The organism is Stenotrophomonas sp. YJH_SMC_27 (assembly GCF_059369815.1).
In genome coordinates this window covers 57074-114744 of sequence record NZ_JCAFTA010000012.1, presented here as the reverse complement: position 1 = coordinate 114744, position 57671 = coordinate 57074, and the positions used below count along the sequence as shown (strand labels likewise).

Annotated in this window: 50 protein-coding genes (2 of these 50 running past the window's edge); 26 read left to right on the top strand and 24 right to left on the bottom strand. The window is 64.8% G+C overall.

Annotated elements, in window-relative coordinates; translation table 11 throughout:
• A protein-coding gene (locus AC5P7R_RS17115; RefSeq protein WP_021202940.1) for a hypothetical protein crosses the window boundary here: on the bottom strand, positions 1–70 show its start. It extends 596 nt beyond the left edge of the window; only the first 70 of its 666 coding nucleotides appear in the window; it begins with the start codon at positions 68–70; the stop codon falls past the left edge of the window.
• A gap of 357 nt (positions 71–427) precedes the next feature.
• On the opposite strand from AC5P7R_RS17115, the gene folB reads away from it, so the two are divergent.
• The 4 genes from folB to AC5P7R_RS17095 all read left to right on the top strand — a co-directional run bounded on the left by folB (position 428) and on the right by AC5P7R_RS17095 (position 5135).
• Positions 428–781: a dihydroneopterin aldolase gene (gene folB, locus AC5P7R_RS17110; RefSeq protein ID WP_005407807.1), complete on the top strand. Its 354-nt coding sequence runs from the start codon at positions 428–430 to the stop codon at positions 779–781.
• A 91-nt stretch (positions 782–872) separates the two neighbouring features.
• Positions 873–2144, top strand: a complete 1272-nt coding sequence (locus AC5P7R_RS17105; protein ID WP_021202941.1) for a mechanosensitive ion channel family protein — start codon at positions 873–875, stop codon at positions 2142–2144.
• Positions 2145–2272: 128 nt separating this feature from the next.
• On the top strand, positions 2273–4447 hold the full coding sequence (locus tag AC5P7R_RS17100) for a glycoside hydrolase family 3 N-terminal domain-containing protein (protein ID WP_227854385.1): 2175 nt from the start codon (positions 2273–2275) through the stop codon (positions 4445–4447).
• Between the two features lie 130 nt (positions 4448–4577).
• Positions 4578–5135, top strand: coding sequence for a hypothetical protein (locus tag AC5P7R_RS17095; protein ID WP_227854384.1), 558 nt, complete (start codon positions 4578–4580; stop codon positions 5133–5135).
• A gap of 115 nt (positions 5136–5250) precedes the next feature.
• On the opposite strand, the gene AC5P7R_RS17090 is transcribed toward AC5P7R_RS17095, so the two are convergent.
• Positions 5251–6420, bottom strand: coding sequence for a PQQ-dependent sugar dehydrogenase (locus tag AC5P7R_RS17090; protein ID WP_227854383.1), 1170 nt, complete (start codon positions 6418–6420; stop codon positions 5251–5253).
• Between the two features lie 168 nt (positions 6421–6588).
• On the opposite strand from AC5P7R_RS17090, the gene yiaA reads away from it, so the two are divergent.
• Positions 6589–7041 (top strand): inner membrane protein YiaA, encoded by a 453-nt coding sequence (yiaA, locus tag AC5P7R_RS17085; protein ID WP_111102247.1) that lies wholly within the window; start codon positions 6589–6591, stop codon positions 7039–7041.
• Positions 7042–7148: 107 nt separating this feature from the next.
• Here yiaA and AC5P7R_RS17080 read toward each other — a convergent pair whose 3' ends face one another.
• The 6 genes from AC5P7R_RS17080 to AC5P7R_RS17055 all read right to left on the bottom strand — a co-directional run bounded on the left by AC5P7R_RS17080 (position 7149) and on the right by AC5P7R_RS17055 (position 13395).
• On the bottom strand, positions 7149–7472 hold the full coding sequence (locus AC5P7R_RS17080) for a hypothetical protein (protein ID WP_069139911.1): 324 nt from the start codon (positions 7470–7472) through the stop codon (positions 7149–7151).
• Positions 7473–7582: 110 nt separating this feature from the next.
• Complete coding sequence (locus AC5P7R_RS17075; RefSeq protein ID WP_227854382.1) at positions 7583–8884, bottom strand: APC family permease; 1302 nt, start codon at positions 8882–8884, stop codon at positions 7583–7585.
• The gene (locus AC5P7R_RS17070) at positions 8881–9642 is read right to left on the bottom strand and encodes a L,D-transpeptidase family protein (protein ID WP_495214095.1); all 762 of its coding nucleotides are present in this window, start codon (positions 9640–9642) and stop codon (positions 8881–8883) included. The genes AC5P7R_RS17075 and AC5P7R_RS17070 overlap by 4 nt, the downstream gene beginning before the upstream one ends.
• A gap of 15 nt (positions 9643–9657) precedes the next feature.
• Entirely contained in the window at positions 9658–10506 is an 849-nt protein-coding gene (locus tag AC5P7R_RS17065) for a MurR/RpiR family transcriptional regulator (RefSeq protein WP_019662204.1), read from the bottom strand.
• A gap of 358 nt (positions 10507–10864) precedes the next feature.
• Complete coding sequence (locus AC5P7R_RS17060; RefSeq protein ID WP_005415027.1) at positions 10865–11959, bottom strand: dipeptide epimerase; 1095 nt, start codon at positions 11957–11959, stop codon at positions 10865–10867.
• Positions 11956–13395, bottom strand: a complete 1440-nt coding sequence (locus AC5P7R_RS17055; RefSeq protein WP_495214093.1) for an SH3 domain-containing protein — start codon at positions 13393–13395, stop codon at positions 11956–11958. The genes AC5P7R_RS17060 and AC5P7R_RS17055 overlap by 4 nt, the downstream gene beginning before the upstream one ends.
• 132 nt (positions 13396–13527) lie before the next feature.
• Here AC5P7R_RS17055 and AC5P7R_RS17050 point away from each other — a divergent pair, with 132 nt between their 5' ends.
• The 9 genes from AC5P7R_RS17050 (at position 13528) to hglS (ending at position 24442) form a co-directional block, all read left to right on the top strand.
• A complete protein-coding gene (locus AC5P7R_RS17050; RefSeq protein WP_111098409.1) occupies positions 13528–14997 on the top strand; it encodes a transglutaminase-like domain-containing protein in 1470 nt (489 codons plus the stop codon).
• Positions 14998–15048: 51 nt separating this feature from the next.
• On the top strand, positions 15049–18072 hold the full coding sequence (locus AC5P7R_RS17045; RefSeq protein ID WP_180832988.1) for a TonB-dependent receptor domain-containing protein: 3024 nt from the start codon (positions 15049–15051) through the stop codon (positions 18070–18072).
• Positions 18073–18127: 55 nt separating this feature from the next.
• On the top strand, positions 18128–19681 hold the full coding sequence (locus tag AC5P7R_RS17040; RefSeq protein WP_495214091.1) for a serine hydrolase domain-containing protein: 1554 nt from the start codon (positions 18128–18130) through the stop codon (positions 19679–19681).
• The gene (locus tag AC5P7R_RS17035) at positions 19614–20327 is read left to right on the top strand and encodes a M15 family metallopeptidase (RefSeq protein WP_227844359.1); all 714 of its coding nucleotides are present in this window, start codon (positions 19614–19616) and stop codon (positions 20325–20327) included. Before AC5P7R_RS17040 ends, AC5P7R_RS17035 begins: the two co-directional genes overlap by 68 nt.
• 211 nt (positions 20328–20538) lie before the next feature.
• Entirely contained in the window at positions 20539–20910 is a 372-nt protein-coding gene (locus tag AC5P7R_RS17030; RefSeq protein WP_019662198.1) for a hypothetical protein, read from the top strand.
• A gap of 232 nt (positions 20911–21142) precedes the next feature.
• Positions 21143–21559 carry an EF-hand domain-containing protein gene (locus AC5P7R_RS17025; protein WP_227854377.1) on the top strand — a complete coding sequence of 139 codons (417 nt, stop codon included), beginning with the start codon at positions 21143–21145 and terminating at the stop codon, positions 21557–21559.
• Positions 21560–21643: 84 nt separating this feature from the next.
• Positions 21644–22393 (top strand): HAD family hydrolase, encoded by a 750-nt coding sequence (locus AC5P7R_RS17020; RefSeq protein ID WP_021202954.1) that lies wholly within the window; start codon positions 21644–21646, stop codon positions 22391–22393.
• Positions 22394–22424: 31 nt separating this feature from the next.
• A complete protein-coding gene (locus AC5P7R_RS17015; protein WP_227854376.1) occupies positions 22425–22913 on the top strand; it encodes a hypothetical protein in 489 nt (162 codons plus the stop codon).
• A gap of 164 nt (positions 22914–23077) precedes the next feature.
• Positions 23078–24442: a 2-oxoadipate dioxygenase/decarboxylase HglS gene (gene hglS, locus AC5P7R_RS17010; protein WP_227854375.1), complete on the top strand. Its 1365-nt coding sequence runs from the start codon at positions 23078–23080 to the stop codon at positions 24440–24442.
• Positions 24443–24552: 110 nt separating this feature from the next.
• On the opposite strand, the gene scpC is transcribed toward hglS, so the two are convergent.
• Positions 24553–26067, bottom strand: coding sequence for a succinyl-CoA:acetate CoA-transferase ScpC (scpC, locus tag AC5P7R_RS17005; RefSeq protein ID WP_495214087.1), 1515 nt, complete (start codon positions 26065–26067; stop codon positions 24553–24555).
• A gap of 385 nt (positions 26068–26452) precedes the next feature.
• Between scpC and glnE the strand changes: the two genes are divergently transcribed.
• Entirely contained in the window at positions 26453–29248 is a 2796-nt protein-coding gene (glnE, locus tag AC5P7R_RS17000) for a bifunctional [glutamate--ammonia ligase]-adenylyl-L-tyrosine phosphorylase/[glutamate--ammonia-ligase] adenylyltransferase (protein ID WP_227854374.1), read from the top strand.
• Positions 29249–29407: 159 nt separating this feature from the next.
• On the opposite strand, the gene AC5P7R_RS16995 is transcribed toward glnE, so the two are convergent.
• From AC5P7R_RS16995 to AC5P7R_RS16965, 7 genes are all read right to left on the bottom strand, one after another.
• Complete coding sequence (locus tag AC5P7R_RS16995; RefSeq protein ID WP_227854373.1) at positions 29408–30037, bottom strand: hypothetical protein; 630 nt, start codon at positions 30035–30037, stop codon at positions 29408–29410.
• A gap of 178 nt (positions 30038–30215) precedes the next feature.
• Positions 30216–30779 carry a queuosine precursor transporter gene (locus AC5P7R_RS16990; RefSeq protein WP_227854372.1) on the bottom strand — a complete coding sequence of 188 codons (564 nt, stop codon included), beginning with the start codon at positions 30777–30779 and terminating at the stop codon, positions 30216–30218.
• Between the two features lie 75 nt (positions 30780–30854).
• Positions 30855–31367, bottom strand: a complete 513-nt coding sequence (locus AC5P7R_RS16985; protein ID WP_019662190.1) for a hypothetical protein — start codon at positions 31365–31367, stop codon at positions 30855–30857.
• 33 nt (positions 31368–31400) lie between these two features.
• A complete protein-coding gene (locus tag AC5P7R_RS16980) occupies positions 31401–31904 on the bottom strand; it encodes a hypothetical protein (protein WP_031269949.1) in 504 nt (167 codons plus the stop codon).
• A gap of 19 nt (positions 31905–31923) precedes the next feature.
• On the bottom strand, positions 31924–32775 hold the full coding sequence (locus AC5P7R_RS16975) for a DUF2145 domain-containing protein (protein ID WP_111102259.1): 852 nt from the start codon (positions 32773–32775) through the stop codon (positions 31924–31926).
• A gap of 48 nt (positions 32776–32823) precedes the next feature.
• Positions 32824–33054 (bottom strand): hypothetical protein, encoded by a 231-nt coding sequence (locus tag AC5P7R_RS16970; protein WP_005415044.1) that lies wholly within the window; start codon positions 33052–33054, stop codon positions 32824–32826.
• Positions 33055–33207: 153 nt separating this feature from the next.
• The gene (locus AC5P7R_RS16965) at positions 33208–34167 is read right to left on the bottom strand and encodes a mitochondrial fission ELM1 family protein (RefSeq protein WP_111102260.1); all 960 of its coding nucleotides are present in this window, start codon (positions 34165–34167) and stop codon (positions 33208–33210) included.
• A gap of 126 nt (positions 34168–34293) precedes the next feature.
• Here AC5P7R_RS16965 and AC5P7R_RS16960 point away from each other — a divergent pair, with 126 nt between their 5' ends.
• A complete protein-coding gene (locus AC5P7R_RS16960) occupies positions 34294–34884 on the top strand; it encodes a malonic semialdehyde reductase (RefSeq protein WP_005415046.1) in 591 nt (196 codons plus the stop codon).
• Between the two features lie 86 nt (positions 34885–34970).
• Complete coding sequence (locus AC5P7R_RS16955; RefSeq protein WP_005415047.1) at positions 34971–35678, top strand: YceI family protein; 708 nt, start codon at positions 34971–34973, stop codon at positions 35676–35678.
• A 279-nt stretch (positions 35679–35957) separates the two neighbouring features.
• Here the strand turns inward: AC5P7R_RS16955 and AC5P7R_RS16950 are convergent, their stop codons facing one another.
• From AC5P7R_RS16950 to AC5P7R_RS16940, 3 genes are all read right to left on the bottom strand, one after another.
• Positions 35958–36359 (bottom strand): hypothetical protein, encoded by a 402-nt coding sequence (locus AC5P7R_RS16950; protein ID WP_111098401.1) that lies wholly within the window; start codon positions 36357–36359, stop codon positions 35958–35960.
• A gap of 391 nt (positions 36360–36750) precedes the next feature.
• Positions 36751–37548 carry a siderophore-interacting protein gene (locus tag AC5P7R_RS16945; protein ID WP_111098400.1) on the bottom strand — a complete coding sequence of 266 codons (798 nt, stop codon included), beginning with the start codon at positions 37546–37548 and terminating at the stop codon, positions 36751–36753.
• Positions 37549–37608: 60 nt separating this feature from the next.
• Positions 37609–38169, bottom strand: a complete 561-nt coding sequence (locus AC5P7R_RS16940) for a PadR family transcriptional regulator (RefSeq protein WP_206621603.1) — start codon at positions 38167–38169, stop codon at positions 37609–37611.
• A 566-nt stretch (positions 38170–38735) separates the two neighbouring features.
• On the opposite strand from AC5P7R_RS16940, the gene aceE reads away from it, so the two are divergent.
• The 4 genes from aceE (at position 38736) to AC5P7R_RS16920 (ending at position 46377) form a co-directional block, all read left to right on the top strand.
• Positions 38736–41423 carry a pyruvate dehydrogenase (acetyl-transferring), homodimeric type gene (gene aceE / locus AC5P7R_RS16935; protein WP_188249986.1) on the top strand — a complete coding sequence of 896 codons (2688 nt, stop codon included), beginning with the start codon at positions 38736–38738 and terminating at the stop codon, positions 41421–41423.
• 109 nt (positions 41424–41532) lie between these two features.
• Positions 41533–42393, top strand: a complete 861-nt coding sequence (locus AC5P7R_RS16930) for a hypothetical protein (RefSeq protein ID WP_227853705.1) — start codon at positions 41533–41535, stop codon at positions 42391–42393.
• Positions 42390–44636 (top strand): tetratricopeptide repeat protein, encoded by a 2247-nt coding sequence (locus AC5P7R_RS16925; protein ID WP_227853704.1) that lies wholly within the window; start codon positions 42390–42392, stop codon positions 44634–44636. Before AC5P7R_RS16930 ends, AC5P7R_RS16925 begins: the two co-directional genes overlap by 4 nt.
• Before the next feature lie 838 nt (positions 44637–45474).
• Positions 45475–46377, top strand: coding sequence for an HNH endonuclease (locus AC5P7R_RS16920; protein ID WP_227853703.1), 903 nt, complete (start codon positions 45475–45477; stop codon positions 46375–46377).
• 245 nt (positions 46378–46622) lie between these two features.
• On the opposite strand, the gene AC5P7R_RS16915 is transcribed toward AC5P7R_RS16920, so the two are convergent.
• The 3 genes from AC5P7R_RS16915 to AC5P7R_RS16905 all read right to left on the bottom strand — a co-directional run bounded on the left by AC5P7R_RS16915 (position 46623) and on the right by AC5P7R_RS16905 (position 48145).
• Entirely contained in the window at positions 46623–46973 is a 351-nt protein-coding gene (locus AC5P7R_RS16915) for a hypothetical protein (RefSeq protein ID WP_227853702.1), read from the bottom strand.
• 100 nt (positions 46974–47073) lie between these two features.
• A complete protein-coding gene (locus tag AC5P7R_RS16910) occupies positions 47074–47442 on the bottom strand; it encodes a hypothetical protein (protein WP_227853701.1) in 369 nt (122 codons plus the stop codon).
• 487 nt (positions 47443–47929) lie between these two features.
• Positions 47930–48145, bottom strand: a complete 216-nt coding sequence (locus AC5P7R_RS16905; RefSeq protein WP_227853700.1) for a hypothetical protein — start codon at positions 48143–48145, stop codon at positions 47930–47932.
• A gap of 131 nt (positions 48146–48276) precedes the next feature.
• Between AC5P7R_RS16905 and AC5P7R_RS16900 the strand changes: the two genes are divergently transcribed.
• Positions 48277–48939, top strand: a complete 663-nt coding sequence (locus AC5P7R_RS16900; protein ID WP_495214083.1) for a DUF6988 family protein — start codon at positions 48277–48279, stop codon at positions 48937–48939.
• Between the two features lie 124 nt (positions 48940–49063).
• Here AC5P7R_RS16900 and AC5P7R_RS16895 read toward each other — a convergent pair whose 3' ends face one another.
• Both AC5P7R_RS16895 and AC5P7R_RS16890 read right to left on the bottom strand, forming a co-directional pair.
• A complete protein-coding gene (locus tag AC5P7R_RS16895; protein ID WP_227853698.1) occupies positions 49064–52843 on the bottom strand; it encodes an XVIPCD domain-containing protein in 3780 nt (1259 codons plus the stop codon).
• Between the two features lie 10 nt (positions 52844–52853).
• The gene (locus AC5P7R_RS16890) at positions 52854–53354 is read right to left on the bottom strand and encodes a hypothetical protein (RefSeq protein WP_049412203.1); all 501 of its coding nucleotides are present in this window, start codon (positions 53352–53354) and stop codon (positions 52854–52856) included.
• A gap of 549 nt (positions 53355–53903) precedes the next feature.
• Between AC5P7R_RS16890 and AC5P7R_RS16885 the strand changes: the two genes are divergently transcribed.
• The 4 genes from AC5P7R_RS16885 to AC5P7R_RS16870 form a co-directional block, all read left to right on the top strand.
• Complete coding sequence (locus AC5P7R_RS16885) at positions 53904–54827, top strand: XVIPCD domain-containing protein (RefSeq protein WP_227853697.1); 924 nt, start codon at positions 53904–53906, stop codon at positions 54825–54827.
• Between the two features lie 104 nt (positions 54828–54931).
• The gene (locus tag AC5P7R_RS16880) at positions 54932–55888 is read left to right on the top strand and encodes a hypothetical protein (protein ID WP_053442443.1); all 957 of its coding nucleotides are present in this window, start codon (positions 54932–54934) and stop codon (positions 55886–55888) included.
• Between the two features lie 159 nt (positions 55889–56047).
• A complete protein-coding gene (locus tag AC5P7R_RS16875) occupies positions 56048–57193 on the top strand; it encodes a YncE family protein (RefSeq protein WP_171953340.1) in 1146 nt (381 codons plus the stop codon).
• A 144-nt stretch (positions 57194–57337) separates the two neighbouring features.
• Positions 57338–57671, top strand: partial view of a hypothetical protein gene (locus AC5P7R_RS16870; protein ID WP_494533700.1) — the 5' portion only. The gene runs 242 nt beyond the window's last position; the window shows 334 of its 576 coding nt (coding positions 1–334); the start codon lies at positions 57338–57340; the stop codon falls past the right edge of the window.

Genomic DNA, 57671 nt, shown 5'->3' with positions numbered 1-57671 from the left:
TTCTCTCGTAAGTAGACAGACGCTCCGCTGACAACGCGCGCCGCAGTACATCGTATGGAGCCATCGTCATGTGCGGTGGTGAAGGAGGGATCGATGTTCGCGAGAGTGGGCGGCGGCGACCATCAGGGAACGTCCTTGTCCGCGCGGCTGATTTTCTGCGTTTTGCCTCGGACGAATACCTGACCTGTCCTGTCGGATTTGGCCTTGACCGGCGATCTGGTCCTTGCCTAATCTGCGTGCCTGCGCCACCGGGACTCGCGGCTGGATTCCAGCTCCCCCTGGGGACAAACGGTAGTACCAAAGGGCCCTGCTAGCAGGGCCCTTTGTTTTTTCCGGGCCGCCCCACGCCGGTGGCCCACCGCCCGTTCCGGGCAGGCTCACCGCCGTGCCGTTACCATGGCCGCCTGTATTCGTGCCGGTAAGCGCAATGGACAAGGTTTTCATCGAAGGGCTGACGATCGACGCCCTGATCGGTATCTACGATTGGGAACGACGGATCCGCCAGGACCTGGTGTTCGACCTGGAAATGGGTTTCGACAACCGTCGCCCCGCAGCCACCGATGACATCGCCCACACCCTGAACTACAAGGCGGTGAGCAAGCGCCTGGAACAGTTCGTGCGCGAGTCGGAGTTCGGCCTGGTCGAGACGCTGGCCGAGCGCTGCGCGCAGATCGTGCTGGACGAATTCGACGTGAAGTGGCTGCGCCTGAAGCTGAGCAAGCCGGGCGCAGTGCGCGGCGCGCGTGCGGTGGGCGTGATCATCGAACGCACGCGGGACTGACCCGGTCGTGCCGGCCGTTGGCCGACAACCCCGGTAGTGCCGGCCGCTGGCCAGCAACCTTGGCAACAACGAAACAGACAGGAGACAACTGATGGTGGATGCGGTGGTGGCGGTACAGTGGCTGGAACGGCTGCAGAACACACTGGAACCCTATCCCGGCGCCTACCTGGCGTTGATGATCTCGGCGCTGCTGATCGCGGCCGGCCTGGCCAACTGGGTGACCAAGCGCATCCTGCTGCGTGGCCTGCGGCGCCTGCTCAGCCGCCTCCCCGGCGCTGACACCGGCCGCGGCAGCCATCTGATGCGGGTGATCTCGCGCCTGTCCAACGTGGTGCCCAGCCAGGTGATCGCCTCGGGCATCCGCATCGTGCCGGACCTGCCGCCGGGCCTGGTCAGCTTCATCATCGGCGCCTGCCAGGCGTGGGCGATCCTGACCGTGGTGCTGGCCATCTCGCATGCGCTGGATGCGGCCAACGATTTGTACGAGCGCCGCCCCGAGGCACGCAACAAGCCGATCAAGGGCTACCTGCAGGTCGCCAAGATCGTCCTCTTCGTGATCGCCGGCCTGTCGATCGTTGCCACCCTGGCGGGCGTCGACCTGCGCTATCTGGTCACCGGCCTGGGCGCGGCCACGGCGGTGCTGATGCTGATCTTCCAGGACACCATCCTGTCGCTGGTGGCCAGCGTGCAGATCAGCGGCGATGGCCGGGTGCGCATCGGCGACTGGATCGAGATGCCCAGCCAGAACGCCGACGGCGACGTCATCGACATCGCGCTGCACACCATCACCGTGCAGAACTTCGACAAGACCATCACCACCATCCCGACCAAGAAGCTGGTGACCGAGTCGTTCAAGAACTGGCGCGGCATGCAGGAAGCCGGTGGCCGCCGGATCAAGCGCGCGCTGTACCTGGACCAGCACAGCGTCGGCTTCCTGGACGAGGGCGACCTGGCCTTCCTCGGCGAATTCGCGCTGCTGCGCGACTACCTGCGCGACAAGGAACAGGAACTGGGGCAGTGGAACGGGCGCCTGCGCGAGCAGGGCATGGCCGAGGTCAACAGCCGCCGGGTGACCAACCTGGGCACGTTCCGCGCGTATGTGGAGCGCTACCTGCGCAGCCATCCGGGCATCCATACCGACATGACCCTGCTGGTGCGGCAGCTGCAGCCGACCACCGAGGGCCTGCCGCTGGAGCTGTACTGCTTCACCCGCAGCACCGCCTGGGGCGAGTACGAGGCCGTGCAGTCGGACATCTTCGACCACCTGCTGGCGATCCTGCCAGCCTTCGGGCTGCGCGTGTTCCAGGCGTCCAGCGACGCCATGTTGATGGCCGGGCAGCGCCAGTTGGCCGGCTCGGAGTAAGCTGCGGTGGCCCCGGCGGAGCCATACGGACCCCGCTGGTGGCTGAAACTGAATGAAGAAACCTCTCGCCAAATGGCTCGGGATCGCTAGAATGCCGGGCTTGTAAACGTTTTCATCAAGGACTGCCGGTGGCCTCCGAACGCATCGAATCCCTCATTGCCCAGATGACCGTCGAGGAAAAGGTCGGCCAGCTGGGTGTCTTCGCGGACATGGTCCGCCCGTTCGCCCCGGACGTGAACCCGGAAGCCAACGTGCGCAATGCCGACCAGGTGCTGCAGCAGGTGCGCGAGGGCAAGGTCGGCTCGCTGTTCAATGGCGTGGGCGCCGAGCTGGGCCGTCGCATCCAGCAGGTCGCCACCGAGGAGAGCCGCCTGGGCATCCCGGTGATCCTGGCCGCCGACGTCATCCACGGCATGCGCACCGTGTTCCCGATTCCGCTGGGCGAGGCCGCCAGCTTCGAGCCGGACCTGGCCGAGCGCACCGCGCGCGCCACCGCCATCGAGGCCACGGCCGCTGGCCTGCACTGGACCTACGCCCCGGCCGTGGATATCGCCCGCGACCAGCGCTGGGGCCGTGGCGCCGAAGGGGCCGGTGAGGACGTGGTGCTGGGCTGTGCGTTCGCCGCCGCCCGCGTGCGCGGCTTCCAGGGCAGCGACCTGCGCGCCGCCGATTCGCTGCTGGCCACGCCGAAGCACTTCGCCGCCTACGGCGCGGTGATGGCCGGCATGGAATACAACATGGTGGACATCTCGCCGCAGACCCTGCGCGACGTGCACCTGCCACCGTTCAAGGCCGCCTTCGACGCCGGCGCGATCACCGTGATGTCCTCGTTCAATGACATCAACGGTGTGCCGGCCAGTGCCAACGCTGAACTGCTGACCGACATCCTGCGCGGCGAATGGAAGTTCCCGGGCGTGGTGATCTCCGACTACACCGCTGACATGGAGCTGGTCGCCCACGGCTATGCCGCCGACGACCGCGATGCCACCGCCAAGGCGTTCACCGCCGGCCTGGACCTGAGCATGCAGAGCGGCTTCTATGCTGAGCACCTGCCGGGCCTGGTCGAGAGCGGCGAGGTGCCGATGGCGGTGCTGGATGAGGGCGTGCGGCGCATCCTGTGGCTGAAGGAAACCATCGGCCTGTTCGACGACCCGTACCGTTCGCTTGACCCGGCACGCGAAGCCGATACCTCGTACCTCGACGCGCATGACCAACTGTCGCGCGACGCCGCGCGGCGTTCGATCGTGCTGCTGAACAACCGCGACAACGTGCTGCCGTTGCAGAAGACCGGGCAGAAGATCGCGCTGATCGGCCCGTTCGTGCAGGACCGCGAGAACATCGAAGGCTGCTGGACGCTGTTCGGCGACAAGCAGCGTTACGTGGACCTGGAGACCGGCGTGCGTGCCGCCATCGGCGACGAAGCGATGCTGGAAATCGTGCCGGGCTGCGAACTGGAAGCGGCCATTCCGGGCGGTACCGAAGCGGCGGTGGCTGCCGCGCTGCGCGCCGATGTGGTGGTGCTGGCGCTGGGCGAACCGCAGCGCTACAGCGGCGAAGCACAGTCGCGCGTGGAGATCACCCTGCCGCCGGCACAGCAGGCGCTGGCCGAGGCCGTGGCGATGACCGGCAAGCCGCTGGTGGTGCTGCTGCGCAATGGCCGCGCGCTGGCGCTGCAGGGCGCGGTGCGCAATGCACAGGCTGTGGCGGTGACCTGGTACCTGGGCACGCAGACCGGCCATGCCGTGGCCGATGTGCTGTTCGGCGACTACAGCCCGTCCGGCCGCCTGCCGGTCAGCTTCCCGCAGGTGTCCGGCCAGCAGCCGTACTTCTACAACCACCCGCGCACCGGTCGCCCGGAACTGCCGACGATGTCGGAGTTCAAGGCCCGCTGGCGCGAGATTCCGAACGAACCGCTGTACCCGTTCGGCCATGGCATCGGCTACACCACCTTCGCCTACGGCGTGCCGCAGCTGAGCACTGCACAGCTCGGCTGGGACGACACCCTGACCATCACCACCACGCTGACCAACACCGGCAGCGTTGCTGGCGAGGAAGTCGTGCAGCTGTACATCCACGACCGTGTGGCCAGCCGCGTGCGTCCGGTGCGCGAACTGAAGGACTTCCGCAAGGTGGCACTGCAGCCGGGCGAGTCGACCGACGTGGTGTTCACCCTGACCCGCGAGCAGCTGGCCTTCACCGGCCGCGACGGCGTGCTGCGTGGCGAGCCGGGCCTGTTCGACCTGTGGGTGTGCGCGTCCTCGGCGGCTGGCGAAGCGGTGCAGTTCGAACTGCTGAAGGCCTGATTGAAGAAAAAGGGGACGGAGGGGATTAAGTCGTTAGTGGCACAAACGACTTAATCCCCTCCGTCCCCTTTTTGTTGCCGTCACTGTGGCGGCGCTACCATCGGGCCTCCCGTTTCGATGGAGTGCGCGCATGCGCCGGATGGCCTACCTGATTCCCGCCCTGATGCTGGCCGCCTGTTCGCAGCCGGCGGCACCGCCGGCCGAGCCTGCGGCGGATGCGCCGCAGCCGATGGAGGCCAGCGCGGCAGCGACGCCTGCCGCTGAACCGACAGCGCCGGCTGCTGGACCCGCCGACTTAGCACCGCCCGCACCGGCAGCCGAGGCGCCCGCCGCGGATGCGCGTGCGCGCATCGAGTCGCTGCTTGGCGATGCCGCGCAGTTCGAGAAGGTCTTCAATGCGTTCAAGACCGCCGTGGTTGGCGGGGATCGCGCTGCGGTGGTCGAGGAAGTGCGATTCCCGTTGAACATCAGCGGCGGAAAGAAGATCTCCGGCCCCGGAGAGTTCCAGCGCAACTACGAGAAGATCATCACCCCGGAGGTGGTCAAGGCGGTGTCCGAGCAGGACTTCGGCAAGGTGTTCGTCAACCAGCAGGGCGTGATGATCGGCAGCGGCCAGGTGTGGTTGAGCGGCCAGTGCCTGGACCAGGCCTGCACGAAGACCGAGGTGAAGGTCATCACCATCCAGTAAACGCAGACGGCCCCGCGTGCGGGGCCGTTTGGCAGGGTAGTGCCGGCCGCTGGCCGGCAACCGCCGGATGCCGGAAGGATCCAGGTGCCGGCCAGCGGCCGGCACTACCGGGGCATCAGGTCTTCGGTGTGAGCTTCAGCAGGCGCGCCTTGCTGCCGTCTTCCAGCAGCCACAGGGCGCCATCCGGGCCCTGTTCCACTTCGCGGATGCGCTCGCCCATGTTGAAGCGTTCGGCTTCGCGCGCGCTGTCACCATCAAAGGCCACGCGCACCAGCGAGGTCGACGACAGCCCACCGATGAAGCCGCTGCCCTTCCACTGCGGGAACAGGTTGCCGCTGTAGATCACGAAGCCGGCCGGCGAGATCACCGGCGTCCAGGTCACCTTCGGCGCGGCGAATTCCGGGCGCGTGTCGTGGTCGGGAATCGGCCGGCCGTCGTAATGGTCACCATTGGAAACGATCGGGTAGCCGTAGTTGGCGCCGCGCACGATCAGGTTCAGTTCGTCGCCGCCGGCCGGGCCCATCTCGTGTGCCCACAGCTTGCCGTTCGCGTCGAAGGCCATGCCCAGAATGTTGCGGTGGCCCAGCGACCACACCTGCGCGGCAACGCCGCCCTGTGAGGCGAACGGGTTGTCGGCGGGCAGGCTGCCATCGTCGTTGAGACGGATGATCTTGCCGAGGTTGCCGCCCATGTCCTGGGCCGGATCGAACTTCTGCCGCTCGCTGGAGCTGATCCACAGCTTGCCGTCGGGGCCGAACGCGAGGCGATGCCCGTAGTGGCCCTCGCCGCTGACCTTGGGGCTCTGCCGCCAGATCACCTTCAGGTCCTTCAGCTGGCCACCGCCGTTGGCATCCAGTGCCAGCGTGGCCCGGGCCACGGCAGCACCGCGGGTGTCCAGCGTGCCTTCCTCGGCGTAGCTGAGGTAGATCACGTGATTACTCGCGAATTGCGGGTGCAGGATCACGTCACCGAAGCCGCCCTGGCCGCCGTAAGCGACCTTCGGAACGCCGGTGATCTCATGCTTCTGCCCGTTGGCCGGGTCCAGGTGCTGCAGCTTGCCGCGCTTTTCGGTGACCAGCAGGCTGCCGTCGGGCAGGAAGGTCATCGCCCAGGGCTGGTCGAACCGGCTGATTTCGGTGGCAGTGAACGGGCGCTGGTCGGCAGTGGTGGAGGCTGCGGGCGCTGCGGTCTGGGCGCCGTTGGCGGCCGGGTCGGCGGCATTGCAGGCGGAGGTGGCAAGGATCGGCACCAGGCCGAGGGCGAGCAGCAGGGGCGTGCGGGTCATGGGTATCTCCAGTGCGGGGATGCGGATGGCCGGGCTGTCCCTTGTATACCACTGGCGCCGTGAGCGTCGTGGCCCGAAGGTCCTGCGACCCCTGTGCGAGCGCGGCGGGATCGTCTAGGGTGGGCACGCCCGGGCAAAGCGTGCCCGTCTGCCTGCCAAGGACCTGCAATGAACACTGCCATGCCCCACAAGCCCTCCACCGCCTTCATCGCCGCCTCCTGGGTGGCCCTGCTGCTGGGTGCGGCGGCCTACCTGATCGGCCTGTTCAACGCCACGATGGCGCTCAACGAGAAGGGCTACTACCTGACCCTGCTGCTGTTCGGCCTGTTCGCGGCGGTGTCGCTGCAGAAGAGCGTGCGCGACCGCGTCGAAGGCATTCCGGTGAGTGGCCTGTACTACGCGCTGTGCTGGTTCGCACTGCTGTCGGCGTTGATGCTGCTGCTGGTCGGGCTGTGGAATGCCACGCTGGCATCGAGCGAGAAGGGCTTCTACGGCATGGCCTACGCGCTGTCGCTGTTTGGCGCGGTGGCGGTGCAGAAGAACACCCGCGACCTGATCGCCGCCGGTGGTGGCGGGAGCAAGCACCGCGCGATCGTGCCGCCGCTGCCGGAACAGGAGTGATCGATCCGGTGTAGAGCCGAGCCATGCTCGGCTCAGTCGAGCATGGCTCGACTCTACAGACGTGGTGCGAGAGCCGAGCGTAGGCCCGGCTCTACAGAAGCATGGCGCTATCGCTTCAACAGCGGGTCCGCCAGGTGCGCTTCGTCCCAGCCACGGCGCACGGCATTGCGTGCCTGCGCCCATTCCAGCCGGCTGCGGCCACGTTCATTGGCCCAGCGCGATTCCAGCTCGGCTTCGACCTGCTCGTAGGCGCGGATCATGTCCTGCGCACGCGCGGCGTGGCCGATGCGGTAGGCCGGCTCGTAGTCCTCGAAGAACAGCTGGTCGTCGTAGTACGGCTCGGCCGTGTAGCGTTCGCGCCAGTAGTTGCTGACCGCATCGCGCGGCGTGCTGTCGTCCGGTACGCGGCCGGGAATCTGGTACTCGGTCATGGAAGGCTCCGTTGTGGACGAAGCCTGATCCTGCCTGCGTGGCGGTTAACGGCCCGGTCCGGCAGCGTGATCAACAGATCAATCCGCCGGGCATGGCCCGGCGCTACCGGTCATCCGGCGTCGGCATCCTTGCGCGGCAGCTTGTAGATCACCGCGCCGATGGCGAACGCCACCAGCGCAGCAGCGATGTTCTGCCAGCTGGCACTGGCGAACAGGGCCAGGCACAGCAGCAGCGCCAGTACCGGAATCAGCGGGCCACCCGGCAGTTTCAGTGCGCCCGGCCGGTCCGCATAGCGCTTGGCCAGCACCAGTACCGCAGCGGCCGTTCCGATGTAGGCGAACAGGCGCGTGGTCATCGACAGCAGGGCCAGCTGCACGAACGAACCGGACAGGGCCAGGCCCAGCGCGATCAGGCCTTGGCACAGGATCGACGCGGCCGGCGTGTGGAAGCGCGGATGCACCTGCGCCAGGATCTTCGGCCCATAGCCATCGCGGGCCAGTGCGAACAGGAAGCGCGGGCCCATCATCATCGTGTTGCTGTTGGTGCCGAGGATGGAGATGGTGGCGCCGACCGTCAGGATCAGCGCCAGTGCTTCGCCGCCGAAGCCGGCAGCGGCATCGGCCAGCGGCGTGGCCGAGCTGGCCAGGCCGGCCAGCGTGCCCTGCGCCACCACCTGCACCGCGCCGTAGATGACGGTGACGGTGATGATCATGGTGATCAGGGCGAACGGAATATCGCGGCGCGGATTGCGGTACTCGCCGGCGGCGGCCGGGATGTTCTCGAAGCCGGCATAGGCGTACAGCAGCAGCAAGGCGGCCTCGCCCATCCGTTGCAGGTCGTTCGGGTCCGGGCGCTGGCCGGAGAAGGCCAGCTGCGGGTCGATGTAGAACGCACCGATGGCCACGAACAGCAGCAGCGGCAGCATCTTGCCGATCACCAGCACCACGCCGGTACGCGCGGCCGAGCGCACGCCGATGATGTTGACGCCGGTCAGGAAGCCCAGCGACACCACGATCACCGCGATGCGCCCCATGCCGGCACCGGCCCACGGCCAGAAACGCGCGACGGCATCGGCCAGCGCGTTGCTGAGTGCGGCCGCCGAGCTGATGCGGGTCAGCCAGATCATCCAGCCGATCTCGAAACCGGCGAAGCGCCCGAACGCCTCGCGTGCATACAGGTAGCTGCCGCCGGGTTCATCGAAGTAGCTGGCGGCCTGCGCATAGCACAGCACCAGCAAGGCCACGATGATGCCGGCGGCGACCACGCCCCACAGGCTGAAGGGGCCGAGCAGGGCGACGGTGGCGGCCGGCAGCAGGTAGATGCCGCTGCCGATCACATCGTTGATCGACAGGCCGACGATCTGCCAGCGGCTGACCGCGCGTTGCAGCTGCGGTTCGTCCTGCGTGCTCAACGGACGTCTCCGGCCAGCGCGGGCAGTTGCCACTGCGCCTGCAGGCGCTTGTACTCCGCGCGCGGCAGCAGCACGAAACGCGGCGTATCCTGCGGCCGCAGCCAGTCCAGCAGCGCCTGCATGCGCGCTTGTGGCATGGCCGTGCAGCCGGCGGTGGCCTCGCCGGGCTGGCGCCACAGGTGGGCGAAGATGCAGCTGCCCTTGCCGGGCTGGTTGTCCGGGTTGTGGGCGATCACGAAGCCCTCCCGGTAGCGCACGTCGCCCTTGTTGTGCAGATCCAGCCGCATCGGCTCGGTGGAGCCCTTGACCGCTGCATTGCCGACCTTCTTTTCATCAACGATGCGGTTGTAGAACGGCGAACCGAGCACGTCCATGCAGTAGCTGCTGTCCAGCATCGGCTGGTAGGGCATGGCGGTGCCGCGGCGGGTGACGGCATAGCCGAACGCACTGCCGAGCGCGAACACGCCCGCAGGGCTGCGGCCATCGCCTTCCTGCTTCTGCGGGCCGTCGGCCTGCGCCGGGTGCAGGCCCAGGCCCCAGGCACTGCCAGTGCGGCCGAGCGCCACCGGGAACGCCTGTCCATGCGCGTGCCAGCCCTTGCCATCGCGCACATAGGCCTGCAGCTGGCCCTCGGTGCTGTCCCAGCCATCGCTGGTAACCACGATCAGCTGGCGCGCACCATCCAGCGGCGCGGCGTGGACGGAGACCGCCGCAGCAAGCAGCAGCGCAGCGGTAGCGAGGCGAACCAGCGATTTCATCAACAGGTGCTCCGGTCAGGAATCCAGCAGGTGGTCGATCCGCTCCAGGTTCACCGCCAGCTGCTGCTGGCGATCCGGATTGGTGTGGCAGAGCAGCACGAACAGGAAATCGAGCAGGGCGTGCATGGCGCTACGGTACAGCAGCTGCGCGACCTGCGGCGTGCGATCGTGCGCGCACACCACCAGCGCTGCGTCAGCATGCGCGCGCAGCGGGTTGGCGGTATGGCGGGTGATGGAAATCATCTTGCCACCCATGTCCTGGAACTGGCGCGACAGCTGCGATAGCTGCGGCAGGTTGCCGAATTCGGAGAACACCAGCAGCGCATCGCCCGGGCGCGCGGCCGACAGGTTGGCCAGCATCAGGATCGGGTCGGTATGGGGTACCACCAGCAGCCCGAGCAGCGACAGCCGCATGGCGAACTCGCGCGCGAACAGGCCGTCGTCTCCCAGGCCGTACACGAACAGCTTGGGCGCACCGTCGAGCAGCTGCACGATGCGCTCGATCTCCGCGCGTGGATTGGCCTGGCGTGTTTCCTCCTCGGCCTGCGCCTTGCTGCGGCGCAGCGCCTCGCCCAGGCGCAGGTAGTCATCGCCGCTGTCGGGTTCGTCGGGCGCCTGCTGCGGATCGGCACCGGCGCGGGCGACGTCCTGGCCGATGGAGTACTTCAGGTCCGGGTAGCCCTTGAAGCCGAGCTTCTGGCTGAACTTCACCACGCTGGACTGGCTGATGCCGAGCGCACTGGCCAGCTGCTGTGACGAGTAGTCGCGCAGCAGGTGGGCGTTGTCGAGGATGAAGTCGGCGATGCGGCGCTCGATGGCCGACATCTGCCCGCGCTCGGTGCGGATCTTCAGCAGGGGCGGCATGCGGGGTGTCCGGGCATGTGTGGGCGCGTTGCGGCTGGCAGCGTAGAGCGTGTCATGGAATGGGTCGAGCGGGTTCCAGCCTCGAAGAGGTTACGGAGCGCAGTTGTTGCTTTTGACGTTGAGTCCGCCTTCAAGCGAGCCGGGCACCGCAGGTCCGGCGAGGGCGAAGAGGCGCGGGTGTCTGAGCGTAGCGAGTTCCCGCGCCGTCCCTCGACGGGCCGAGGAGCGCAGGGAACCGGTGCGTAGCACCGGCTAGCGGCCGGCGGAGCGTTTCTTCTGGTTACTTTTCTTTTCGCGAAAAGAAAAGTAACGCGCGACCCAACGTCAGTGGCACGCAACGTCAGCCGCAAGGCAGAAATCACCCCAGCATCTCCAGCCCACGCACCTCAGTAATGCCCAGCCCCGGCACGTCGCTGATGCTGATCTCCGATTCGTTGAAATGCACGCCGCCGCTGACCGGGTCGAACTGGCCCAGCGAGGGACCGTCGAGGTCAACCTTGGTGATCACATCACTCTTGGCCACGGCCAGGTGCACGGCTGCGGCCACGCTGATGCTCGACTCGATCATGCAGCCGATCATGCACGGCACGCCGTAGATGCCGGCGATGTCGGCGATGCGGATCGCGTTGGACAGGCCGCCGGTCTTCATCAGCTTGATGTTGATGATGTCGGCCGCGCGCTGCTGGATCAGGTCCATCACCTGGCTGGGGCTGAACACGCTTTCGTCGGCCATCACCGGCGTGTTGACGCGGTCGGTGACGTACTTCAGGCCACTGATGTCCGCGGCTTTCACCGGCTGCTCCAGCAGCTCCAGCACCACGCCGGCTTCCTCCAGCGTGCGCATCGCATGCACCGCCTGCTTGGCGGTCCAGCCCTGGTTGGCATCCAGGCGCAGCAGGGCGCGGCCTTCCACGGCGGCATGGATCGCCTTGACCCGTTCGATGTCCAGGCCGATGTCCTTGCCGACCTTGATCTTCAGCGACTCGAAGCCGCGTTCGATCGCCGACAACGAATCGGCCACCATCTTGTCGATGTAGTCCACGCTGATGGTGATGTCAGTGGTGATCACCGGGTCGCCGCCGCCGAGCATCTGGTACAGCGGCGCACCGTGCAGCTGCGCCCACAGGTCGTACAGCGCGATCTCCACCGCGGCCTTGGCGCTGGTGTTGCGCTCCATCGCGGTCTGCACCAGCGTGCACAGGTGGTTGAGGTTGACCACGTCCTGGCCGATCAGGCGTGGGGCGATGAAGTGGCGGATCGCCTCGATGATCGAGCCGTGCGTATCGCCGGTGATCACGGCGGTGGCCGGGGCTTCACCATAGCCGGTGTTGCCGCTGTCGGTGCGGATCAGCACCACCACGTCTTCCACGGTTTCCACCGTGCGCAGCGCGGTCTTGAACGGTGTCTTCAACGGCACGCGCAGCATGCCCAGTTCGATGGCGGTGATCTTCATTCGGGAGTCTTGGCCCGCAGGCGCTGGATGTTGGTGATGCGGTCGATGTAGCGGACGGTGTCGCTGGCCATCATCGGCTCCAGCGGCGTGACCGAAACACCATTGAGATGGGCCTGCACGCGCGTGCCGTCGGCACCGAACCAGCTGCCGCCCGCTGTATCGTGGATCACCCAGGTGCGGCCGTCGACGTGGCCGATGGCCATCATTACGTGGCCGGGGATGTAGACCAGATCGCCGACCTTCAGGTCGGTGACGGCACGGTCGCGCAGTGCCTTGCCGACCTTGTCGGTGAACGGCAGGCGATCCAGTGCCGGGCTGACCGCCTGTGCACTGGTATTGCGCGGCAGCAGCACGCCGAAGCTGCGGTAGATCTCGGAAACGAAACCGCTGCAGTCGCGCGTGTCGTAGTCGTGGCCCCAACCGTAGCGCTCGCCGAGGAACTTGAAGGCCTGCTGCAGCAGCAGGCGCGGGGTCATTGGCAGGTAGTCGGCGGCGGTGTCCTGCGAGCGCGGCAGCAGCGCTGGTACCAGCTTCAGGCGGCCATCGGCTTCCCGCACCGGCAACTGCACCACCCACGAGGCGTGGGCCTGCTGGCCGTTCACGGGTTCTGAAGCGGGCCAGTCGGCCAGCACCGGCAGGCGCACGCCCATGTCCAGCTGCAGGCGCGATACGCGCGGCTCCTCCGGGGTATAGGCGGTCTGTGCGGTGGCGCCGGTGACGATCCGGTACGGTCCCTTCGCGCCATAACCGAGCACCGTGGCCTTGTCGCCGCCGGCGATGGCGTCGGCTTCGATCCACGCGCTGTAGCGCTCGCTGTGCACGAACAGCCAATGGCCATCGGTACTGCGATGGACCACGGCCACCTTGTCGCCGGGGAACAGTGCCGATTCCTGGAAGCGGTCGATGTCGGTGTCACCGGCAGTGCTGAAGACCCGCTCGCGGGTGGGGAAGGTACGCAGTGCCGCGCGCTTCACCACCAGCCCGTAGGCCGGTGCCACCTGGACGGGAATCGCATCGAGTCCGAGGTTGGCTTCGATCGCGCTGCGCAGCGCGGGTGCGATCGCCTGGCCCTTGTCGTTGTAGAGGGCGCGGGTGGGCCAGCTCGACAGCGCGGTGATGCTGGCGCGAACCGTCGCCGCATCAAGCTGGGCGGGCAGTGCGGCGATGTCCTGGATGTGGCTGTCCTGCGCCCGCATCCGCGCGTTCTGTGCTTCGATCTGCGCGCGATCCAGAATCGGCGCATCGGCGTTGTCCAGGCGCGCGGCCCAGTACTGCGGGGTCAGATAGGCCTCGTGCAGGCCGATCACATAGGGCAGCGGTGCGCCGGGATCGGGTGCCGGCGCGGTCTGTGCAAAGGCGGGCGCCGCCAGCAGGCACAGGGCCAGGGTCAAGCGGCGCGGCCAATGCCGGTGCCGTTCGCGGGAAGCCAGGATCATGCGGTGCACACCCTCCTCGAATGCTTGTTGGAATATTTATTCCTTTCGGCATGGAAAGCAAGAATAAATTATTGACCGGCATCCCGGCCCGTGTTACACAGCCATTACCACCCGCGCTGGGGAAGTGTCGCTGTGGATCCTGCCGTTCGCAAACCGCGTCTGCCTGCCGCCGGCCTGTGTGCCGTGCTGCTGCTGTGGGTGTCGGCCACGCAGGCGACGGATGGGCATAGCAGCCAGCAGCGGGCGCGCCACACGCAGGTGATCGACCTGATCGACAGCGGTCGCTTCAGCGATGCCGAAGCGCTGCTGGCAACGGCAGGCGATACCACCGAGGGGACCTTCCAGCGCGAGCGCATGCGCCGCATCCGCCTGGATTTTTCCCTCGACGAGGCCGCGGCCAAGGCGGCCGTGCGCCGCTGGATTCCCGATCTGACCGACGAGGAACTTGCGCGCTGGGACCAACTCGGCCTGATCGAGCATCTCGATATCGATGGCGAGCGTTGGTACTTCAAGCGCGCACCCTCGAACCTGTTCCTGCTCAGCGACGAAGCACGCGCGCGCCGCCGCACGGATGCACCGATGCCGCCTCCGGGCCCCAACGAAGTGCTCAACGCCCACCACGCAGGCGTGGTTGCCGCGGCCGAACAGAGTGGCCAGGCGTCGGTACTGCCGCAGCGCTACGAATTCACCCAGTCGCTCACGGTAAAGGCCGACGCCGTCCCGGCCGGCGAAACTGTACGGGCCTGGATTCCGTACCCGCGCGAAATCCCCGGGCAGCAGGAACAGGTGCAGTGGCTGGGCAGCACCCCGGGCAAGGCGCGGGTGGCACCGGCCAGTACCCTGCAGCGCACCGCCTACCTGGAAGCCAAGGCAGTGGCTGGGCAGCCGACGCGCTTCGAGATCCGCTACGCGGTCACGATCCTCGCCCGGCATACCGCGATCGACCCGGCCAAGGTAAAGCTGACTCCGACCGACCCGGCACTGAAGCCCTATCTGGCCGAGCAGCTGCCGCATGTGCGTTTCACTCCCGCGCTGAAGCTGTTCTCCGACCAGGTACTGCAGGGCGAGACACGTCCGTATGAAGTGCTGCGCAAGCTGTTTGCTGCCGTGGATCGCATTCCCTGGGCCGGTGCGCGCGAATACTCCACGCTCAGCAACATCAGCGATTACGCGCTGCATGCCGGCCATGCCGACTGCGGCCAACAGACCCTGCTGCTGATCGCGCTGCTGCGCATGAACGGCATTCCCGCGCGCTGGCAGTCGGGCATGGTGTTCTCCGGCGATGGCAGCGGCTACAACAACCTGCATGACTGGGGGCAGGTCTACCTGGCGCCGTATGGCTGGCTGCCGATGGACGTGACCACCGGCGCGCTTGCCAGCGATGTGCCTGCACTGCGCGATTTCTACCTGGGTGGCCTCGACGGCTACCGCATCGCCTTCAACGACGATTTCGGCCAGCCCTTCGTGCCGGCCAAGCAGCACTTCCGCTCGGAAACGGTCGACTCGCAGCGCGGCGAGGCCGAGTGGGCAGGCGGCAACCTGTACTTCGACCAATGGAGCTACGACTTCCAGTGGCGGGTACTGCCAGCCAGGCAACGCTAGCGCGACACACCGCATTCCACACCATTCAATTCTTGCAGGAGAGAGCAGGGGATGAAGGCTTACAGCATCAAGCGGGCGGCGTTGTGCGTCGCCCTTGGGGCGTGTCTGGGCGTAGTGCTGCCCGGCATCGCGATGGCACAGAACGTGAGCGGCGCAGTTGCCGGCCGTGCAACCGCGGGCGACCAGGTGACCGTGGTCAGCAACAGTACGGGTCTGACCCGTACCGTCACCGTCGGCGCCGACGGCAGCTACCGCCTCGGCCAGCTGCCGGTAGGTGACTACCAGCTGCAGCTCAGCCGCGATGGCCAGAAGCTGGGCGATCAGATTGCTGTCAGTGTGGCAGTAGGCGGAACCACCACGGTCAACCTGGCCAGTGGCGGCGGCGTCACCAATCTCGATGCGCTGCAGGTGGTCGGCACCCGCGTGGTCAACCGCGTGGATGTCTACTCCACCGAGACATCCTTCAACATCAACCGCCAGGAGATCTCGCGGCTGCCGGTGGCGCAGGACCTGTCTGCGGTCGCGCTGATGGCGCCGGGCGTGGTCGGCGGCAACTCGTCATTCGGCGGCCTGTCATTCGCTGGTTCATCGGTGGCCGAGAATGCGGTCTTCATCAATGGCCTGAATGTCACCGACATGTATACCCGTCGCGGCTTCAGCACCGCGCCGTTCGCCTTCTTCAAGGAGTTCCAGGTCAAGACCGGTGGCTACTCGGTCGAGTTCGGCCGCTCCACCGGTGGCGTGATCAATGCGGTGACCCGTTCGGGCAGCAACGAATTCGAGGGCGGTGTTGAAGTCACCGCCGAGCCCAGTGCGTGGCGCGCCAGTGGCGGCGATCATTTCCACCGCGACGGCACCCCGCATTCCTATGGCAGCCGCGACAACAACTCCTTCCTGAAGACCAACGTGTGGGGCTCCGGCCCGATCGTCAAGGACAAGCTGTTCCTGTTCGCGATGTACGAAGACCGCAGCGACAAGGGACACAACACCTCGTCCGATGGCAGTACCTGGTTCAAGAACGACTCCGGCAACGGCTTCTGGGGCACCAAGCTGGACTGGAACATCAACGACAACCACAGCCTGGCGCTGCTGGCGTTCTCGGATGAGGGCGATGTCACCAATGCGTCGTACGGTTACAACTGGAACGCCGACCAGCTCGGCGCCTGGGGCGGCGATTCGGTCACCGAGACCGGCGGCCGCAACTGGTCGGCCACCTACACCGGCCACTTCGGACAGAACTTCACCGCGCGCGCCATGGTCGGCCAGAACAACCAGCGTGCGTTCACCAATTCATCGCTGGATCAGGCCTGCAGCCCCGTGTTCACCGACAGTACCTACGGCCCGCGCCTGGGCAAGCTGCAGGGCCTGCGCGCAGGCTGCCACCCCACGGGCACGGCAGTGGCCGAGCGTGACGATACCCGTGACGTGGCGCGACTGGACTTCGAATGGCAGCTGGGTGACCACCTGCTGCGCTTCGGTGTCGACCGTGAGCTGATGACCACAAAGCAGTCCACCCGCTACCCCGGCCCGACCGAACTGAGCTACACCGCCTACGTGGCGCGCCCCGGCGATGAAGTCTGGGACGGTGCCAATGCCTACGTACCGGCTGGCGTTACCGAAATGCTGCGTGCGCGCAACCGCAAGTCGGGCGGCACGTTCGAGACCGAAGCCAATGCGCTGTACGTGGAAGACATCTGGAACATCACCCCGAACCTGATGCTGAACCTGGGCGTGCGCTGGGACCGTTTCGAGAACCGTACCGCCGCCGGCAAGGCGTTCATCAAGATGGATGACCTGATCGCACCTCGCGTCGGCTTCTCGTGGGACATGCGCGGTGATGGCAGCACCAAGCTGTTCGGCAACGCCGGCCGCTACTACCTGCCTGTCACCAACAACATCAACGTGAATTTCGCAGGTGGCCTGACCGACGAGTACAGCTACTACGTGCTCAATGGCTGGGAGCGGAAAACCTCGCCGACCGGCTCACCGTACATGGCACCGGTCGTCGGCCAGCAGATCGGGCCGACCGACACCCGCATGAACACCGGCGGTGCCGACCTGCGCCAGAGTGTGGATCGCGACCTCAAGGCGGTCTACCAGGACGAGTACATCCTGGGCTTCCAGAACATGATCAACCAGGCATGGTCGTGGGGCGTCAACGCCACCTATCGACGCATGACCCGTGCGCTGGACGACATCCGCATCAATTACACCCCATGCGGCCCGACCCCCAGCACGCTGTGGCCGATCGCCAACCCGGGCGAGAGTCTGACGATCTGGGGCGACAAGAGCATCGGCTGCGCCACCGAAGGCTGGATCACCATTGACACCGCCAACAGCGGCTATCGGAAGGGCGGCAGCGGCGAGGTGATCGGTTACTCCAAGCCCAAGCGCACCTACAAGGCACTGGAGTTCCAGATCGACCGTGCCTGGGACGAGAAGTGGATGTTCAACGCGTCCTACCTGTGGTCGAAGAGCGAGGGCAATTTCGAAGGCCCGGTGAATTCCGATACCAACTACGGCGACACCGGCATGGTCCAGTTCTGGGACCATCCGGCCACCAACGAGCGCTATGGCGTGCTTTTCAACGACTTCCGCCACCAGTTCAAGCTGCGTGCCGCTTACGCGCTGAACAAGCAATGGTCGTTCGGTACCACGCTGCAGGTGCAGTCCGGTGGCCCGATCACTGCCTACGGCGTGATGTGGCCAAACGATTCCATCGCCGGTGGCAGTACTTCCAGCGAGGGTAGCGGCGGTGGTACCGGCTGGCTGTGCGTGGCCAACTGTTCCGGCCCGTACAACCAGCGGCAGTTCGAGTACAGCCCACGCGGTGCGTTCGGTCGCCTGCCGTGGACCTGGACCATGGGCGCCAACGTGACCTGGCGTTTGCCGGTGGAGGGCATCGATCTCAGTGCACGGCTGTCGGTGTACAACCTGTTCAACAACCAGAAGACCATCAACGTGCACCAGCGCTATGAAGCGCAGCCCGGCCAGTACCGCGAAGCGACGTTCGCCACCGGGACGCGCTGGCAGGCCCCTCGCTATACACAGCTGGTGGTGACCTGGAACTTCTGAGGCCACGATCCGCGCCGCCCACCGTGACGGCGCGGGCAATGGAGGGGCTGCGCGCATGTACCACCTGCTGATCGTCGCGGCGGCACTGGCCGCACCGTCCGCTTCGCCGACCGATATCGCCTCCCTCGATGCCGACGTCGCCGCCGTGGTCCAGCACGAGCACCTGCCCGGGCTGGCCATGGCGGTGGTCGACAACGGGCAGGTGGTCTATCGCCACGCCGAAGGCGCGCGTGGCGACGGCGGCCGCATCGACCAGGACACGCTGTTCAAGATCGCCTCCAACAGCAAGGCGATGACCGCCGCGCTGCTGGCGCGGCTGGTGCAGCAGGGCAAGCTGCGCTGGGAGGATCCGGTGCAGCAATATCTGCCGGGCTTCCGCATGCACGATGCGTGGGTGGGCGAGCAGATGCAGGTGCGCGACCTGGTGATCCACAACAGCGGCCTGGGCCTGGGCGCCGGTGACCTGATGCTGTGGCCGGAACCGAACGCGTTCACCCGTGCGGACATCATCGCGGGGCTGGCGCACCTGAAACCGGTCAGCAGCTTCCGCAGCCGCTACGCCTACGACAACCTGATGTACGTGGTGGCCGGGGAAGTGGCGGCGGCAGCGGGTGGCAAGCCGTACGACCAGCTGATGCGCGAGCAGGTGTTCGAACCACTGGGCATGACGCGCTGCCAGGTGGGGGCGTGGTCGGTGAAGCGCGTGGGCAACGTGGCGCAGCCGCATGCCTGGCGCGGTGATCGCAACGCGGTAGTGAACGCGGATGGAGCGATCAGCCCGGACCTGCCGTCGATGGCGGCCGGCGGCATCCGTTGTTCGCTGCGCGACATGACGCGCTGGATGCAGGTGCTGCTCGATCCCGCCCTGGCACCTGGCTGGTTGGACGCTGAGCAGCGCCGTACGCTGTGGACCCTGCACATGCCGATGGCGCTGGGTGAACGCCAGCGGCGTTGGGACAACGCGCATTTCTATGGCTACGGCTATGGCTGGCGGGTGTCGGACATGGATGGGCAGTGGAAGGTGGCGCACACCGGCACCCTGTCGGGCATGTACTCGTCGCTGGCGCTGTTGCCTGACCGCAAGGTGGGCGTGGTGATGCTGATCAACGGTGAAGGCGAGGATGCGCGCACCGCATTGATGCAGGCCGCACTGAAACGCTTCACCGCCCCCAATGATGCGCGCCCGGCGATGGAATACCTGGCCGAACTGAAGGCGGGCCAGGCCGCTCGTGCGGCAACCGGGCACCAGCGGCCGCCGATGTCGGATGCGCGGCAGGCGTCGGCTTCCGATCTGCCGCGTTGGCAGGGACGCTACAGCGATCCCTGGCTGGGGCCCGCATCGCTGTGCCCAGGCAAGGACGGCCTGCGCTTCAGCGTGGACAAGTCGCCCCGCCTGCAGGGGGCCGTGCTGCAGCTGCAGGGGCGCTGGCTGCTGCGCTGGGATACGCTGGGTGACGATGCACAGGCGTGGCTGCGGCCGGGCGAGGGCCCGGCACCGACACTGGACCTGCGCGCCATCGATCCGGACATCGACTTCAGCTATGACTTCCAGGACCTGCATTTCACTCGTACTGGCGATTGCCCTGGCGGCGACCACCGGCGCCGCTGAGCCACCGCGCGTTTCACCGGCCACCGACGCGGCCAGCGCCGGACTGGTGGAGATCCGCACTTTGTCGCCGCGCATCGAGCTCGATATCCGCTATGCGGGTGCCAACAACTTCACCGGTGCGCGCGTGCCCGGCTACGAGGCGCCATCGTGCTATCTGCTGGCGCCGGTGGCAAAGGCACTGGCACAGGTGGAACAGGACCTGCGCGCCGATGGCTTCGGCCTGCGCCTCTACGACTGCTACCGGCCGGTGCGTTCAGTGCAGGCGTTCATGGCCTGGGTGAACGATCCGCGCGAGCTCTCGCGCAAGGCGCAGCAGTACCCGGATCTGGACAAGCCACGCCTGCTGGCTGACGGCTACATCGCCGAGCGCTCCGGCCACAGCCGCGGTGCCACGGTGGATCTGGGCCTGCTGGATTGCCGCAGCGGTGCATGTGCGCCGTTGGACATGGGCACTGACTTCGACTTCTTCGGGCCACGTGCGCATACGCAGACGAGCGGGCTGAGCACTGTGCAGCAGGCGAACCGCCAGCAGCTGGTGCAGGCGATGGCGCGCCGTGGCTTCGTCAACTATCCGCAGGAGTGGTGGCATTACACCCTGCAGCCCGAACCGGATTCCGGCACCGCGTACGACGTGCCAGTGCTTTAGGCGGTATCGGCAGGGCACCGCCCCGCCTCTGACAGTTTCCCGCGCGGTCCGTTGTAGAGCCGAGCCCATGCTCGGCTGCTCCTTGTTCAATCGTCGAGATATTCGATTTGGATGGAGATTCATCCACGCATGGCGTGGATCTACTGTGGCTGCCGGATCGGGTCCGGGGCAGATCCCTTACACTGGCCGCCTCTTCATCCCTGCCCACCCGATGAACCTTCCTCTGCACTTCGGCCTGCTCGGTACCCTGGAAGCCGGCGCCATCGCCATGCTGGTCGGGCTGCTGGTGTACTTCCTGTGGTCGCAGCTGTGCCGGCTCCTGCACTGGACAGCGGGGCATGCGATCGGCTGGTCCTGCGTCATCGCCGTGATCATCTCCGCCGGCATCGATGCATGGAAGCTGTTCTACATGGGCATCGTGCGGCTGGAATCGCCGCTGTACGCGCGCATCTTTCTGGCCACCATCCACGATCCCAACGAGCTCGGCAGCCGTGTGGTGCTGGAAATCGCCGGTGCGCTCGCCGGTGTTGCTCTTGCATGGGTGTTGTTCAGTTCGCGGTCATCGGAAAAAACCGTCGACTGACGCATTTTTTTCGTTGCCTGCCGGTTAAATGCAGAGGCGCTGAATGCGCATCTTATGAGCCACTCACTTCACCCTAACCACCGCGCTAAAGCATGGGTGGAGGCGAGTGGTTAATCGTGTGTGTGCACGCCGCTCGCGACGCAAAATCGATTCAGAAACGCGGTGGCAGGGTAGGTGCCGTGCGGAATCAACACGCCGCGCAACACCACCCAATCGGTAGGAGACACCCCTGATGACTATTCGCAACCGCAAGCCCCTGATCGCCCTGATCGTCGCCGCCGGCAGCGTGCTGGCCATGCCGGCGATGGCCCAGTCGGCCAAGCAGCAGGCCGCGCAGGCACAGAACGAGGCCGCCCAGGCGCAGCAGGCGGCGGCACAGGCGGGCCAGGCGGCTGACCAGGCAACCAATGCGGCCGCAGCGGCCTCGGCCCAGGCCAACGGCGGTGGCCAGACCTGGGCCAGCATCGATACCGATGGCAACGGCACCATCAGCAAGACCGAGGCGCAGGTGAACGCCGGCCTGGCCCAGGTGTTCGACCAGGCCGATACCAACAAGGACGGTGAGCTGAGCGCCGATGAGTACAAGGCCTATGTGGCCGCCCAGCAGGCCGGCGCCGGCGGCGCAGCGCAGGGTGCGCAGGGCAGGTAAGACCTGTATCGGGGCGTATGGGAACCCGGGCGGCTTCGGCCGCCCGGGTTTTTTTCGTCACCACGGCCCCTGTATCCTTGCGCGATGAACACCTCCACGCCTGCGCCGTCGCGCGCCATCGGCCTGGTCGGTTTTGACGGTGACGATACGCTGTGGAAGAGCGAGGACTACTACCGCAAGGCCGAGCAGGATTATCTTGACCTGCTGTCGCGCTACGTCGACGTGCATGACACCCAGACCGCGCGCCACCTGCTGGAAGTGCAGCAGCGCCACCTGGGCACCTTCGGCTACGGCGTCAAGAGCATGACCCTGTCGATGATCGAAGCGGCCATCGACATCACTGGCCAGCGCATCGAGGCCAAGGACATCCAGCGCATCCTGGAGATTGGCCACGACACCCTGCGCCACCCGGTCGAGCTGATCGACGGTGTGCGCGAAGCGGTGGCGGCCATCGCCGAGCACTACCCGGTGGTGCTGATCACCAAGGGCGACCTGTTCCACCAGGAAGCGAAGATCAAGGTCGCCAACCTGGCCGAGCTCTTCCCGCGCATCGAGATCGTTTCCGAGAAGGACCCGGAGACCTACGCCCGCGTGCTGGCCGAATTCGACCTGCCGATGCAGCGCTTCGTGATGGTCGGCAACTCGCTGCGCTCGGACATCGAGCCGGTGGTCACCCTGGGTGGCTGGGGCGTGCATACCCCGTACGCAGTGACCTGGGCCCACGAGACCCAGCATGGCGTGGCCGACGACGAACCGCGCATGGTCACTGCCGATACCGCTCACGACTGGCCGGCCGCACTGGCGGCGATCGAGGCCAAGGCCGCTGCGGCCTGACAGGGCCCGTCGGCTGCGGCAGAATCGGGGCATGAACCACCGACTGCGCGCGCTGATGTTGTCCCTGCTGTTGGCGCCGGCCACCGTGCTGGCCCAGCAGACCGCCGAGCGCTCAAGCGCCTACGAAGTGGACACCGGCGACAGCTGGGTCGATGCCCAGCTGCGGGACATCAACCATTACGCCGAACGCTACCCCGACGCTTTCCTCGACGAAGTGTCGCGCTATGCCGACGTGCCGCGCGGCTACATCAGCGCGCTGTTCACCACCCACGGCTGGCAGGCCGGAGACATCTATTTCGCCTGCTTCTGGGCCAAGGCCAGTGGCCAGACCTGCCGCGACAGCGTGCGTGCCTTCAGCCAGGACCCGGAGGGCGGCTGGGAGGCGGTGGTCAAGCGCATGCCCACCACGCCGGACAATCTGCACTACCGGGCTGTGCGCCATGCCATCGTGGCCAGCTACCAGCACTGGGACCGGCCGATCACGCTGGATGCCACCCTGAAGCGCCAGCTCAACCGGTAGTGCCGGCCGCTGGCCGGCACCTGCACCATTCCAGGCATCCGGAGGTTGCCGGCCAGCGGCCGGCACTACCGGTTTCCTTATGTTGCTCTGCGTATCGCCGCCGCCGGGCGCTCCGGCGACAATACGGGTCCGAGCTGTTCCCCGTTCCCGTAATCGAGTGACTGATGAGCGCCTCTTTCGTTTCGCCTGATGTGATCCGCCGCCTGTTCGCGCAGGCCATGTCCCGCATGTACCGCACCGAAGTGCCGCTGTACGGCACGCTGGTGGAACTGGTGGAGCGGATCAACGCGCAGGTGCTTGCCCATGACCCGGCGCTGGCCGCGCAGCTGCAGCGCAACGACGAGCGTGCGCGGCTGGATGAAGAGCGTCATGGCGCGATCCGCGTCGGCACCGCGCAGGAGCTGGCGACGCTGCGCCGCCTGTTCGCGGTGATGGGCATGTACCCCGTCGGCTACTACGACCTGTCGGTGGCCGGCGTGCCGGTGCACTCCACCGCGTTCCGCCCACTCACCGGCGCGGCGCTGGCACAGAATCCGTTCCGCGTGTTCACCTCGCTGCTGCGCCTGGAACTGATCGAAGATGAAGCGCTGCGTGCCGAGTCGGCGAAGATCCTGTCACGCCGCCGCATCTTTACCGACGGCGCACTGGCACTGATCGAGCAGGCCGAGCGTGACGGCGGCCTGTCGCAGGCCGATGCCGAGCGCTTCGTCGATGAAGCACTGGAAACCTTCCGCTGGCATGGTGACGCCACGGTCGACCTGCCGACCTACCGCGCGCTGCACAACGCCCACCGGCTGGTGGCCGACGTGGTCAGCTTCCGTGGCCCGCACATCAACCACCTGACCCCGCGCACGCTGGACATCGACGCGGCGCAGGCGGCAATGATCGAGCACGGCATGGCGGCCAAGGCGGTCATCGAAGGTCCGCCGCGCCGTGCCTGCCCGATCCTGCTGCGCCAGACCAGCTTCAAGGCCCTGGAAGAAGCCGTTCATTTCCCGGATGCCGAAGGTGGTGACGCCGGCACGCATACCGCGCGCTTCGGCGAGATCGAACAACGCGGCCTGGCGCTGACCCCGAAGGGCCGCGCGCTGTACGACCAACTGTTGTCGCAGGCCCGCGACGCCGGTGGCGAAGGCAGCACCGGCGGCGACTACGGCCAGCGCCTGCAGGCGGTGTTCGCCAGCTTCCCGGATGACCATGACACGCTGCGCCAGGAAGGCCTGGGGTATTACCGCTACCAGCTGACCGACGCCGGCCGCGCCGCGCCGGAGCGCGTGGCCGATCTGCCCGCTGAAGTGCTGGTGGCCGCCGGCCTGGCCACGGCTGACCCGATCGTCTACGAGGATTTCCTGCCGGTCAGCGCCGCAGGCATTTTCCAGTCGAACCTGGGTGGCGAAGAACAGCGCGCCTATGCCGCGCATGCCAACCGCGAGGCCTTCGAGCAGGCATTGGGCGTGGCGGTGAACGACGAGTTCGAGATCTACGAGCGGCTGCAGGCCGAATCGCTGGCGGCGCTGCGCACCGCGTAAAGGCAGAGCCGGCCGCTGGCCGGGCGCACCGCGTGAGGTAGAGCCGGGCGCTGGCCGGCTGTTGGGGAAGCCGGCCAGCGGCCGGCTCTACCCGACGTCCGTAGCGGGCCTCAGCCCTTCATCGTTCCGGTATCCAGCCAGCGCTGGTGCCACGACAACGCTTCCGGCAGCAGGTGCGGGGTGTGCTTGCCGTAGCTCTCACGGCTGGCACGGTCGAAGTAATCCTGCAGCTGCGGGCGGAAGTCCGGGTGCGCGCAGTTGTCGATCAGCACCTGCGCGCGCTTGCGCGGGGTCAGGCCGCGCAGGTCGGCCAGGCCCTGTTCGGTGACGATCACCGACACATCGTGCTCGGTGTGGTCGACATGGCTGGCCATCGGCACGATCGCCGAGATGGTGCCGTTCTTGGCGGTGGACGGGCTCAGGAACGCCGACAGGAAACCATTGCGGGCAAAGTCACCCGAACCGCCGATGCCGTTCATGATGCGCGTGCCCATCACGTGCGTCGAATTGACGTTGCCGTAGATGTCCACCTCGATCATGCCGTTCATGCCGATGCAGCCCAGGCGGCGCACCAGTTCCGGATGGTTGGAGATTTCCTGCGTGCGCATGATGATGCGCTCGCGGTAGAAATCGATGTTCTCCTTGAACGTCTCATTCGCCTGCGGGCTCAGCGCGAAGCCGGTGCACGAGGCGTAGCTCAGCACGCCGTCGCGCAGCAGGTCGAGCATGCCGTCCTGGATCACTTCGGTGAACGCGGCCAGGTCGCGGAAACCGCTCTTGGCCAGGCCAGCCAGCACGGCGTTGGGGATGTTGCCCACGCCCGACTGCAACGGCAGCAGGTTCGGCGGCAGGCGGCCCTTCTTCACCTCGTGCTTGAGGAACTCGATCAGGTGCGAAGCGATCTGTTCGCTGGTCGCATCGATCGGGCTGAACGGGCTGTTGCGGTCCGGGCCGTTGGTACGCACCACGGCCACGATCTTGTCCGGGTCGCAGCGCAGCGCGGTATCGCCGATGCGGTCGTTGGCGTTCACCAGCGGAATCGGCTTGCGGTGCGGCGGCAGCGCGGTGCCGTAGTAGATGTCATGCATGCCGTCGACGCCGGCCGGCTGCCATTCGTTGACCTCGACGATCACCTTCCTGGCCAGGTCCAGCCAGGTCTTGTTGTTGCCGACCGAAGTGGAGGGCACCAGCGAACCGTCCTCGCGGATGGCCGAGACTTCGATCACGGCGGTGTCGATCTCGCCGTAGAAACCGAACCACACGTGCTGGGCAACGTGGCTGAGGTGGATGTCGATGTAATCCAGCTTGCCCTCGTTGATGCGGTTGCGCGCGTCCGGGTCGCTCTGGAACGGCATGCGCATGGCGATGCCATCGGCCTTGGCCAGCGCGCCATCGAGTTCCGGCGCGGTCGACGCGCCGGTCATCAGCTTGATCTGGAAGGGATTGCCCTGGGCGTGCACCGCTTCGATGCGGCGGGCCAGTTCCACGGGAACAGCCTTGGGATACCCGGAGCCGGTAAAGCCGCTCATGGCCACGGTTTCACCGGGCTGGATCAGCGCGGCTGCGGCCACGGCGGAGACCACGCGGTCACGGAGACGCGCGTTGGCGATGCGATCAACAGACATGACGACAGTGTTTCTGGGGGGAATCCCGATTATCGGCCATCCTCATCCGTACGGGGGGTTCTACCTTCGTGGAATGGCTTTTCCCCCAAGGGGCTCACCCATACCCATCGGTTCTGTTTTGCAGTGCAGCGTGCAAAGTGCTTTCGCAGCCCGCACGATGGCCCTGCATCCCGACGTGGGGGAGGGAGCAGAGCCCGCTGGCAGTTCGCTGCAAGCGGGCTTTTTTATTGCCTGTCGCCCAGTATGAATGCGCGGCCTCCATTATCGGTAGTGCCGGCCGCTGGCCGGCAACTGCAGCAACCTTCGGCAGGATCATGGGATCTGCCGGCCAGCGGCCGGCACTACCGGGTCCGTCGCGTCCCGACCGGGTCGATACAATCCGCCCATGACCCTCGCCCCCGCTGACCTGCCCGCCTCCCTGCAGCCCCTTGTCGACCGCGCCCTGGCGCGCCTGGCCCAGGTCCTGCCCGAGCCCGTTCCTGCCGAACTGCTGCCGCTGCTGACCCGACTGGCGGTGGCCAGCGACTTCGCGCTGGACACCCTGGTGCGGCAACCGGCGCTGCTGGCGCAGCTGGCTACCCCCGGCTGCCCGCCGATCCCACCACCGGTGCTCGATCCGCTGCAGCCCAGCGAGTGGCCGGCGCAGATCCGGCGCTGGCGTACTGCCATGTCGACGCGGCTGATCTGGCGCGACCTGGCTGGGCTGGACGACGTGGCGCAGACGCTGGCTGCCGCCACCACCCTGGCCGAGGACTGCCTGCGGCTGGCGCTGGACGCGCTGCAGCAGGAATTCGCCCGACGCCACGGTGTGGTCCGCGATGGCGAAGGCGCCGCGCAGCAGCTGGTGGTGTTCGGCCTCGGCAAGCTCGGCGGCGGCGAGCTCAACTTCAGTTCCGATATCGACCTGGTCTACGCCTACCCGCACGGCGGCGAATCCGACGGCCCGCGCGCGCTGGCCGCCGAAGAGTATTTCGCCCGCCTCGGCCAGCGCTTGGCCAAGCTGCTGGACGAAACCACCGTCGATGGCTTCAGCCACCGCGTTGACCTGCGCCTGCGGCCGTTCGGCAGCGCCGGTCGCGTCGCGCTGTCGTTCGCGGCGATGGACCAGTATTTCCAGCGCGAAGGCCGCGACTGGGAGCGCTACGCATGGCTGAAGGCGCGCGCGGTAGCCGGCGACATCGCCGCCGGTGAGGCGTGGCTGCAGACCCTGCGCCCGTTCGTGTACCGCCGCTACCTCGATTTCACCGCGCTCGACGGCCTGCGCGAGATGAAGGCGGCGATCACCGCCGAAGTCGCGCGCCGCGAGCTGCACGAAGACATCAAGCGCGGCGCCGGTGGCATCCGCGAAATCGAGTTCCTGTGCCAGGCGCTGCAGCTGATCCGCGGTGGCCGTGAGCCGGCGCTGCGCGAGCGCCGCCTGCTGGTGGCACTGGACGCGCTGGTGGCCGCAGGGCAGATCGCGCCCGAGGATGGCAGCGCGCTGCGCGAGGCCTACCTGTTCCTGCGCCGCCTGGAAAACCGCCTGCAGATGCTGCGCGACGCGCAGACCCACGTGCTGCCCAGCGACGCGCTGGACCGCGCGCGCATTGCCATCGGCCTCGGCTACCCGGATTGGGAGGTACTGCGCGCGGCACTGGCCGAACAGCAGCAGCGGGTCAGCACCGAATTCGCCGCGCTGCTGGCCCCGCGCAAGGGCCAGGCCGCGCCCGACGCGCTGGCCAACTACTGGCGCAGCCTGCCCGAGGGCAGCAACGCGCCGTTGCTGGCGGAAGCCGGTTTCCTCGATGCCAATGGCGCCGATCAGTCGCTGCGCGATTTCGCCCAGGGCACCGGCGTGAAGTCCCTGTCCGACGCCGCGCGTGCACGGCTGGATCGCGTACTGCCGGCGCTGCTGCATGCGGCCACGCGCTCGCCGCAACCCGATGCCGCGCTCAAGCGCGTGCTTGGCCTGCTGCAGGCGGTGCTGCGCCGGACCAGCTATCTCGCGCTGCTGGACGAACAACCGAGCGCGTTGGCGCGGCTGGTGGATGTGCTGGCGCGCAGCGCGCTGCTGGCCGAGCGGCTGGCCGCGTACCCGCTGCTGCTGGACGAACTGCTGGACGTGCGCGTGTCCGGACCGATGCCCGATGCGTCCGGCATGCTGGCCGAGTGCCAGCAGGTGCTGGCGGTGGAAGACCCCGAATCCGCACTGCGCTGGCTCAACGAGACGCGGCTGGCGCTCAGCTTCCGCATGGCGATGGCCACGCTGGACGGTCGCCAGGGCGCAGTGGACAGCACGCGGCAACTGGCCGAGCTGGCCCAGGCGGTGGTCACCACCGTGCTGGCGATGGCCGAAGCGGACATGCGCGCGGCACACGGCGTGATTCCTGGTGGGCGCTTCGCGATCATCGGCTACGGCAGCCTCGGAGGGCTTGAGCTGGGCTTCGGTTCCGACCTGGATCTGGTATTCCTGCACGACAATCCGGCCGGCGTGGAGGCCAGCGATGGCGCACGTCCGCTGGAACCGGGGCGCTGGTATGCGCGGCTGGCGCAGAAGGTGATGGCGCTGCTCGGTGCGGTCACCGCCGCCGGCCGTCTGTACGACATCGACGTGCGCCTGCGCCCGGATGGCGGCAAGGGTTCACTGGTGTCTTCGTTGGCCAGCTACACCGAATACCAGCGCGAACGCGCGTGGACCTGGGAACACCAGGCCCTGGTACGTGCACGCGGCGTGGCCGGTGATGCCAGCCTGCTGGCCGATTTCGAACAGGTGCGTGCACAGACGCTGGGCCGCGAACGCGATCCGGCCACGCTGTATGCCGATGTGTTGAAGATGCGTGGACGCATGCGCACCGAACTGGACCGCAGCGATGCTGCGCGACTGGACCTGAAGCAGGGTGCCGGTGGCGTGGTGGACCTGGAGTTCCTGCTGCAGACCGGCGTGCTGGCGCGTAGTGCGCAGCATCCCGCGCTGCTGCAGCCGCGCGATACACCATCGTTGATCGATGCGCTGGCGGTTGCGGAGTTTCTGCCTGCCGCTACCGCGCAGCAACTGCAGGGCGCGCATGCTGCGCTGCTGGATGTCGGCCTGGCCTGCACGCTGGATCGCCGCCCACGCCTGGCCCCGCCCACGCCTGCGATTGAAGACGCCTGCAGCGTGATTACCGCCGCGTGCGTGGCCGCCGGATTGCCGTTCGCGTGATGCGCGCCCGGCCGGGAACCCGCTCTTGGGAACCCGCTTTTGGTAGGTGCCGACCGTTGGGCGGCACGGTCTGTCAGCGGCGATGAACCCGGCAGGAGCGTGCCGACCAACGGTCGGCACCTACCAGAGCTCGGTATAGGCGCTTTCCCGCGCAGCCCCCTACGGGGCGGGCAACACCTGTTCCACCAACGCCCGATCGCGCTGCCCACGGCGCATGATCGCGCGGCGTTGCAGGGCATCGTGCAGGCGAGGGTCATCGGCGTGCAGGCCGTTGCGGTGGGCGATGTACAGCAGCGTCTGCAGGGGCCACGCATAGAACGCGGCGTGGGCCAGCACGTCGTCGATCAGCGAAAGCGAAGCGGTACGCCATGCCTGCGCCCGCGCCAGGCCGCTGGCGGTGAGACGCTCGACCAGGTGCAGGGCCAACGCGTCGGCGTCGTGGGTGCCGGCGCGCACGATGGCGCCGCTCTGGTCCGCAAAACCCGGCATGCCGCCGCCTGATGACGTCGTGGCCATCAGCAGGTGTGGATTGAACAATGCCGTCGGCGTGCCATCGGCCCACTGCTGGCAGAACGCCAGCGCCTGCGGGCATTGCACCGCCATGGTTGCTACCCAGCCACCTGCATTGCGCAGCGGCTGCAGCGACAGGCTGGCGATCTCGGTGCGGCCCTCGCGCAGTACCAGGCCCAACCCGCGTGCGCGCACGCCCTCGTGTTGGGCAGCAACGGCGCTGAGGTGTTCACGCACATGCCGTTCCACGGTGATCTTGTAAGTGGCGTCCGTTTCCATCGGCATAGCGTGGGGCAGGTGATGCGGCGGTGTCGAGCGTGCCGACCAACGGTCGGCACCCACCACGCGCCTGATATGGGCCAACCAAGGTTGGCCGCTACCGGGTCATGCGACCGGCCGGGAACCCGCTTCTGGTAGGTGCCGACCGTTGGTCGGCACGCATGGACGGTTCCCGCGCTCAGCGCAGCTCGCTGCGCAGCGGCGCCATCTTCCACAGCAGTGCGCGGAACGGGGCCAGCAGGCACACGCCGATGGCCAGCTTCACGGCCAGGTCGCCGGCGGCCCAGCTCACCCACGGCAGGGCGGAGCCGGCAAACGCGATCGACCAGAAAATGGTGGTATCCACCGTCGCACTGCAGGTGGTGGCCACCATCGGCGCGCGCCACCAGCTGCCACGGCGCAGGCGGTCGAACACGGTGATATCCAGCAGCTGCGCCACGATGAACGCCGAGCACGAGGCAATCGCAATGCGCGGCGTGGCCACCCAGATCGACAGCAGTACCGCCACCGCGAAGCCGATCCACGCCACGCGGCGCGCCGGGCCCGGGCCGAAGCGGCGGTTGATCAGGTTGCTGACCAGGAACGCGACCGGATAGCTGAAGGCACCCCAGGTCAGCCAATCGTTGATCGGGTACTGCACCAGCACGTTGGACAGCAGCACCACCGCGCCCATCGCCAGTACCGCCAGCACCAGGGCGCGCGGGGTCAGCGGGGCAAACAGAGGGGCAGGACGCACGGACATGGCGAGCCAGGGGGAGAAAGGGGATCACCCATTATCCGCCCGGGCCGTGGCAAAACCAAAAACGGTCGTTCAGCTTTACAGCGCTTCACTCATCACGTCACCGGCGGCGTAGGCGGTGGGCACGTAGGCCAGCGCCTGGCCCTGCGCGCTCTTCACGGTCCAGCCGGCACCGGCCTCGGTGGGCTCGAAATGCACCCGCTGGCCGACCACGAAGGCCGCCGTCTGGTCTTCATGTACGCGCGCCGGCCAGCGCAGGGTGGCGGTCTGATCGGCCTTGTCGGGCACCTGCAGCTGTACCTGGCGCTCGCCCTCCGGCGTGGTCTCCACCTTCTTCACCTCCATCGGCGGCAGCGGCACGGCCTTGGTGCGCGTGGCCCGGCCGTTGCGTTCGCTGGCCTTGAACGGCGCCTTGGACAGTTCGGACAGGCCCGCCGATGCAGCGAGCGGCACCGAGACCACGATCAGCGAGGTGATCAGCACGCTGGCCTCGCTGCTGTTCAACTGCGGCGCGGCGCCGGCATGGACGGTGGGCACCAGCAGCGCCGAGAGCAGCAATGCAGAAGCGGGAACGCGCAGGCAACGGAACATGGAGACCTCCTGGTCAGGGGGGGAGACGGCGGCTCAGCGCCGGGTATCGAAGATATCGCGTGGGCCGGTGGCCTCGGGCAGGTACTCCAGCGGGCGGCCCTGGTTGTCCTTCAGCTGCCAGCCCTGGTCGTTGCCGGTTGGCTCGAAATTCACGGTCTGGCCCACGGTGAACTGCACGGCCGGGTCGCCGACGCCGCGCGGATACTGCATCGATGCGGTGTTCTGCGGATCGTTGGCATCACGCAGCAGCACTTCGCGGCGGCCATCCACGGTAGTGGAGATGGCACTCACCTCCATCTGCGGCAGCTTGATCTGCTGCGGGCGGGCCAGCGGCTGGCCGGCGTCGGCGGCATCCTGCGCTTCCTTGGCCGCTGCAGCGCGGGCCGAGGCCACCATCTGCGTGGACATTTCCAGGCTTGGTCCCTGCGGGCCCGGGTCGTGGATGATCACGATGCGGCGTTCGGCGTGGGCGGCCGTGGACCAGGCCAGGCCGGTGACGATCACCATCGACAACACAGAGGTAAGCAGCGGACGCATGTCGTTCTCCTTGCGGGATTCAGGGCGTGGCGGCAGTGGCACCGGCCACCGGCACATGGGGGATCACCAGTTCCTGCTGCAGCTGGCTGCGCTGGTGCAGGAAGTCGAACACCGATTCCACCGTCACCACCGAATAGTTGCCGGAGATGCGTTCGCCGGCTGGATGGTCGGTAGTGGTGGCGTTGGCTACGAACAGGCGCGCACCCACGCGCTTGCCGAGGCCGATATGCAGCACGCTGGGCTGGTACTTCTGCTGGCGCAGCCACTGCTGTGCCTGTTCGCGCTTGACGATGGCCGGCGCGCCTTCGGCCTGCGCCATCGCCGCCGCCAGCACCTCCAGCACCCACTGGTTGGAGTTCTGGTAGTCGGTGGCGAACGGGTAGGCGACCACGTTGTACCTGGTTTCGTGCAGCGCCTTGGGCTGGATCGAGGGCGGCACCAGCATCGCGCGCAGCGCTGCACGCAAGGGGGCCGACGGCACGCCGATGCGCAGGTCGGTATGGCCGCCGCTCTCGCCGACGAAGTTGCCGAGGCCCTCGTGGTACAGCTGCGAGCTGTCGGTCTTGCAGCGGTTGAGCAGGTGCATCGCGCGCCAGCGGCCGTCGTCCTCGCGCAGCAGGAAGGCCAGGTGGCTGTGGCGCAGGCCGTAGCGGCTCAGGTCCTGGCCACCGCGCGCGGCCACCACCACGTCCACATCGGGCAGCGCGTCCAGGCGTTCGGCGGTGGTCCAGGCCACGTCCAGCATCGCCGCCTGCGAGGCCACGCTCGGGTAGCGCTCGCGGCAGGCGGTGCTGTCGGCCCAGGCCGGTGCGGTCGCCAGCAGGCTGGCGATCAGCAGCGCGGCACGGGGCAGGCGGGCAAAACGATCCATGTCGGTACCTTCAGCGGCGGGCAGGCCCGCGCGCCGATCATACGCTGCTCAGCGCAGCGGGCGATCCACGCCCTTGCGCTGGAGTTCCCTGTCGCAGGCATCGCTGATCGGCGCGATCGGCAGCGGCGGGCGCTCGCCAGTCTTCGGATCGCGCAAGGCCGGTTGTTCGCGATACGCGTCCAGCTGCTGCTGGCACTGGTAGGAAATCGGGTCCAGCTCGGTGGGCGCGGTCGAACACGCGGCGAGCAGGGCCAAGGGCAGCAGGAGCAGGGTACGCATGAAGGCATTCGGTCCGGTGGGGGGCACCGGACTCTAACGGTATGGGCAGATTGAAATGTTCAGAAATCGCTGTGCATCCCGGTAGATGCCGGCCACTGGCCGGCATCGGCGGTGTTCGGTAATGCGCACAGCGTTGCCGGCCAGCGGCCGGCACTACCCCAATGCCAGGCGCTGCTTCACTTCTGCCGCTACCCGAGCGGTCTCGCGCAGCGGCTCGATGCGGTCGTACTGCCAGTCCAGCCAGTGCGCCTGCAACCGCCCGCGCTCGCGCAGCTGCTGCTGGAAGCGGGCCAGCCGGCCCTGCGCGGTCTCGGCCAGCGCCACCATCACCGGCATGCGCGTGGCGCAGGCTTCAGAGAGCAGGTTCACCGAATCGGGCGAGACCACCACGCGGTTGGCCCAGCCGAGCAGGCCGCCATAGGGATTGGTACCGTCGCCACCATCGCCCCAGATCACGTGCGGTAGGTTGGCGAACTTCGCGCGCAGGATCTCGGCCAGGGCCGGCGGCGTGCGTCGCGAGGTGGTTGCCAGCAGGCTGCCGCCTTCATTGCGGATCTGCTCGGCCAGCGCCTGGAATACGCCGACCATCGCGGTCTCGTCCCACGGTGCCAGCGGCGTCGGCCCACCGACCAGCAGTGCGGTGCGCGGGCCGGGCAGGGTGCTGAAGCCGGCGAACGCGGCGCGGCCCCAGGCCAGCCAGTCGTCGTCCACCGGGTTGAGGCTGCCGAGCAGGGTGAGCACGTTGCTGCCACGCAGGGCATCGTGTTCGGGCACCACCACCACGTCCCAATGGCGGGCGCTGATGCGCGGGTCGAGGATCTGCACCACCTGGCTGCCGCGTGCGCGCAGCACGCGCAGGGCACCGGCGGCCTGGCGGCCACAGCCGATCGCCAGCGCCGGGGCCTCGGCAGCCAGTGTCGCGAAGGCCTCGCCATAGCCATTCACATCGCCGGGCAGGCGCCGCGGCGACAGCCAGCGCCAGGGTGCGCGCGGTTGCAGGAGCAGCGGTCGGTGGGTGCCCTGGCGCAGTGCCGAGGCCAGCGCGACCGCCTGGCGGACATTGCCCGCACGGCCGTCGGTGACCGTCCATGGCGCGCTCGATCGTTTCACCATTGGCATTAATTCGTTTCAGCCCTGCTGGGTGTTGCAACAGTCGCGACACTCTACACTGCGGCTCGTCGTTTCGCCCCGCGCCGCCCGCGGGCACTGACTTCCTTTCGCCGCCCTGGAGATCCACCGATGTCCCACGCGCTCGACGCCGCCGCCCTTGATCAGCTGTTCCGTACGGCCCGCACCCAGAACGCCTTCCTCGACAAGCCGGTCCCCGAGAGCCTGCTGAAGGAACTGTACGACCTGGTGAAGTGGGGCCCCACCGCGGCCAACACCACGCCGGCGCGCTTCGTCTTCGTCACCTCGAAGGAGGCCAAGGACAAGCTGGCCCCGGCGCTGTCCGAAGGCAACCTGGCCAAGACCATGGCTGCGCCGGTCACCGTCATCATCGGTTTCGACCTGGACTTCCACGAGAAGCTGCCGTACCTGTTCCCGCACACCGATGCCAAGGCCTGGTTCGATGGCCCGCAGGAAGGCCGCCACGAAGCCGCCATCCGCAACGGCAGCCTGCAGGGCGCCTACCTGATCCTGGCTGCGCGCGCGCTGGGCCTGGATGCCGGCCCGATGTCCGGCTTCGACCCGGCCAAGGTCGACGAAGCCTTCTTCGCCGGCACCTCCATCAAGTCGAATTTCCTGGTCAACCTGGGTTACGGTGATCCGGCGGGCCTGTTCCCGCGCCTGCCGCGCCTGTCGTTCGACGAAGCGGCGCGCATCGCGTAAGTCGCTGTATCGGTTTCGGGCCCGCTGTTCCGCGGCGGGCCATTGCTGCACCGTGTACCCACCCTACGATCCGGAGAGTTCCTCAGATGAGCGCCACCCGTAAACTGCTGCTGCCGCTGGCCCTGACCCTGGCCATCGCCGCCTGCTCCAAGCCGGCCGACACCGCTGCCCCGGCTGCCGATGCCGCCGCCCCGGCCACCACCGAGCAGGCCGCCACCCCGGCCGCCGATGCCGCTGCTGCCGCGCCGGCCGCCGAAGCGATCAAGATCGCCTCGGGCACCTACAAGCTGGACCCGAGCCACACCGACGTGCTGGCCCAGTGGAGCCACTTCGGCTTCTCCAACCCCAGCGCGCACTTCGGCAACGTTGAAGGCACCCTGGTGTACAACGCCGAAGACGTGACCAAGTCCACCGTGGAAGTGAAGCTGCCGCTGAGCGGCCTGAACAGCTTCACCGCCAAGTTCGACGAGCACCTGAAGAGCGCCGACTTCTTCGACGCCGCCAAGTTCGCCGATGCCACCTTCAAGAGCACCAAGGTGGAAGCGGCCGGCACCAACAAGCTGACCGTCACCGGCGACCTGACCATCAAGGGCATCACCAAGCCGGTCACCCTGGACGTCACCGTCAACGGCGGCGGCGAGCACCCGATGGCCAAGGTTCCGGCGGCCGGCTTCGATGCCACCACCACCCTGAAGCGCAGCGATTTCGGCGTCGGCGCGTATGCCCCGAACGTCAGCGATGAAGTGAAGATCCGCATCACTACCGAAGCCACCGGCGAAAAGCCGGCGGCCTGATGCACCCCACTCACTCGTCGTGAGAAGGCAGAAGGCCCGCTGAAAAGCGGGCCTTCTTTTTGCGAATGCGATCCGCGTCGATGACGCCCGGAAACTCCGCACTGCACGGAAAACCTGCACTGCGCGGAAAGCCGCTTTGGTAGAGTCGACTGTTAGTCGACTGCTCTTCGCAGGATGCCAAAACCCCGCGCTGCGCGCGCGAGTCGACTAACAGTCGACTCTACCGCTGGCCGGTTCCATCACGCGCTGGCCGGTTCCATCACATCGTGCGCGGCGCGCTCAGCGCAACGCGCCCAACCATGCCACGCACGCTTCGCTCGGGCTCTGCTTGGCCTTCACCGCCAGCCCGCTCACCCGCACGAACGTCTGCGCGGCCTGCGCCATCACCTGGCGGGCGATCAACGCCGCCTGCTTGGTCGCAGCCTGCTGCTTGCGTAGCTGCACGATATGCACCGAAGGCCGGCCCACCGGCGCGTATTTCTGGTCGCGGCGCAGCACATCGGCCACCTGCGCCACTTCGAATTCGGCCTGCAGGTAGCGGTGCTGTGCCTCCACCAGCTCACGCAGCGGCGTGCGCAATGCAGTGGTGTCGGCGAAGCCGGCCAGGGCCGCGTCGCAGGCAGCGTCATCAGCGAAGCGGGTACGCAGCGCATCCACGCTGGCCAGGGTCAGTTTGGCCATGTGGGCCTCGTTGCTGCAGGAAAGGAGCGCGATTGTCGCATTGCTTGCCGGCTGATGCGTTGAACCGGGCGGCGGAATACCTGTAGAGCCGAGCCCACGCTCGGCTCATCGCGCGCAGCGCGAGGGTTTGCCGATCGCGGAACGAAGAGCAGCCGAGCATGGGCTCGGCTCTACACAGTCAAAGGCGTGCGGACCAACGGTCCGCACCCACCAGGGAATGTGCATGGCCGCCGATGACCCCTGTAGAGCCGCGCCCATGCTCGGCTCATCGCGCGTAACGCGAGGGTGGAGCGAAAAGCAGCCGAGCGTGGGCTCGGCTCTACATGGTCAAGGGCGTGCGGGCCAACGGTCCGCACCCACCAAGCAGGGCCCGCACCCACCGGCCGCCCGGTCAATCGCCGTCGGTTTCGTCCGGGTGCGCCTTCCAGTAGCCGGTGGAACGAATCCAGTCGCGCGGCACGCCCAGGTGGCCTTCGATGAACTTGCGCATCATCCGCGCGCGGCGCGATTCGGTGGCGATCCAGTAGAAGACATCGCCGTCCGGGGCCTCGAAGTCGGTCAGCATGTCTTCCAGCAGCGTGCTGCTGGCCGCCGGGAAGCCGTTGCGCTCCAGCCAGTAGATGCGCACGTTCTCGTACTGCGGCAGGTCCTGGCGCTCGGCTTCGTCGCGCACTTCAATGAAGGCCTGCACCTCGGCACCGTCCGGCAGCACGTCCAGCCAGCGGGCGATGGCCGGCAGCGCGGTTTCATCGCCGATCAGCACGTAGGCGTCGTAGCTGTCGGCCACCACGAACGAGCCGCGCGGACCACCGATCACCAGCGTGTCGCCGGGCTGTGCGCGCTCGGCCCACGGCCCGGCCACGCCCTGGTCGTGCAGCACGAAGTCGATGGCCAGCTCGCCGGCTTCATGGTCCCACCAGCGCGGGGTGTAGTCGCGCGAGGGCGAAGGCACCTTGCCGTCCGGGTAGCTGCGGCCTTCGGCGGTCAGCACCGGCAGCACCATCTCGCCCGCAGCGTTGGGGAAGAACAGCTTGATGTGGTCGTCGGCGCCGGGCGAATCGAAGCCGGCCAGGTCGTCGCCACCCAGCACGATGCGGCGCATGTGCGGGGTGACCTCTTCGGTGCGCAGCACGGTCAGTTCACGGAAGCGCACATCCAGGCGCAGGCGCGTGTTGTTGTGTTCGGTCATGGGGGTTACCTGTAAAGGTGTCGCGCGGGGGCGCGCGGCATGGGGGAGACCTGGCTGGATTCAGTCTGGCTGGGTCGTTGAAATCGGTGATGCCTCGCTACCGGCCGTACCGTTGAGCAGGGCCGAGGCCCGCGTCAGCAGCGCCGCCACTTGGTCCGCCTCGCCCTCGGCCCAGCGGCCGTGGTGATGCACCAGCGCCCGCTTGAACTCGCGCAGGGCGCAGGCCAGCGGCGGCGGCAGCGAAGCCTTGGTGATCTCGCGGGCACGGTCGAAGGCACGCCGCTGCGCCAGGCGTACCTGGGTGCGCTGCACCTTCAGCTCGAACTCGCCAGCAGCGGTGATGCGGAAGATCCGCTTGCCGTCCACTTCCTCGGCCTCGATCCAGCCGGCCTGCTCGAAGCTGGCCAGCAGCGGGTACATGGTGCCGGCGCTGGGCGTATAGGCCTGCATGAACTGGTTGCTGATCAGCTGCATCAGCTCGTAGCCATGGCGCGGCTGCTCGCCGATCAGGGCCAGCACCAGCAGGCGCAGGTCACCGCGGCTCAGCACGCGTGGCTGGCCGTTGCGGCGGGGCACCGCCGGATCGGTGGAACGGGCTCGGGGAGAAGGGGAACGGCTCATTTCGATATATCGGTAAACGAGTGTGCAAACGATATATCGATATGTCGAACGCGACAACACTCGATCCGGCCACAAGCGGGTCTGTTTTGGGCCACGGCGGGCGGCGCGCGTAGAAACGGGGCGCCCTTCGCAGGGCGCCCCGGCAGCAACTGTGGAAGGGAGCGGGGCCTTGGGGCCAGCACTCGGTCTCTACCCTGCGGCCGCCAGCGGCGCACTTCCAGTGCCGGATGCGGCATGTTGCCGCTGGTTCAGTGCCCGGCGCCGGAAGCGGCCGACCCCGACACCAAACCTGCCCCAGAAGCGTCATCGGCAGCAGTAACACTGCGTCCTGCGCATGGACGCAGCGGGCCTGATGCGACAGCGGGGCACCGGCCGCAAGAGGCCGTAGCGGCCGGAAACAGGGGCCTGTCCTGCTGCTGGACAGGGCGGGACATGCCTTGCGGACACTGGCCGGTTGCATCCATACGCCTGCGTAGCCAAGTGACGAAAGCCCTTGGTGCGCTACACTTTGCGGTCTAGAAATCTATACAACAGTCGCGCGCGTGCGTGCGGTCATGGGAGCGCTAATGAACTGGTTGAACGAGGTGCTGAACAACGACCCGAATCCTGTGGAAACCCAGGAGTGGATCGAGTCGTTGAAGGCCGTTATTGATGTCGAGGGCTCCGAGCGCGCGCATCAGCTGCTGGAAGGCATGGTGGAACTGACCCGTCGTTCGGGCGCCTACCTGCCGTTCTCTCCCACCACCGAATACGTCAACACCATCGAACCGCAGTTCGAGGCCAAGAGCCCGGGCAACGCCGAGCTGGAATGGCGCATCCGTTCGATCATCCGCTGGAACGCGATGGCCACCGTGGTCCGCGCCAACCGCAAGCCGGGTGACCTGGGCGGCCACATCGCCTCGTTCGCCTCCGGCGCCACCCTGTACGACGTGGGCTTCAACCACTTCTGGCGCGCCCCGAGCGAAAACCACCCGGGCGACCTGCTGTTCATCCAGGGCCACAGCGCCCCGGGCATCTACGCGCGTTCCTTCCTGGAAGGCCGCATCAGCGAAGAGCAGCTGGACAAGTTCCGCATGGAAGTGGACGGCGGTGGCCTGTCCTCGTACCCGCACCCGTGGCTGATGCCGGACTACTGGCAGACCCCGACCGTGTCGATGGGCCTGGGCCCGCTGGCCGCCATCTACCAGGCGCAGTTCATGCGCTACCTGGAAAACCGTGGCCTGATCGAGAAGTCTGACCGCAAGGTGTGGTGCTTCATCGGCGACGGCGAGAGCGACGAGCCGGAAACCCTGGGTGCCATCGCCCTGGCCGGCCGTGAAGGCCTGGACAACCTGATCTTCGTGGTGAACTGCAACCTGCAGCGCCTGGACGGCCCGGTGCGCGGCAACGGCAAGATCATCCAGGAACTGGAAGGCGTGTTCCGTGGCGGCGGCTGGAACGTGATCAAGCTGCTGTGGGGCGGTTACTGGGATGCCCTGCTGGCCAAGGACACCAACGGCGTCCTGAAGAAGCTGATGATGGAAACCGTCGACGGCGAATACCAGAACTGCAAGGCCTTCGGCGGCGCGTATACCCGCGAGCATTTCTTCGGCAAGTACCCGGAAACCGCTGCGATGGTTGCCGGCCTGAGCGACGACGACATCTGGCGCCTGAACCGTGGTGGCCACGACCCGCACAAGGTGTATGCCGCCTACCACCAGGCCGTGAACACCAAGGGCATGCCGACCGTCATTCTGGCCAAGACCGTGAAGGGTTACGGCATGGGCAGCGCCGGTGAGGCACTGAACCCGACCCACCAGACCAAGAAGCTGGACGACGAAGCGGTGCGCCACTTCCGCGACCGCTTCAACATTCCGGTGACCGACGCGCAGCTGGCCGACGGCCAGGTGCCGTTCTACCACCCGGGCCCGGATTCGCCGGAAGTGCAGTACCTGCAGGAACGCCGTGCCGCGCTGGGCGGTTACCTGCCGCAGCGCCGCCGCAAGGCCGACAAGACCTTCGTCGCGCCGAAGCTGGAAGCGTACGAGCGCCTGCTGAAGAGCAGCGGCGAGCGCAGCTACTCCACCACCATGGCCTTCGTGCAGAGCCTGAACATCACCCTGCGCGACAAGGAACTGGGCCCGCACATCGTGCCGATCGTGGCCGACGAAGCCCGTACCTTCGGCATGGAAGGCCTGTTCCGCCAGATCGGCATCTACGCGCCGTTCGGCCAGAAGTACAAGCCGGTCGACGCCGACCAGCTGATGTTCTACCGCGAAGACCAGAGCGGCCAGGTGCTGCAGCAGGGCATCAGCGAGCCGGGTGCAATCAGCTCGTGGATGGCCGCCGGTACCAGCTACTCGGTCAGCAACGTGCCGATGCTGCCGTTCTACATCTACTACTCGATGTTCGGCTTCCAGCGCGTGGGCGACATCGCCTGGCAGGCAGCGGACATGCGTACCCGCGGCTTCCTGCTGGGGGGCACCGCCGGCCGCACCACGCTGAACGGTGAAGGCCTGCAGCACGAGGATGGCTTCAGCCATCTGGTGGCCGGTGGCATCCCGAACGTGCGCAGCTACGACCCGACCTTCGGCTTTGAAGTGACGGTGATCCTGCAGCACGGCACCAAGCGCATGATGGAAGACCAGGTGGACGAGTACTACTACGTCACCCTGATGAACGAGAACTACACCCACCCGGAAATGCCGGAAGGCGCGGCCGAGGGCATCGTCAAGGGCATGTACCTGCTGACCGACGCCGGCAAGCCGAAGAAGGGCGAGCTGCGCGTGCAGCTGCTGGGTTCGGGCACCATCCTGCGCGAAGCCATTGCCGCGGCCGAGCTGCTGGACAAGGACTTCGGCGTGACCGCCGACATCTGGAGCTGCCCGAGCTTCAACGAACTGCGTCGCGATGGTTTCGACGTGGAGCGTGCCAACCGCCTGCATCCGGAAGGTGAGCAGCGCAAGGCCTACGTGACCGAGCTGCTGGAAGGCCGCCAGGGCCCGGCGATTGCCGCCACCGACTACGTGCGTGCGTATGCGGACCAGATTCGTGCGTTCGTGCCGATGTCGTATACCGTGCTGGGTACGGATGGGTTTGGTCGTTCGGATACGCGTGCGAACCTGCGCCGGTTCTTCGAGGTTGACCGCTACTACATCGCGCATGCCGCGATTGCGGCGCTGGCGAAGGAAGGGAAGATGACCGCGAAGGATGTGGCCCGGGCGATCAAGCAGTACAAGATTGATCCGGACAAGGCTAATCCTGTTGGGGTTTGAGGGCTTATGGGCGGGGCGCTTAGTGCGCCCCGTCTTGTAAGTGAAGGAACGGAGGTGATCAGGTGCTCAACCTGATACTCTTGAGTTGGTTGTCTCGGGGGGGGGGGCTATGGAAAGCAAGGAAAAGAATGCACAGATTTGCGGGCACATGGGGTGCCGCTCTCCAGTTCCGCCAAGGGATAGACATTGCCCAGCGTGTGGCAACGACGTGGGCGTTCCAAATGTTAGAAAGTCCCGTGATACTTCCGAGGTAGTCGCTCTTGGTCTTAGGCATGCTAAGGCTAGGGAGAGCGCGGTCAACGGCAATTTTGATTCAATATTCGATGCGTATGAAGCGGCAGTAAGAGAATCTCAAGCTGTTGTTTGTATGTTTCCAAGTCGATTGTTGCAAGTAGTTCTCGAAGGTGCTCTTCTTTCGACATTCATGAAGCAAGTCGAAGGGGAGATGAGGGTGGCGCAAGATAATGAATTTGACGCTGTTCGGTCTTCATTTGAAGAAGCCTATTTCCCTGGCTACTCAAGCTCAATTAGATTCGGTGCGTTAAGTCTTGATGGATTTGGGCACGCCGCGTACGGAACTTGTGCCGTGAGCCTGAAGGACCAAGCAATTGAGTCTCGTGCATCCGTATTCGAATTTCCGCTATTTAAGTTCTCTCAGAATCTGAATCTCGCCAAGCCCATCCCGGTAGGGCATCGTGCCGATTGGAGCAATAGGGCCAAGCTTGCCGCCGCCAAGGCGATAGATTCTTTGGCGCAGGAGCGCCCGCCAGAGTTTCGGGAGATACTTCTGCCTACACCGACGGACACCACCTCTGACTGCATTGAGGTGCATATCTATGGCGCACTTAATATTCACTCGATTAAGGGAGTGTCGTTCTATGCGGCGACGCGTCCTGCAGATTCTACGCTTCAACAAGTAATTTCCGACAGTCTCAAGGATCAAGGCATTCCTATGAGGGATGCGAAATGACAGCATACGTCTCAGGCCAAGCTGGTCGCGCCGTTTTCTTGAAGGTCGGAAAGTTTTTTGGAATTGAGATTGATAGAGACGATGAAGTTATCGTCCCTAAGGCTCAGCTCGCTGCATACCTTGGCCACGCAATAGATGTGGAACACATTGCGACCAATGACTCAAATGAAGTGCGAGCTCGCCTTGAGCTGGAATGGTCTATTGATCGAGCATTAACGCTTTCACTAATTGCGTTCGATGAGAATTTCAGCGAAAAAAACAGAATCCGCGCGGCTACAGATGCAAATGCATTGCTCGAAATTGAAGGTTGTCGGCTGGGTGTGATACAGCAGTTGTGTGCGGCTGAGCTTCCGCTGGACTTTGCTGCTAGCGAAGTTTTGCTATTTCTAAACGAGCATTCGTTAAGTAATCTATCTGACATTTTAGATGATATTGCTCGGCGCCAGGGATTGATTGCGGAGTGTGCCAAGTCGTGGAGTAGCTTCGTGAAGGCGTTGGATCACGATCCGCAGGACATCGCTAGGGTCCGATATAGGCTCGCAAAGATTGGAATATTTCGAGACTTTGTGACTTTGGCATCTAAAGGTAATGATTCAATTCTCAAAATTCTGATTGACCCTGTTATTTCTTCTAATAAGTCTCTTGCAAGGGACGTTGTATCTCTGTGGGCTTCAAGGTACAAGACGAGGACTATTCCGCAGGATCTTCAGCTCTTGGATGGTGCGAAATCACTGTCGAATGGCATCCTGGGCGGAGTAGGAAATAGACGGGTAGATTCGGCTTTCGAAGCCTTTAATAAGGTGGAGAAAAGAATTCGAGCGATCAAGAGTGAGTATGTAGCTGCGAAGTACAAGAGGGCAGATGCCCTGGTTAACTATTTGGTGGGCGATCAGTCCTCCAGCGATGCGTCCAATCTTGTCGCTAAGTCGCTATGCAATATCGCCATATTCTGTCGCGGAATTGGGGATATCGATCGATACTTCTCATTGACTAAGCGTGCCGTCGAGCTTGTTCCGGATGATGCCTGGGCGCATATTCAGCTGGGAAATGCATATCTTGCTGCGGGAAATTATCGTGAGGCTCTTTCATCGTTCGAAATGGCTGAAATTGCGGGCGATGAGCGATCTGCATTGCTTGGGCGTGGTGAAGCTCTCAAGGCTGTAGGTCAACAACAAGTTGCTCTGAGTACTTTGGAACGTTGCATAGAATCTTATCCGACAGACGAGGTTGCTAGAAATGCTAGGGCATCTCTCCTGGCGTATTTTGGAAATCTTGAAGGTGCGCTTGCGGAGTATAACTACTTGGTGGCATCGCCATATGTTACTTCGCACTCTTATGGGGGGAGGGCGCTGGTACTTGATGATCTAGGTAAAACAGAAAGGGCTCTGATTGATATTGATTCCGCTATAGCTCTTGCTCCTGATGACATGATTCCAGTGTGTGCGAAGGCGGATATTCTGCGTCGTATGAGGCGGTATTCCGATGCTCTCGCGGTGCTGGATATCAAAAAAGTTTCTGCTGAAGGTCGATTAATGCTCGGGCTGGCCACAGTTCGTGCATTAAGGGATAGTGGAGACTATAAAGGTGCGGAGAAGAAGGCTGCACTCCTCCGTGCACAGTTTCCTAGTGATATAAATTCCAAGATCGCTAGCGCGGATATCCTTCGTAGGTCTGGACGTTTCGAAGAGGCGCTCGCCTCTTATCAGCAGCACGAAAGTGCTGCAGGGTTCTTGAGGGTTGCGAGATTTGGCTATGCTTCTACTTTTGCAGCACTTGGTAGATACGAAGAAGCAGCTTCGTATCTGTCAACTCATGCTACAACTGCCGGGGACTGGGTTTCTAAGCTACTGTTGGGAATGATTCATGTGAGGCAAGGTGATTTTGTTTCAGCAGAAGTTCTGTTGTCAAATGGGAAGGATGAATGCCCGTGGGTAAGGATACGGACTCAATTTGCATCCGCCTTGATTCACTTGCGCTTGCGTCAAGATAGAGTTGAGGATGCCTCCGAAGTATTTGAAGATAGTGTTTCAGAGTTTAGGGCTCATGACGAAGGTGTGGCTCTTCTGGCGCACCATATCAGTATATCGAGAAAGTTTGCTTCACCGATTGACTGCCAAGACATGGTGGGCGTTCTCTTCAGAACTGCCATGAAAAATATTCAGCTGTTCGCTCAATCTGGTGGCATCGAAAGGGATGAAGTCTTTGACTCGGAGTGGATAGCTCTCACATCGCTAGCTGCTTAGTCCTAGCTACTCGGGCCCGTGCCCAGGGACCGGCGGCACGATACTGGCTGAAGAGAAGTGAGTAGCATCCAGCGCGAAAAGCGTCCCCGATGGTACTTGATAGACCATAGAATTCATCAGCATGTTTGCTGTGCGTTGTACGTGATTGGTACTCGATCGAAGAAACTGCGTAGATCCTCGGTGGGTTCCGCAAAACCAAGGCGGAATACTTAGCGTTGGGTATGCCCAGTAGGCCGCGCAAACCCGTGCGTTGCAGGTCACTCGGGGTAGTGCTGGCTGCCTATTCAAAGAATGTCGTCGCGCAACGCTAAATCGCCGAAAAGTACGCTATCAACAACGCTGCGGATCTGGACGGCAATCAATCGTGTGTGCGCTTGGCTATTAGGCTAGGGCTGCCGCATCGACATTAAGTGCTATGACCATCAGGGCACTGGATTGCAGCGCCGGGAAGTGAATCGCCGGCGTTCGAATACTCGTCGGTCCACTAAGCTCGCCCTCCCGAGACGGCTTTTGTTACGGCACATACTGATGAGGGTTGCCAGAAGATCGTGGAACATATCATGCCGAGTTCGCTGAGCAGCTCGCTGCTGCGCAGTAAAGAGCAGCCTGTTTTCGGTGAATGTCAAAAATACAGAAAGGACATGAAGGCAGAGAATACGGCGGAGACTGTGGCGAAGAGTCAGAGATGATGGAATCTGCGCCGAATTGGTAAAGATGTAGGCGCCGCCCGCCTCCTTCTTTTTGCTTGCAAAAGTGTGTCGATTACGACATTGACGGGTACTATCTCCTCTCGGAGGCCAATAGGCCGCATCAATTTGATGGGACGGGGGAGGCAGGGATGGCGTACTGGTGGGTAAACCAGAAGCAGACGTTTGGTCGGGCTGTTAAGGCAGGCTACTTGTGGTCGCCGAAGACGAATGTAGAAGGGAAGACGAATCCCTTCTATGAGCACATGACTCAGGTGCGTCCGGGTGATGTGGTCTTTGCATTTGCCAACACTCGAATCAAGGCTGTCGCGATCGTCAATGGCGCGCACTATGCGAGAGATCGCCCCGATGACTTCAAGAAGACGGACAACGAATGGCGCAGGGACGGCTGGGCTGTTCCGGTTGACTATCACTTGGTGGAAGCACCGTTAAAGGTGAGCGAGCACATGGCGAAGATTCGGCCGCGTCTTCCGATGAAGTACTCGCCGCTGAAGCCGGATGGCAAGGCTAACCAGGCCTACCTGTTCCCGGTGCCCCCGGAAATGGCTACTGAGCTGCTGTCGCTGCTCAACATTGACATTGATGACCTGAGCGCTTGGCAAGAGGAGGTGCGAGTCAAGGAGATCAAGGAAGACAAGAATATTGGCGAGACAGTGAAGGCTCAGCTGATCAGCGCCAGAGTGGGACAGGGGATCTACCGTAAGAACGTGAGCGACATCGAAAAGATCTGCCGCGTTACCGGCACGAGTGAACGCAAGTTTCTTATCGCTAGCCACATTAAGCCCTGGGCGAAGAGCACGAACTCTGAGCGTCTTGATGGAAGCAATGGGCTGATGTTGGCGCCTCATATCGATAGGCTATTCGACCGTGGATACATCTCGTTTGAAGATGACGGCCGGCTAATTCTGAGCAAGCAGTTGCCCGAGGCAGTGCGCTTGAGGTGGGATGTGGTGCAGAAGGTTCCCAGCGTTCCGTTCTCGGCGACGCAGGTCTCTTACCTGAATTACCATCGGGCCGTACTGCTGCGTAAGTAGGAAATAATTGCCGGGAGCAGGCATCTCCGAATCGGGGGTGCCTTGCGAAGCTCGTAAAGTTGGCTTTTTACCGATGGCCATTTCCATTCCAAAGCTCGAATAGTCGGTGGAACGGGAGGGAAAGCTAGCTTTAGTAGCTCTCAACAGACGAAGTGGTGACATGCTGCGACACAAGAATGCCGCATGCCCTCGATGGGGCTAGTGAGGATCCGATCTGATTCGTAAGAATTAGCTGTACTGAACAACTACTTTGGCACAATCCGGCTATTCCAATGCAACAGCAGCGGCATAACGCACGGAACATCAATCTCCTTATTCGCATACAGCACAATCACGAGCTGTTCCAAAGAGTTGTCCACCAGCATCACGGGTGCACCGTGACAGCTGACCTCGAAGTACCTCTCTCCCGCGTACCGCGCGTCATGCACCACGCCCTCGCGCACAAGTCGAACGGCGTCCTCGCGCATGACAGCAAATTCAGCGTCGGACACCTTCCGAAACGTCCGCAGTTCCAAGTCGGCCTTGGGTACATGCCGGCTGGCGATCGCCGCAGACAGCGCCGCCAGCAGCGCCGCGCCATAGATCAGAAGCTTCATTCGACGCTCTGCTAACAGGGGATGGACTAGAAGGCGAACGGTCAGCAGATAGCGTGCGGGTGGCCAGCAGCCATGCGGCAGACGGCCAGGTCCAACTGGGCTACTCCCGCACGTGCAACCGCTCAGTCACCTGCGCAGTCAACGCCACGCACGCCATCTTCAATCCTTCCATCACCCGATCCCCCAGGTACTCCTCGGGCGCACCGTTCTGCCGAGTCCGCTCCGCAGCCAGCATTAGCTCCGCCACCACGCGCAGCCCCGCCAGCGCGCAATCCGCATCCGCCAGCTGTAGACACCGTCCAGGCAATTGATGCCGCTCCGGCCAAGGCTGGCCGTCCGCAGCCGCACCGGTTCCGATGCGGTGCAGCGTGGCGACGAAGGAGTTTGGATCGGGGGAGGATTCGCGCTCGGTCTCGGCGTTGTCCGGATCGTACTGCGCGTGCAGGGAACGGAAGTCCGATGTGTTCATGGCAATGCTCCGTACAGGACAGATAGCAGCGCCACTGATAAAAGTGGCGGACGGTGCGTGGCTCGAAAACCGGTCAATAGCCAATCCGGCGGGTCCGAAGACCCCCACGCACCGCCCGCCATGGACCGCGAACGGATTGCCAGCCGGCGCCACGCAGAGGTGGCGCCGGCTGACAAGCGCAAACACATTGGCTAATGACCGGGTTTTCGACGCCCGCGCCACCCTGTGTGAGGTGGCATGCCAAGGTGTACTCGCATGACTGCGAGATGCCAAGAATTCGTAGGCCGCAAAGGCCGCAAATGCTGACGCTTACGGCATTGTTGCATGGCGCGCGCGTGGCAGAACCCTTGCGGTGCAGTGGTTTCGGATGGTGTTAAGTTACCTGCCGAATGCGCATCAAAAAGCACGGTTTTCAGCCGTTCGGGACCCCAAAAGCGACACATGGCCCATCGGGCTGATACGCGCAGTGTGCCGATTGCGACACAGCTTAACTTTGCAGCGCCACGACCGGCCGTGGCCACAGTGCATCGTCGCGCTCCAGGTCGTAGTCGCTGCCGAACGCCAGCGCCGCCTCGCCTGGTGGAAGGTCTGCGTAGCAGCCCAGCAGGTACTCATCCATGCCGGCATCGCTATGGTCGATGGCGAACAGCTGGAGGAGCTCCTTGTCGAATGCTTCCAGCCATGTGGGGTCGATCTTGGTCATGGGTATCCTCCAGTGGTGAGGGCAGGATGGTCCGGCTCTGTCTCAAAGCATGGGACCAGTCCCGCATGCGCTCTGGCGGACAGCTCCCTCCGCTGGATATGCTCCACCCGCCGATACCAGGAGTCATCGTCATGGAAGACCTGCTCAACCGATCCGCGCTGCTTCGCCAGGCGATCCTCTCCACGGTGGATTATCCGCTGGCGGATGACTCGCCCAGATTGTTGGCGTCACTGGACGCAGCATTGCTGAGCCTTGAACATGCAGACGCCCTTCGCACGCTGCTGCAAGCTGGCATGGCGTCCTCTGCGATGGCATTGATGCGCTGCCAGTACGAGGCCTTCACGCGGTCCGTCTGGATCCTGCACTGCGCAGCCGACGAGCAGGTTGAACTGCTGTCCCTGCCACCGGAAGCTGGAATGAGCGAAAAGGCGCTGCCGATGCTGTCGAAGATGCTGGAGGCATTTGCGGAAGTATCGGAGCTTGGCAATCTGCTCCGGCACCTTATCGAGCTGAAGCTACACGCCTGGACTCCGCTGAACTCATTCGTACACGCAGGGGTACACGCAATGAACCGGGGTCGCGATGGCTTCCCCATGCCTTTGGCGATCAACGTCATCCGGATGAGCAACAACCTTTCGATGATGGCGGGGCAGCACCTCGCCATCCTTACCGGCGTCCCGGATCTGCAGAAGAAGGTGCTACGGCTCAACGAGACATATGCGGAGTGTCTGCTCTTCGACGAAGACAGACGCCGCGCCGTCCGGGCGGATGCATCGTCTGAGAAATCCAGCTAGCCGATGGCCTGCATCGACGGTGCGGAGACCGCTCCTGGGCAGCCTCCCTCCCTTGTTGCCATCTTGGGGGCGAGATCACAGGCACGGGCCAACTCGTGGCCCCGCCGGCACCCGAACCTGACCTTCATCCCATGCTTGCCGCGCGCACCTGGATGTCCTGCTGCGCTCGCTCATCCTGCAACAGCTGTTCCTGCTGATTGGCCAGTGCGCGCTGCTGCGCTTCCCTGCTGACCGAATCGAACTGCAGCAGTGATTCCTCCACAGGCGTCTGCGCCGCTTCTGCCGTTGGCATGGAGGCGCGCAGATGGGCAGGATCGTTCGCCTCGCCCTGCACCACGAAGAGGGTATGGCCGGCAGGATGCGTTGCTGTGGCGTTGCTTACGAGTACGTGATCAACGTGGGACAGATCATTGTCCTTGGCCAGAACCAGCAGGCTTGCCGTCATCCTCTCGCTCGTGGCATCGAAGCTTCGGCCGTGCTGGGCATCCAGCTCCGCTACGCCCTCGCGGATCTGCTGATAGAGCGGGTGATCGGGATGACCGGGTTGCATTGGATTGCTTTCCGTCAGAGCGGCCGACGGCGGCGCTACATGCTCAGGGAGGTCGCGCTCCTCATCTGAAGGGGAAGAGGGGGGCGCTGCCTGACGGGTAGCGTCTCCGCCAACGTCAGCCGTTCTGGGGCCTGCAGGTTCCGGCTCCGGATCGTCCTGGGCCGGTAGCGGCGGAACTGGGAGATCCAACGGGACTTCCTGGGCGGTCCTTGGGGCCTGCTCGCTCTCAGAAGGTTGCGGCAGCGGCTGCTCTGCTTTGTCTTGAGCTGTAGCGACGGCAGGCTGCACCGGCAGTGCATCCGCAAGCTTCTGCGGCTCAGCACCGCCCTGAAGCGTGAGATCCTCAGCCTTGTGCTCCTGCATGTGAACTGGCTGGGTTGAGTCTGCACCGGCCGCAGTACCTACGACCGAGGCATTCCGCGCTTCACGGGCCTCCTCCACAGTCGGTTCATGCTGCGAGGCACTTTGAGGGCCCACTCCTGGTGCAGTCGGTGCCGGCTCCTCCTTCCGAGCGTTCTGCCTGGCGGCATCCTCCGCCTGCTCACCATCACGCGAGGGACGCGCACGCTCTGGCTCAACAATCGACGCCGAGGGCGCCGCGATGACAGGAGCGGGCGCCGGAGTGGGCTCGCGAGCGGGTTCAACGGCAGCACTAGTTGCCACACCTCGTTGCAGGTCACGGTCGACCTTCAGTGCCTCAACCGGGTCGATCTGCACCCCCCGTGCCTCCAGCACGGCCGCAGATGCTGCCTGCTGCGCATCTACCGCTGCGCCGCCTTGGCGATTGGCCTCCTGCAGGGCTTGCCGGTGTGCGTCCTGCTCCTTTGCAGTCAACGCAGCAATGCGTAGCTCGGGCACGTCGGGTGTCGTCGCCTGATCTGCAGGCGCAGCGCCTTGGGCAGCCAGTGAAGCCTCAGGCCGAAGCTGCGACTGAGCCCGCGTAATGTCCTCAATGGTGGTGGTGCCGGTGAGCACCATCCGGTTTCCGCCGGAGTCACCGAACGTGGCGATGGCACTTTCTGCGCTGGGCGCGTGGGTGCGGGGATCTGGCATCAGTTCCAGAACCACGTCGCCTGTTCTGCCCTGCAGATTCAGCGTCTGCTCCACCGCGACGGCTGTAGCTGCAAGCTGCTGCTCGGTGCGCTCGATGCCATGGCGCGCGTAGAGCGCATCCACCTGGCCGCGAATACCTTCGTGTGCAACCTGTGCGGTGTCCTTGAGCTGCTTGGCGATGTCGTGCAGCCCGGCGATACCGTCATTCTGGCTTTGCCAGGTGATCTCCAGCTCGTCGCTCAGGTTCCGGTTGGCGGCGCTGTCAAAGATCACACCCTTGCTGACCCATTGGCCGTCCGCCTGCCGTGTATAGGCATTGCCATCACTCGCCTTCAACGTGTCGGCGCTGGCTTGCGCGTCCTGAACGGCACGGGGAATGGATGGACTGTTCGCGTCGCCGAAGTCGCTCCAACGTCCTTGCTCGTGAGCAACCATGTAGCGCGCAGCCATCGCGGCTTTGGTGTTTGACGCGTTCTGGGCGATGACTGCGCGCGACTGTTCATCCAGCGCCTGCGCCTGCTCCGCCGAGACTGGCAGGTGGCGGCTGTTGGGCACTCGGCCATCCACCATTTCCTTGATTTCAAGTTCCCATTGTCCCGAGCTGGCATCGCGTACAAAGGCGCGATCGGTCTCGAAGGCGCCTCGTGCCGGCTCGGCCAAGCCATTGGCGTTCAGCCGGTAGGGGTTCTGTGGGGGGGGCGGATTCGACAAGCCCAACTCATACGAGGCCCGAGCCGCCTGCCAGTTCAACTGGCGCTCCAATGTGCCGGTGGCAACATAGCTGGTGCGGAAGGTGACGTCGTCACCCTGTGCCGTCTGCACCGGGCGGACTTCGACGCCGGTGCCCAGGTCGGTGCTCTGGACCTGCTGCTGTTCGCCGGCTCGCAGCCAGCGCCCATTGGGATCAGCGGGGTCGCGCATCCAGGTGCGCCCCATCGGGTCAACCTGCGAGTAGATGCGTTCGATGTCCTTCTGCTCGGCCCAGCGTTCGCCAAGGTATGCACCGAGGACGCCGCCACCGATACCGGTTGCAATGGCGCCAGGGCCCGTCCACGAGCCCGAAGCGAGGCCGACACCGGCGCCGCCAAGAAAGCCACCCACTGCGCCGCCGACGTTGCGGCCCACGAAGTGTGCCGCGGTGGAATCTGCGCCTGCGGCATTGCCCTGCGAGTTGAGTTCGATCCACTTGTGCCCAGAAGTGGCGAAGTCGTGCGCAAGCAGGGCGACGCCTGCAACGCCGGCAACCTTGATAGCGGGGTTGATTCCGGCGTGCATGCCATGCGGTGCAACGTCGGCCACTGCTTCGGCAACCGTCGCCGCATGGGGAGGGCCGCGTGGAGCTCCTGGCTGCAGGGGCGCGTGCGATGGTGGTTCGGGAAGATCAGCGAACAGACGTGGCCCTGTGCCCAGGTTGGCATGCGCGGCGACCCAGTTCGCACGCGTGGTCGACATCTCGCTCAGGTTCAACGCGCTGTAATCGTGCAGCGGTCGTTCGAAGAGCGTCTTGCTGACAGCGTCATAGCCATCGATGGGTTTGAGATGCAGGCGCACCTGCGCAACATCGACGGGTTGCGCGCTGTTGGTGGTGGCATGCTGCGCGAGGCTGCGCTCAAGCGCCTGGTACTCGGCGGCGGACTGGCTTGCGAAGGCCAGCGGCTCAGGCCCGAAGGCACTTATGGGATAGCCGTTGATGCGGACGTTGGGGTGGTCGAGGGCGGTGGCTAGTTCGAACCTACTGAAACCGCGATCGGGAGGCGCCCCATCCACGAAAGCGATCAGCGGCTTGCCCGTAGCAATGGCGTTCTCGAAGAACTTTGGGCTGCCGGCGTTCCACATTATGTCTTGGAGCGCACCCACATAGTTCTTGTCGAAGGGAACGATCCCCTTTGACTCCATCACGCTTCTGAGGCCAGCTTCCATCGACTGGAGATCGGGGATGTGAGCTGGATTCTTGGCTAGCTGATCGACGAACTTTCCCCATGGGGTATCGCCAATTATTCCCGACTTTCCGTTGATATCCTTTGAGTACACCTCTGCATTGGTGTAGTTGGAGATTCTTGTGGTGTCCTTGCCCGAGAACGCGAGGTAATCCATCCCATCCGGAAGTCGCGGAGGGTGGGCCTGCATATTGCCGGTTACATACTGTTCGAAGCTGACGCTGGTGGTTGGACCCGATCCCGGTGATTTCAGATAGGTGATGACATCGGAAATCTGCTGCGCAGTCAGGGCTTCTCCACTCCCGGCCTGGGTTGCGCCGCCGAGTGTGGTCTTCACAAAATCATCGAAGATGAATTTGCTCATGGCTTAGACCTCAGGCGCCGAATGCGGGGACTTCAACGCTGGCCAGCACGATGGAGCCGTCGGTCAACGTGACGACGTCTGCGGGTGCCGGAATCTGCGATTCCATCAGTGCCTGCGGACTGGTCACCGCGAGATAGCGTAGGGATTCATCGTTGTCAGTTCGGCCTGCGAATGAAAGTACGAACCCTTGTGCGAGCCCTTTGAGATAGGTGAAGTCGTCATCGGCGTTACCTAACGTCTGCTTGTATGCCAGCATGGCGTGGATGACCTGAGCATGCTTGAGGTCAAAGACGAAGCAGTGGACGGAGCGTCCTTCGTCCTGCGTAGTTTCATCCCACCCATCGAATCCAACTCCACCTACACGCGACTCTCCGCGATAGATGGCGAACTGATACTCGGTCCCGTGCCGACCGTCTGCCAGAACAGTCGGTCCAATTCTTGGGCGAGGGATCTCCGTTTCACTGATCGGATCGAGCGAGGAGTAAGGCTTGGCCTGGAATTGGAAGGGCATCTTAGTTCCTGCGTTTAGTGGGGCGGCGGCTGCTAGTGACCGATTGAGTGGATCGGTCGGCGTCCGCAAGAATAGGGAGGGCATCCGTAGCCAGAACAGCCCGGTCGCCTTTGATGCCGCGCGACGTCGGGCCGATGACCTTGCCAGCGATAGATCCATCACGGGATTCAAAAGCCCGCAGCATGTCGGATCGCTGCTTGAGGCGAGGGCGTGGGCCTTGCGCGTCTGCTTGGCTGATGGTTGGTTTCGAGCCAATCGCGACAGCGGGCCGAGCCTGAAAGCACGGCCCGCGTAATCGTTCATACAAGGGCAACAGTGTCGGCAGCCTCACGATGAGGTCCATGAGCAAATCCATTGCTTCACATGCGCCAACTATACGGCCCACTCCCGCCTTACTCCATACAACGATACATGGGCACCGCCGGAATGCACGCTGGTTCACACATTCAGCATGCCAGTCGTGGCCCCAACTTTGTCCTCCACCTGCCCCCCATCCCACCTATGCCATCATCCGGCCAGGACCGCAGCACCCATCAAGGCTGAACAGGCATGGAGCAGGCAACACGCTACACGGTAACCCTTTATCTGGCCGCCCCCGGCACCCCGCTGAAGAGTGGGGGCATCTCGCCGCGCGGCCACATGTACCTGCAGGTCGCTGCGGGCGACGAGGCCCACAGCTATGGCTTCGCACCACCGCGCCACGCGCCGGGCGAAGCCCGCTCCGGCGTGCAGTACGCGCAGGTGCGCCACGATGATGCCGACGAGCATCTGGACCCGTACTACAGCCGCACCCTGGAAATCACCGAGGAGCATTACGGCTGCCTGCGCGACTTCGCAGAGGAACCGGCCGAGTTCGAATTCGATGTCGATCGCCCGGCCACCATCAACCGCTGCAGCGATTTTGTCTGGGCTGCGCTGCACTATGCGGGCCTGCATCCGCTGCCGGCGCCGCTGGATGGCGGCAGCAACCTCGGCGAGTTCGCGGTGCTGTTCAACCTGCCGGAAATCCAGTGCATTGCTGCGCCGTTCCCGGGCAGCGATCTGAATGCCGAAACCCACCACGCGATGCCCGAGCGCGAGGCCGAACATCATCGCCAGGGCGACCGCGCGATCGATGAACCGCCACCGACGCCGATCGAAGTGGCCGGCACGCTGCTGGACCCTTCGCATCCGGACCATCGCCTGTTCTCGCAGCTGATCCAGAAAGTGGCCGAGCTGGACGCCGCGCATGGCCGCCCGTTCGATGCGGCCAGCCAGCGCATCAGCGCCAGCCTGCTGGTGCTGGCCAAGCAGAACAATCTCTCGCGCGTGGACCACGTGCTGCTCAGCAGGCCGACCCAAAGCAGCCATGCGGCGGAGAGCATCTTCATCGTGCAGGGGGACCGCAACGACCCGGGGCACCGCCGCGCCAGCATTGCCACTGAAGTGGCGGCCAAGACGGATGTGGCCGATTCGCTGCGGTTGAAGAAGTAATAGGGGCGAAAGACAATTCCCGCGACTGTTTTGTGCAGGGCCTCTCCGGCCTCGCTATGGTGGGGCTGGGCGGTCATAATTGTCAGAGTTGAATAGGGGGTCTCATGGACAGTAGAGAAAGCGGGACGCCGTGGATCTTGCTTATTGCGGATCGGCAGACCCTTGAAAAGAAAATGCTGAAGGCCGAGATGCATCCATTCTGGGCAGGCTTGACCGGGAACAGCGAGAGAGAGGGCTGGATGGCCGCAGCCGGAAACGCGACCCGATCCGGACTTGGTTTGAACGCGACTGGATGGATGAGCTACTTGGGAAATCCCCTGGCCAGTTATTTGGCTGGCCCTGCGATTGAGGCTGGTGAGAATTCCTACATCGAGCGTTGCTCGAAGGAGCTGGCAAGTGTTTCTGACGTCGTACTGCTTGAGCGCATGAATTCGGCGCTCGGTATGTCAGTGCCAGCGGTGCGCGTTGAAGCAGCAGACGCGTTAAGGCTATTCAAGTTCGAGAAATCGCATATCCCTACGAATGGCGAGTTCTACATTCAGCACCCTGTTCGAAAAGACCAGTACATTCTTGCCGTCGAGTTCTCCACAAAGTTCATAGCAGAGAAGCACGCTGCCTTCCAGAAGCTGGCGGCCGCGCTTGGGGCAAAGAGCGTCACCTTGAGGCATGTCAGGACCAAACAAGCGAAGTCGATCTTCGCTGGGAGAGTCCCGATTGAGGAGATCGGTGCTACTGTGGGTATTAACTTTAAGGTTGATAAGAGCGGGAACGTTTCAGAATCTCGCAGCACCACCTACGGACGGCCTTCCAAGTCCCCATTTGTCCCAGAGGAGCTGAGAGATTGGGTTCAATCTGATACTGAGTTGGAAAATATGGCATTCAGTCGGTTGGAGGCGAATGCACTCTCATCTAGAATTAATATTTCGACCTCGAGCAAACAAGGTCTCGTCGCAGACCTTGTCGCGAAAATGAGCGAAAGGGAGGTGTCGGCCTCTTACAGAAACTCGGATTTGTCGACGACAGTATGGGAATTTGAAGTCGAGTACCATGATCTGAGTTGATCTCAAGGAACGCAGGCCTGTCACCGGTAGTGCCCCCCACCTGCTACCATTCCCCCGCAACCCCAGCCAGCCCACCCGCGCAGACAGATGCAGGTCGGGCCGTCGCAGTACGGCCCAGCGAGCCAGGACACCCTCCCGTGCCCATTCAAGGACGCTCGCATGTTCCGTAATCCTCTCTTCCGCTCGGCCGCCCTGGCCGTTGCCGTTTCGCTCAGCCTCGGCGCGCCCTCGGCCTTCGCCGACAACGCTCCCGCCGCCAGTGCCACCGCCGCTGTGCAGCGCCAGGCCGTGGCCAAGGGCCTGTACGAGCTGGCCTACAGCCCGAAGCAGAACGCCGTGTTCGTGGCCTCCTCCGGCGGCTTCGGCGATGACGCCGGCCCGGCCCAGGTGCTGCGCCTGAACCCGGCCACGCTGGCCGTGGAAACCCGCATCCCGCTGGAGCGCAAGGCGTTCGGCGTGGTGCTGGACGACGCCCACGACCGCCTGTACGTGGGCAACACCGTGGACCTGTCGGTGACCGTGGTCGACACCGCGCAGAACAAGGCCGTGGGCACCATCCAGTTGATGGAGAAGAAGACCGGCAAGGACGGCAAGGCCGCCTACACCCACGACCTGCGCGAGCTGGTGGTCGACAGCGCGACCAACCGCCTGTACGTGACCGGCCACAGCAGCCAGCCGGACGTGAGCAGCGTGCTGTTCGTGATCGATACCACCACGCTGAAGGTGATCAACACCATCGACGGCCTGGGCAATGCCAAGGCGCCGGGCCTGGCGCTGGATGCGGCCAACAAGCGCGTCTACACCAGCAACCTGCTGGCCGACCTGGTGGTGGTGGGCACCGATTCGAACAAGGTAGTGGCGCAGCACAGGATCGCCGCCGAGCAGCCGATGAACATCGCGCTGGATCCGGCCGGCAAGCGCCTGTTCGTGACCGACCAGGGCTCGGAATTCCTGCGTGGTTACCAGGCCAAGAGCAGCGGCCTGGTCAGCAAGCACCCGGGCCAGCGCGTGCTGGTGCTGGACCGCAGCACCGGCAAGGAACTGGCCAGCATTCCGACCGACGCCGGCCCGCTGGGCATCCTGCTGGATGCACCGCGCAAGCGCCTGTACGTGACCAACCGCGAAGCCGGTACGGTGACCGCCTACAACAGTGACAGCTACCAGAAGGTGGCCACCTACACCGTGCCGACCCACCCGAACAGCCTGGCGCTGGATGCGAAGAACAACGTGCTGTTCGTCAGCATCAAGAACGGCGAGAAGGATGACAAGGGCGCTGACGAGAGCGTGGCGCGCATCCAGCTGTGATGCGCTGACGCCGGGTCCCGCCCGGCGACGCGCCGCGTGAAGAAGGCAGGGTGCAGGCCCTGCCTTTTTCTTTGCCTGGTTGCAGTGCCCAGCGCCAACCCGCTAGGGTTGAAGCCCATGGCAGGGAGCCAAAGGATCTGAATCGTGCTGGATATCCACCGCTGGCTGCGCGTCGGCCTGATCTTCACGCTGGCGGGCGTACTTGGCGCCTGCAACAGCCGCGTACCGGATGCGCTGGAGCTGCTGGATCTGGTCAAGCCGATCAACGTGGCCGAGTCCGGCCAGGCGGTGCGGTTCGAGTTCGAGACGAATGCCCGCAACTTCCACCCGGGTCGCACCTATGCGCTGGAGCTTGAGTTGCAGCACCAGGGGACGCGAAAGCCCGACGAGCCTGACGTGGGCACAATGAGGATCCCGTTCGAGGTGACCCTGCAGCAATGGCGTGCTGATGCCTGGAAGGATGTTCCCACCTACGACA

Coding starts and splice junctions, on each gene's coding strand:
- AC5P7R_RS17060 (WP_005415027.1), bottom strand. CDS start 11,959: ATGAAGATCACCGCCATCGAACTGGGCATGCTGCGCGTGCCGTTGAAG.
- AC5P7R_RS17020 (WP_021202954.1), top strand. CDS start 21,644: ATGAACACCTCCACGCCTGCGCCGTCGCGCGCCATCGGCCTGGTCGGT.
- AC5P7R_RS16990 (WP_227854372.1), bottom strand. CDS start 30,779: ATGTCCGTGCGTCCTGCCCCTCTGTTTGCCCCGCTGACCCCGCGCGCC.
- AC5P7R_RS17070 (WP_495214095.1), bottom strand. CDS start 9,642: ATGAAATCGCTGGTTCGCCTCGCTACCGCTGCGCTGCTGCTTGCTGCG.
- AC5P7R_RS16890 (WP_049412203.1), bottom strand. CDS start 53,354: ATGCCCTTCCAATTCCAGGCCAAGCCTTACTCCTCGCTCGATCCGATC.
- AC5P7R_RS17095 (WP_227854384.1), top strand. CDS start 4,578: ATGCGCCGGATGGCCTACCTGATTCCCGCCCTGATGCTGGCCGCCTGT.
- AC5P7R_RS16895 (WP_227853698.1), bottom strand. CDS start 52,843: ATGAGCAAATTCATCTTCGATGATTTTGTGAAGACCACACTCGGCGGC.
- AC5P7R_RS16920 (WP_227853703.1), top strand. CDS start 45,475: ATGGCGTACTGGTGGGTAAACCAGAAGCAGACGTTTGGTCGGGCTGTT.
- AC5P7R_RS16915 (WP_227853702.1), bottom strand. CDS start 46,973: ATGAAGCTTCTGATCTATGGCGCGGCGCTGCTGGCGGCGCTGTCTGCG.
- AC5P7R_RS16940 (WP_206621603.1), bottom strand. CDS start 38,169: ATGAGCCGTTCCCCTTCTCCCCGAGCCCGTTCCACCGATCCGGCGGTG.
- AC5P7R_RS16910 (WP_227853701.1), bottom strand. CDS start 47,442: ATGAACACATCGGACTTCCGTTCCCTGCACGCGCAGTACGATCCGGAC.
- AC5P7R_RS16885 (WP_227853697.1), top strand. CDS start 53,904: ATGGAGCAGGCAACACGCTACACGGTAACCCTTTATCTGGCCGCCCCC.
- AC5P7R_RS16980 (WP_031269949.1), bottom strand. CDS start 31,904: ATGCGTCCGCTGCTTACCTCTGTGTTGTCGATGGTGATCGTCACCGGC.
- AC5P7R_RS16900 (WP_495214083.1), top strand. CDS start 48,277: ATGGAAGACCTGCTCAACCGATCCGCGCTGCTTCGCCAGGCGATCCTC.
- AC5P7R_RS17030 (WP_019662198.1), top strand. CDS start 20,539: ATGAACCTTCCTCTGCACTTCGGCCTGCTCGGTACCCTGGAAGCCGGC.
- AC5P7R_RS16965 (WP_111102260.1), bottom strand. CDS start 34,167: ATGGTGAAACGATCGAGCGCGCCATGGACGGTCACCGACGGCCGTGCG.
- AC5P7R_RS17105 (WP_021202941.1), top strand. CDS start 873: ATGGTGGATGCGGTGGTGGCGGTACAGTGGCTGGAACGGCTGCAGAAC.
- AC5P7R_RS16960 (WP_005415046.1), top strand. CDS start 34,294: ATGTCCCACGCGCTCGACGCCGCCGCCCTTGATCAGCTGTTCCGTACG.
- scpC (WP_495214087.1), bottom strand. CDS start 26,067: ATGTCTGTTGATCGCATCGCCAACGCGCGTCTCCGTGACCGCGTGGTC.
- AC5P7R_RS16875 (WP_171953340.1), top strand. CDS start 56,048: ATGTTCCGTAATCCTCTCTTCCGCTCGGCCGCCCTGGCCGTTGCCGTT.
- AC5P7R_RS16970 (WP_005415044.1), bottom strand. CDS start 33,054: ATGCGTACCCTGCTCCTGCTGCCCTTGGCCCTGCTCGCCGCGTGTTCG.
- AC5P7R_RS16945 (WP_111098400.1), bottom strand. CDS start 37,548: ATGACCGAACACAACAACACGCGCCTGCGCCTGGATGTGCGCTTCCGT.
- aceE (WP_188249986.1), top strand. CDS start 38,736: ATGAACTGGTTGAACGAGGTGCTGAACAACGACCCGAATCCTGTGGAA.
- AC5P7R_RS17065 (WP_019662204.1), bottom strand. CDS start 10,506: ATGCCGCCCCTGCTGAAGATCCGCACCGAGCGCGGGCAGATGTCGGCC.
- AC5P7R_RS16930 (WP_227853705.1), top strand. CDS start 41,533: ATGGAAAGCAAGGAAAAGAATGCACAGATTTGCGGGCACATGGGGTGC.
- AC5P7R_RS16905 (WP_227853700.1), bottom strand. CDS start 48,145: ATGACCAAGATCGACCCCACATGGCTGGAAGCATTCGACAAGGAGCTC.
- AC5P7R_RS17090 (WP_227854383.1), bottom strand. CDS start 6,420: ATGACCCGCACGCCCCTGCTGCTCGCCCTCGGCCTGGTGCCGATCCTT.
- AC5P7R_RS17025 (WP_227854377.1), top strand. CDS start 21,143: ATGACTATTCGCAACCGCAAGCCCCTGATCGCCCTGATCGTCGCCGCC.
- AC5P7R_RS17055 (WP_495214093.1), bottom strand. CDS start 13,395: ATGATCCTGGCTTCCCGCGAACGGCACCGGCATTGGCCGCGCCGCTTG.
- hglS (WP_227854375.1), top strand. CDS start 23,078: ATGAGCGCCTCTTTCGTTTCGCCTGATGTGATCCGCCGCCTGTTCGCG.
- folB (WP_005407807.1), top strand. CDS start 428: ATGGACAAGGTTTTCATCGAAGGGCTGACGATCGACGCCCTGATCGGT.
- AC5P7R_RS16995 (WP_227854373.1), bottom strand. CDS start 30,037: ATGGAAACGGACGCCACTTACAAGATCACCGTGGAACGGCATGTGCGT.
- AC5P7R_RS17080 (WP_069139911.1), bottom strand. CDS start 7,472: ATGACCGAGTACCAGATTCCCGGCCGCGTACCGGACGACAGCACGCCG.
- glnE (WP_227854374.1), top strand. CDS start 26,453: ATGACCCTCGCCCCCGCTGACCTGCCCGCCTCCCTGCAGCCCCTTGTC.
- AC5P7R_RS17015 (WP_227854376.1), top strand. CDS start 22,425: ATGAACCACCGACTGCGCGCGCTGATGTTGTCCCTGCTGTTGGCGCCG.
- AC5P7R_RS16880 (WP_053442443.1), top strand. CDS start 54,932: ATGGACAGTAGAGAAAGCGGGACGCCGTGGATCTTGCTTATTGCGGAT.
- AC5P7R_RS16925 (WP_227853704.1), top strand. CDS start 42,390: ATGACAGCATACGTCTCAGGCCAAGCTGGTCGCGCCGTTTTCTTGAAG.
- yiaA (WP_111102247.1), top strand. CDS start 6,589: ATGAACACTGCCATGCCCCACAAGCCCTCCACCGCCTTCATCGCCGCC.
- AC5P7R_RS17035 (WP_227844359.1), top strand. CDS start 19,614: ATGACTTCCAGGACCTGCATTTCACTCGTACTGGCGATTGCCCTGGCG.
- AC5P7R_RS17045 (WP_180832988.1), top strand. CDS start 15,049: ATGAAGGCTTACAGCATCAAGCGGGCGGCGTTGTGCGTCGCCCTTGGG.
- AC5P7R_RS16985 (WP_019662190.1), bottom strand. CDS start 31,367: ATGTTCCGTTGCCTGCGCGTTCCCGCTTCTGCATTGCTGCTCTCGGCG.
- AC5P7R_RS16975 (WP_111102259.1), bottom strand. CDS start 32,775: ATGGATCGTTTTGCCCGCCTGCCCCGTGCCGCGCTGCTGATCGCCAGC.
- AC5P7R_RS16950 (WP_111098401.1), bottom strand. CDS start 36,359: ATGGCCAAACTGACCCTGGCCAGCGTGGATGCGCTGCGTACCCGCTTC.
- AC5P7R_RS16955 (WP_005415047.1), top strand. CDS start 34,971: ATGAGCGCCACCCGTAAACTGCTGCTGCCGCTGGCCCTGACCCTGGCC.
- AC5P7R_RS17040 (WP_495214091.1), top strand. CDS start 18,128: ATGTACCACCTGCTGATCGTCGCGGCGGCACTGGCCGCACCGTCCGCT.